Genomic DNA, 45,528 nt, shown 5'->3' with positions numbered 1-45,528 from the left:
AGCGGCCGCAACGGCAGCGATGGCGTAGGAACCGATCCACCGCCGATGCATCGAGGTCTCTGGTCGGGATCTTCCGGGCGCGTGCCCACTTCAGAAAATGCCGGGCGGCACCCACGGCGCCCTTCGAGAGCCGGGGATTGTCTGCGAGATAGGCGCTGACCAGAGCGACGTCGTCAGCGCCGGCACGGCCACCGAGCGGAGAGTTGGAGGGGGAGTTCATGGAGGATGTCCTTCTGCGGATGAGAGCAGAGGCATCATGATTATCCAAAGCGGAAACCCGAAAATGAATCAGCAGAACAACAGGTTGAAATCCCGAACTCCGCATAACGGTGACGCGGCATATTGTGTCTTATCCGGAGTTCCGGATAAAACATAGTCGCGCGGCGTTAGCGCGCCCTCAACGAGTTCATCCTCCGGGTCCATTGTCTCAAGCCGGCGTTTCAGCAGGCTCTCACCCGTCGAGACCACCTGGATGACGCAAGCCTTGCCCGCCGCAAGATCGTCCTTGATCGCGCGGATGATACTCGGGGCTTTCATGCCCATCAGGAGATGGTTGAAGAAGCGCTGCTTCGTGCTCTCGAAGCGGGACTTGGCCGAGGCGCGTGCGGCCGACGCATTGGTCTCTCCCGAGGCGTCGTTGACACCGGTCGCCGTCAGCGCCGCCTCGAGATTATGGTGGATGGTGCGAAACGCTCCAGCGTAGGCGTCGTAGATCTCGATCTGGGCCGGGGTGAGCGCGTGTTCGAGTACGTCATATTCCACGCCGTCGAAGCTGAGGGCACGGGCCGTGTAGAGGCCGAGCGTCTTGAGATCACGCGCGACTACCTCCATGGCAGCCACGCCGCCGGCTTCCATCGCTGAAACGAAACCCTCGCGGCTCGGGAAGGGGTATTCGGGGCCCTGCCCCCAGAGCCCCAGCCGCGCGGCATAGGCGAGGTTGTGCACGCTCGTGGCACCCGTGGCCGAGATGTAGAAGACGCGGGCGCGGGGTGCTGCCAGTTGCAGCCGCAGCCCGGTAAGGCCCTGCTGGGAGGGTTTGACCCCCCTGCCCTGCTCGGACCCGGCCGCGTTCTGCATGGCATGGGCCTCATCAAAAGCGAGGACGCCTTCAAAGTCTTCGCCCATCCAGTCGAGGATCTGGCTCAGCCGCGTGGTGCCGCATTTGCCCGCGGACCGCAGCGTGGCGTAGGTGACGAAGAGGATACCGTCGCCCATCGGGATGGGTTGGTCCGGTTTCCATTTGGAAAGCGGCTGAATGTCGGCAGGCGAGCCGCCGAGATCGGTCCAGTCGCGGATGGCGTCCTCGATCAGCGTGGCGGATTTGGAGACCCAGATCGCCTTTCTGCGTCCGGCCAGCCAGTTGACAAGGATGAGCCCCGCGCATTCGCGCCCCTTGCCGCAACCTGTGCCGTCGCCGAGGAAGTAACCAAGGCGATAGGCCCGTGCATTAGGGTCATCATCGGCGCGCGTCAGCTTGGTCTGGTCGTCATCGATGGTAAACCGACCGGGCAGATCACGCCCATGGGCATCATGCGCCATGATGATGGTTTCCAGCTGCGCCTCGGAGAGATGTCCCTCCTCGATCAACCGGGCAGGCAGGCGCAAGTCATCACTGCCCGTGTTTGAGGGCATGGGCGGGGCAACCGAGGCCATGGCGATGCTTTCAACGAGCGGCGTGGGATGTTCCTGCGCACCCGCAATCTCGATCCGCTGCGGACGGTAGCGCGCATAGATATCCGAGACGGGCGTGTTGTCGCGCGGAACATCGAAGCTTGTGAAGCTGAGCGGGCGGACGGCATTGGCCCGGGCTGTGGGGGCGGTGAGAACACCGGCAGCGGTCTTGCGCGGGACAGATGCTGGACCGACCGGCCGAGCATGAGGGTTCGCTTCAGTCCGTTGGGCGGGGCGCATCTCGGTCCGTGTTGCGGCCACGGCGTCGACATATGCCAAGGCTTCATCCAGATCCCGGACATTGGCGCGGATCATCTCGCCGTCCTCCTGCATCTTGTCGAAGACCATCAGCTGGGTTTCGACAGATGTGCCGAGCTTGCGGTAGACCTGCCCCGGCATCGTCAACGCCAAGCGCGGCGTCAGGAGACCGCAGGCGCGCGACCAATGCGCGCCATCACGATCCGGGCTAAACCCCGGCGGCATGATAGCCACCAGCCGCCCGCCGGGTGCGAGACGCTTTGCAGCCCCGATGAGATGCTTGGCGGCGATGTACTTGTCCCGGGAGCGATCGACCGAGGAGGCGAAGGGCGGATTCATCACCACGACGTCGGGTAGAACCGGCGACTGCAGCAGATCGTCGATATGCTCGCCGTCATGGCCCGTCACCTCGCCACCGAAAACCGCGCGCAGGAGGTGCTGGCGAAAGGGGTCGATTTCATTGAGCAAAAGCGTGGCACCCGCCCGGGCAGCGAAAGCAGCCAGGGCACCGGTGCCAGCCGAGGGCTCCAGCAAAGTCTCGCCCTTGCGAACGGCTGCCGCCCGCACGACCAGTGCCGCGAAAGGCAACGGCGTGGAAAACTGCTGCAGCCGGATCTGCTGCTCTGACCGGCGGGTTTCCGTCAGCAGCCGCGAGGCAAGCAGCTTTGCAGCGGCGATGTCACCTGCCACGCCGTTCCCACGCAGCAGCACCTGGACAGCCGCGGCCTGCATCAGGTCATATGCCATGCGCCAGTCCCAGGCACCGCCGGCATCGCTGCCAAGAAACGTCTCGCGCATGACGCGCGCGAGCGCTGAGCTGCGCAGGGGTTGGTGGTGGATCTCTGTGCCGATAAGCGCTAGCGCAGAGGCGAGATCGGCTTCGGAGATTGCGAGAGCCGCGTTGGCCGTTCTGGGTTTGGACATGGGGATTTTCCTTTGGAACAGGGTCTGAGTTCCAAAGGACAAAAAGCCCGCTTTCGCTTTTCAGGGTGACGGGGGTCAGACCGCGCTGACCTCCAAGGCTTGGTCATGACTTGGGTTGGACCTCCCGTTTCGCATCAATCAATGCCTGTGCGGCCTGCATCACCTGAACTTGAGATGTTCCCGTGCATTCCTCCTCCAGCGCGGCCTGCACCTTCGCGCGAAACCACGCGTCATACGAATTGACATCAGCCGCCACGGAAATGCTCCTCGAGCCCGATATCCAGCAGCTTGCCGAGGTCATCGGGCATGTCTGCAACGTGCACAGCAATTGGGAAACGGTGCCCCGTCAGGTCAGGCGCGCATTGCTCCTCTAGCCCGAGGTGCTGCCTATCCTTTTCCGCCTCAATCATTGTGCTTTCTCCGACCGTATTATCAGCCGATGCTACATCTTCCAGCGCGGCGTCGTAAACGATAATGCCAAAGGGTCACAGCAAGCTGGCCCACTTACCGATCGGGCACCGCTTCAAGGGAAGTTTCGAACCGCTTGCCCGCCGCTGCAGCTTCTTTCAAGAGCGCGTCGAAATTGTCAGGTGGATTTCCATCTTCCAGCATCCCTTTGAACGTCGCATAGGCATCCGTCTTGCTTCCGTAGGCGCGCAGGGTCTTATCGTCGTTCACCCAGGCCACTACGATGACCTTGGCATCGCTGTTGAAGCGGTAGAACAACCGATACTGCTGGAAGAATTTCGCCCGAAACCAGTGCTTGCGTTGATCGCCAAGTGTGCTGCCTTGCCGGTAGGCGGCGGCACTCGGATCTGCCGGTATGGCCTCGGTGACCAGCTTGAAGATGGCGGCCAGCCGTTTCGTCGAGTTTTTCTTGCGCCATGTCTTTGGATCGCGTGCCTTACGCGCCTCGACTTCCTCGATCAGCCCTTCGAGCTGGTCCAGAAAGAGCGGATGCGCATAAATCGACCATCCGTTTACGACAAGGGGCGCTTGGGCGGGCACGCTATCGCCGGTCATTCATCCTCGAGCGATAGCGGCGCATCGAGATCGACGTCAACGTCTCCGACCAGTGCTGCAAGACGGTCATGCAAAGCCCCATCGAACGCCCGAATGCGGTCCGGATGCGCCTTGATATCGGCCTCGACAAAATCGAGAAATGCTCCGAGCACGGGATCTTCCTCTTCGCTGCGCACGGGCTCGATATAGACCCTGCCACTCGGCTCGGTGCAGTAGCGAATCTGGTCGCCCTTGCCCAGCTTGAGCTGCTTGCGCACACCCGCCGGAACGGTCGTCTGATACCGATCCGTGAGTTTCGAGACATCTTGTGCGAGGGCTGTCATGGCAGTCTCCTGAAAGAATGGGGGTCTTTGCTGCCTGCGATAGGTAATGCATTTGCATTGCCTTGTCAAGATAAGCCGCAGGATCTGCTGTCGCCTGGCAGGTCGATGAACCGTCCGGCGCAGGGCCTAATTTCGCCCCGCCAGAAACTCCGCCAGCACAGGACTGGCATCGCCTTTTGCGGAGCTGAGCAGCTCCGAGCCCGCAAGCGAGGCCTTCGACAAGCGCACGAGCCCACCGGTTTCCTCGATGCGGTAGCAGCGGCGTTTTTGCCGCCCCCGCTTGTAGTGCGTCGCGGTGACAATCTGGCAGGTGCCGCCATCGGTGAGCGTCACAGGAGCCGCGAGCCTGATCTTGTCGCCTTCCTCGTAGTCCGGGATCGACGCCCAGTCCCGGCAGCGCTGACGCCAGTCCTGGGCGTAGCTGTCCGGGTCTTTCAGGTCGGAGAGAAGCTCGATCAGCCCAAGCGGGGCACGAGATTCGTTCGGGCCAGCACTTTCCTCCATGTCCTTGTAGCCCCAGCAGCCGTCATCGTATCGGGTGAGGAAGACAGCACCGAACGTGATGGAGCCATCCGCATCGGTCACATAGGTCGCGTCTTCGACAGCAGTCCCGTCGAGATTAGTGACCCTTGCCGCCGCATACCAGGTTGAGCCGACTTTGCAGGCCTTGACCAGTTCGGTTTTGCGCGTGTCGCCATGAGAGGTGCAGAGCCGGGCGATTTCCGCTTTCTCATCCGCGTAGGTCTGGACGCGGCCGTCGGTGTAGAAGAGCCAACCCATCTCAGAGTCCTTTCTCTCGTTTGGGAAAATTGTTGTCGCCAATGTCCCGAAAGGGCCGCAGGCGCGGCAGGGTATTGGCGATGCTTGTTTGAGAAAGGGCGGGTTACGCCACCCTCCGGTCATCGATTTCCATCAGGGCATCGAGCGGCACGCGGTAGGGCTGCATGGCGTCGAAATCCTCGCAATTGCCGCAGTTCTGCACGATCGCGAAGGTGTCGCAGGCATCCTTGAGGATGACCCGGAAGGTGCCCCCGAGGCCCGAGGGCACTTCGTAGGTCCCGCCGATGAGATAATCCGAGGCCCGGCGCACGAAGACGCGGATGCTGTGGCCATCGGTGGCGAGCCGGATGGCCCCTCGCCCCCGGTCGATGAGCACCTGCACGTCATCCAGGATGTCGGTGTAGAACTGGCCGGTCAGATCGCGAAACGCCATGCGGCGCTGCGCCATCCAGTCGGTGTCCCGAAACGGGTTCAGGCCGTCGGCGAAGGCGAAAGAGGGATCGGCCTGTTCGGTGGTGACGATTCGGGTGGTCGTGCCATCGATGCCGTTTGAGCGCAGATGCACACCATTGCCGACGATCAGGATCAGGGCGGGCCTGTCCACGGGCCCGTTCCAGTTGGGCAGGAAGGTTTTGCAGGCGCGCGCATGGGCGATCTGTGCCGCAACAGCGGACGCAGAGAACTTGAGAATAGCCATGAGGATGTCTTTCGGTTGGGTGTGGGAGGGTCGACCCGCGCGGGGAATGCCTCGCGCGGGTCGCGTGAGGACTCAGGCCGCTTGCGCGACCTCGCTGTCAGGCTCGGGGGTTTCCGCAGCGGGCTCCGCCTCATCACAGGCGACACCGGCGGTCTGCATCATGGGCGGGCACCAGGCGGCTACGGCAGCGCGCTGCGCGTCCGTAAGCGTGGCGAAGGGCTCGGCGAAGAGCTTGTCACAAAAGGCGACGATCTCCTTCTTGCTCGACGAGGCCAGCGTCACCGCCTCCTGGGCGAGACCCAGATCCTCGCCGAGGATCTTCAGGAGCCAAGCCTTCTTGAAGCGGTTGAAGAGCGCCGCATTCGGCGTCAAGTGGGCGCGGATGTCGGGCATGATCTCGATCTCGAACGCATGCATCAGGCTGTCGCGCTGGCGGTCCCGCGCGAAGCAGGACTGCGTGGTGCTGGCCGTAGCATAGGCCACGAGCTTGGTCTTCTCGCCGGCCTCCAGCGCGCGAAACGCCGCGAACTGATCGGCGGGCGCGCGGGTGTCATCGAGCCAGGACAGATCAAGCGCATCATGCGCCGCCGCCACCTGCTCGAGCGAGGTCTCGTCGATCTCGTCCATCTTGGCATGGCTGCGGTATTCCTTGCGGGCATCGATCTTGATCGCCTGCGTGACACTCAGGCCGCTGGCCAGAACGTCACTGACCAGCTTGAAGAGCGTCAGATCGAGCGTGGCTTCCGGATGCAGCGCCATCGCGGCGCCAAGGGCCATGGCTCGCTCGGTCTTGAGGTCCTCGGCCAGTGAAGCTTGATAAGTGATTTCGCCGGCGTCCGGGGCCTCCTCCCCCGTCGGGTTACTTGAGGAGCCGCGTGCGCCCTCCTCTTTGACGGTGTCCTCGGGGCGGACGAGGCCAACATGGAGCGTGATCTGCCCACCCTGCCACGAGGCGATCACCCCAGACCGTGCGAGGTCCTCGGCGCTGTAGGCCTCCTGCAGATCGCACGCTTCCTCTTCCAGAGCGTCGACGCGCTCGTAAAGGGCATTGTAGGCACCGTCCTCGAGATCCTCATCCTCCATCTCGAGTTGCAATTTCTCAAGTTCGGCGGTGATGTCCTCAATGCGCTTCTGGGCAGCCTCATCCGGTTCGATCGGGCCGGGATAGACGCGGCCGTAGTCGGCCATGGTCGCGTAATCATAGAGCACCACCGCATCGGCCCAGGCAAAGCCCAACCTCACACGGGCCTCCTCGGCGGCGGCACCGAGCTTCTCGAGCAGGATGGTTTCGACCAGCGCCGTATCCTCAAGCACGGAATGCTCTTCCAGAAGGTCAGCCGCGACAGCGCCGCCGCGTGCCTCGTAGTCCGCACGCACGAAGGCCCCGATATCATCGCTGACCTGCACCCCGCGGGATTTGAGCGCCTGACGCACGGTATAGGCCTGCAGATAGCCGCCGTCTTTCGTGAGCGCCTCGAAGACCTCGCGCTGCGCCTCCTGGCTTGGATGCTCAGCGAAGGCCTTCATCGTGTCGAGCGTGATCACCTTGCCCCGGGCTGCGGCGCGGATGTCGGGGTGGATCAGGCCATAGCGCAACCGGCCTTTCACGGCCGCCACCGTGGTGCCGAAGGTCTTTGCGATCGTCTCGGGCGTCTGGCCGTCGACCTCCATCATTCGGGCGAAGGCCTCAAACTCGTCGATGGCATTCATCGGTGCCTGGGTGATGTTCTCTGCGAGTGACAGCGCCGTGGTGACGTCGCACTCCTCCGGCACAAGGCGGCAGTCCACCTTGGTTTTCGCCGTGAACCCCTTGCTGGCATTGTCGGCGATCAGCTCCTTCAGGGCTGCATGGCGCCGGCCGCCGGCGAGGACAGCGTACTTGCCGTCGAGCTTCTGGACAAGAAGCGGCTGGAGCAGGCCCAGCACAGCGATGCTCCCCTTCAGATGCGCGATGTTCTCGGGCTCATAAGTTTCCGGCGAGTTGCTGCGCACATTGGCGGGATGTGGGACCAGATCGCCGATGGCGACGGAGACGGGTTTGAAGCTTGTGGTCATGGGGTTTCCTTTTCGGTGGGTTTGGAGCGGCCCGCGCATTCAGATGCGCGGCCAATCCCCGTCTTCAGGGATCAACACAACAAAAGGCCCACTTTCCCTTTGAGGGGTCAGTGGGCCGTCATTGCTTGACGTGTAAGGTTTGGGGGGTGTCCCCTCGCCTACCAGTCGCGCGCCAGCAGGATGGTCAGCACGCGCATGGTCGTGGCGGGGTTGTCCGGGGTCTCGGCCCCGTAGCGGAAATCCGAATCTGCCTCATAGAGATCAATCTTCCAGAACACGGTCTCGCCGCGGACCGTGACTGCCCCGAAATCATGCCATCCTTCGGGATCATTCTCGGGCTCGAATGTGGCAAACTCACCGGTTGCCTTCACCGCCTCGGCCATGAAGCCTTCACCGGCCTCCATGAGCGAGCGAGTCACATGCATGCGGCCTTGTATGGGCGCCTCTGGCGCTATCCCGAGGCAGGCGAGCTTGCGGAAAGCATCGTTCTGATCGGCGATTACGGCGGGGTCTGGGCGGTCTGTCAGAGGCTGTGCTACGGAGGTCATGGGTCTGTCCTTTGAGAAGTTTGAAACACCCTTCCCAAAGCCTGCTTTCCCTTTGCCGAGACACATTCCCTCAAGCGGCCTGGTCGACCTCCCCTGCCCTGCCCGCCTCCGATCTGGCGATCAGGTAGTCGCAGGCGCGCTGCGCATCGGCGGCGTGCCGGAAGATCGCGCCTTTGTCAGACCGAAGGACGCGCAACCAGTTGTGCAGGTAGGCGGCATTCATCTCCAGCGTATGCGCCGTGAAGCCGAGCGTTTGCCCCAAGAACACCGAGGTCAGTTCCGCGACGATCTCCTCGCGCGCGTAAGAGGTGTTGCCAAACTTCGAGAGACCGAAATCACGGTTCAGTCGATGGGGGGCTTTCGTGGCATGGGCCAGCTCATGGGCCCAGACCCCGTAGAAATTGCGCGGGTCCTGAAACCGCGTGATGGACGGCATGTAGACCTTGTCCACGGGCGGCAGGTAGTACGCTTCCGTTCCTGTGAAGACGGTCGTGATGTCGATGGCATCGAAAAACGCCTGCATGTGCGGGATGGGCTCGGAAGGCGGATGCTCGGGCACGGGCTCCGGGTCAGGGTAGAAACTGTCGGGCAAGCCCTCGATCTGGCAGGCGTTGAACACGCGATAGGATTTCTGGAAACGGAAGACGCGGGCTTCCTCGGAGCGATCATCGCCATCGCTGCGGTCGTCCTGGCCGCCCGTGTCTTTGCGGCTTTGACCGTAATAAACGACGACAGAGGACCTCTCGCCCTTACGGACCTTTGCGTCCAAGGCATTGGCTTGCGGCAACGTCATCCAGAAGGGAGAGCTGTGGCCCGCCATCACGGTCCGCATCGTCAGCAGGAAGTTGTTCACTCCCTGGTAGGGTTCACTGCCCACGCGCAGGGGGCGAGAGCTGCCGCCTGCGGTCCAGGGCTTTCGCCACGGCAGCACGCCGCGCCCGATGATACGGATGATTTCGTTTGTGATGACCTCGGAGGCATCAAATTTGGTCGTGCGGGATCGGGCCATGGCTGGCCTCCTTTCGAGTTTTGGTGAGAGTAAGTGGTGATCAGGCTGACTGATGGGACCGCGGATCGTTGAGGATCCTCGCGCCGAACCCTTCGACCATGTCGATGTAGGTGGTCAGCGAGACGGACTTGCCAGGACCCCAAGGTTCAAGGTCGACCGACCCGTCCTGCGCCACCCGCGGCAGGTTCGCGAAGGCGATGGCATCGGTGACGGGTCGGATATCGATGCACGGGGTCCCTCGTGCGACCGCGAGGGCGGCCGAGGGAAAGCGCTCGATCGGCGCGAAGGTCGACACGGTGGTCCAACCGAGATGGAGGAATGTCCCACTCTCCCCGCAGATCACATGCGCGTTTGGCAATGACGCCGCCTGCTTCAGATAGCCGAGATCACGCAGGACGGTCTGGCGTTCGAGCCGCTGTGCCAGCGCCGTCTGGCCAGTTCGGCGCAGCTCTCTATGCCGCCACCAGGAGGCGGCGGTTGCGCGGAGCACGCGCAAGACACCTGTTTGCATGGGAATGCCCTTCATCCGGAACGGCAGACCGGAACCCGGCCCGGACCCATCTGAGGGACCCCAAAGCCCCTCATCCGTCAGTCACAAAACCCGAAGAACACTTTCACTTTCTACGGGTCCGGACCCGTTCTTGGCAAAACCATTGAGTCCTCACCACAGGACTCAATGCCGGCACGTCTACCGAAGCTCTTGATTTGGATCAGCAGAGCCAGTTGGGGATGAAAGATCGGCAAAGAGCATCGGCAGTATCTCGCATCAGATTCGATATTATTGATATAGATCAAATAGTTAGATGGCCCTCCAGATCGGCAAAGAATATCTCTACAGGCCTGCTTAAAGCTGCGAACGCGTGGTATTTCTCAATCTTGCCCGATCATGCGGCCTGCCCGTTGAGCCTGCCATAAAAGCTGCGCTCCAGATGCAGCTCCCCTGCCCCGGCCTTCTCCACCATGCCCCGAAGATATCCACCCGGAGAGGCAACCTCACCGGTACTGTGCTTCTCGAAGACGAGCGCAAATGCGGCCGTGGCCACTTGGGTCCCCATTCGGTCCTGCGCGACGTTCCAGGCATGCTCCGAGATCCCGATCATCGGCCTGAGTTGCCCGGCAACGCGGTGCAGATCGCCCCAATCCTTCAGGAATCCACCCATATTGCGCGCCCAGGACACGAATTCCGGACAGGCCTGCATGATTGTCGGCAGGTCGAGCGCTGTCCGCTTCTTGCGTACCTCAGCAACCCAGTCTTCCAACTCCCTATCAACCCGCTCTTCGGGTTCGGCATTGGGCACCACACCTGCCGCTTCCTCTTTTTCAGAGGAATTACTAGTTACAGGATTAAGTTGATTTGTAATTAGTATATGAGGTTCGGAAATGACCTCCCTGGGGTTCATTTCTTGAGTCTTCCCAGAAACTTGTTCCTTGGTTTCGGGCGTGTTTTCCACAGTTTGAATGACCTCAGTTGCCTTGAGATAGGCCGCCTCGACCCCCTCCTGGAGCTCCTTGAACCACGTCAGGAGCCGAGCAAGCTGCTCGGACGCTTCATGGCGACGCGGAAGCCGGTCCAGAAGCTCCTCAAAAAGCCCCGTGAATTGGCTCCAGGGCCCGCGCAGCGCGCTGCTGATAGCCGCTTCAATCCGGGCTCGGATCATCCGGCGCGCAACCGTGATCTGGCGCTTCAGGCGCTGGCAGAGCTCGCGTTCAGCCTGCAGCTCGGCATGAAGCTGTTCGAACTCCTCGACACGGGCTGAAAGCGGCGACAGATCAAAGCCGTAAGCCTCAATGATGCGCCCATCGGCGTCCCTGCGGCCCCACCGCTTGCCATTGGGGCTATCCTGGAAGGAAATCACGCCGATCTCAGCAAGACGCCGCGCGTGGCGCTTGAGGGCCGACAGGGAAAAGCCCGTCTGCTCCATCAGATAGGCGTTCGACGCCCAGACGATCGGGCGCTGCCCCTCCGCCCAGTCCTGAGCCTGAGTGAAGGCCCCCAGGGTATCGAGGAGCATCATGTCGCCAGCCTTCAGGCCGATATGGGCCCCAACGCGTTTGAGCGCGACAAATGCTCGTGTTTTAGGTACTGCTACCTTTTCACCGGCTTGGGCAAGCTGCTCAGCAACCCCAAGACCCGGTGTCGGCTTGCGCCAACCTGTATGTTTCATGCCTGTATCTCACCTCCGGTTATGTGGAGGCAAAAGAAAGCCGTTCGCTCAGAAGCGTTCGTCGTTGACAGTGAATCCTGTGAGACCTATCTTGAAGGCGACCAAACCATTAAGATCAGCTCTCAGGCCACACCGCTTGGGGGCTTTTCTTTTGCCGTTAATTCACTTGTCGTTCCTTTTTGCTCCTTGCCTCATCGTTCCGAAGAACATCTCACCAACGCTGTCTTCAGTCGGTATCTTTCTCCGTGTCTTCGACGTTCAAATAGTTTGCGACTAAGTCTCCAAGCTTTTCGAGACGCTCTTGGTCAATCGGCACTCCTGCAACCTTGATTGATAGGTTTCCATCGACGGAAGTGACCGAAAGATTTCGGTTGCCCACCTTGCGCTTTACGGTGAGTTTTTGGGGCTTTGTCTTTGGTTTTGGCTTGGCTTTGTTCGTTCTCTCCAAGCTCGCTAAGGCACCCTGTAAATCGCGAAAGCTCATGTCGTAGACGTTCTTGAACGTGTTCAAGATTTGATCCTGCGCAGCGAAAACGGACCGTGCTCGCGAGACTAGGCTCTCATGCACACCAATTTTCTTGGCGAAGGCCACAGCTGTCAGTTTCTCTTCGCCAGAAGCCAGCGTCTCATACATTTCTCCAATCGAAACCAATCGCTCAAAAGGGCTGAGATTCTCGCGCTCCTCATTCTCGCGAAACCGCAGAAACAACATCTCAAACTTGCTGTTCTCAGCGTTTCGCGCGTCAGGCGGGGCAAGGATTGCACGAAGGGGTACACCGAGCTCTGACGCGGCAGCCAGTCGGCGGCGTCCTGTCAGCATCACGAATGGAACCCCCGCGATATTCGACGGGTCCAACGGATCCGGCTGCCAATCCGGATCCTCCGGCCACACTAGAATGGGCGTGTCCTGCCCGTTCGAAGCGATGCTGTTTACCAAAGACCTGAAGGCTTCCTGGGACATCCAGTCTTGTCGGCGGTCGGTTCCCATCGGATCGGAGATTTGATCTGGCGACAGGCTTATCTCGTGGCGACCGTTGAGGATATCCAAACAAAGCTCGGCTCTGCTTCGCTCTACTGCAGCTTGCGACTGCGCAAGCGCTCCTGATTTCCAGGCACTGCCGGCCCCCTTAAAAGGAGTCGAAACAGCATCACTCGATTCTGTCCTGCCTTCGGAACCGCTCGCACGTTCCTTGTTTGTATCGAGATTGGTAGCCTTGCTGACCAGCGACCTTGGAATACTGCGTTTCATGCTTCACCCTCGCCGTCATCTTCATAGAATTCGTCCATCCAAGTATTGGCGTAGCCACGTTCGAGTCCTGGCCAGAGTCGCGATATTATGGCGTCGTTCACGGCATCGGCATTCGTGATGAACCGGTTGATCCCCTTGCGCTTTCCGGGCGTGTCCGGTTCGTATTCGTATACGGACTGATAGACGTCCGACGCGTTCGAGATCGCGTCGGAACGCAGATAAAACACGGGCAGAATCTCCGTGGGGCAATGTTCTAGCAGGTTTCCGATGTGGTTAAGATCCTGCGCATTGGACCGTTGAACGATCGTTGGCAACAGCATGTTCGCACCGGTTCCGATCTCGATCCTTTCATGGGCCAGGATGTGCTGAAGCATCCCAAGCAGACCAGTCACAAAGGTCGACAACGTCGCGATGTCGAACCCCTTCATGGTTTGCGGTATGACCAGCGAAGTCGACGCAATCACGTTATTCAACTGGAATAGTGTGAGCGCGGGTTGATAGTCGATGATGATGACATCCAGCGTCTCCGTTAGTGCGGTGTCGAGCCGCTCCTGGTCGACCTTGCCGTCGACTACCAATTCGTTGGGTAGCGTTTTCGGTGGGTGGCCCGCTTTCCAGCGGTCGATGGCATCGCGTAGGTAGCGGTAAAAGCTCTTTCCTGCGGGGGCTTCGCGGACAAGCCGCGCAATCTGGATCTCACCCTCGGATGTTTCGCCGTGAGCTGGAAGCAGACGCAGGCCTGGCCAGGAGGTCTTGAGAAAGAAGCTGTCGAGCGTTTGCGCATCATGGTCGGTATATGGCGCGTCTTCCGACTGAAAGAGTCCAGCAAAGTCCACCATGGAGGCGGTGTTTTCGTCGGGCATTTGGGGAAGGCCCTCTCCCCCGACGAAGTAGAGCGTTATTGTACTTTGGGGGTCAGCATCCATGACACCGACACGCATGCCGTAGTGCAAGCTGAGATACTGGGCAAAATGCGCGGCGCTCAGACTTTTGGCGGTGCCGCCTTTCTGGCTTGCAAACGAGATGACGGGCAAAGGTGCGTCAGGCTTCCGCCAGGCCAGGTAGTCGTACGGCCGCTTTGCCGAGGCTGCCAGAAGGGCCCGCATGTGCATCAATTCTGAAAGCGTGAAAACACGCTCTCTTCCAACATATTCTCCTGCGGGAAAGTCATCGCTCGAATTGGCGAACTTGGTCAGATACTGAATACTCACATTGAGAAACCTAGCGCACTGGCGCATGGACCAGGTTCGCTTGATGCGCTGACGCAAGGTGAGTTCCTTGTTCACTGCCACCATCGTGCGCTCAAGCCCACGTGACAGATCCGTCAAAAACTGTTCTAAACTACCGCTCATTTATAAGCCCTGACTTCGGTTGGGTCCGAGTTCGACTCGATTCTGCCCCAATGGTAGCACGGTTCTGAGCAAAAGATAAAGATACCACGCGCCTATAGCTTTCAGGCGCTTATTTTGAGGCTCAGTGGCTCCAGAAACTCCAATCTTGAACGCGTTCAAGATTGGAGTTTAAGTCGGCTGACCAGAGCGAAGCCGATCAACCTTGCATGTTACACGCCGCGTCTTTCGGACCCGAGGAGATGACTGACCTAGTTCATGGCTTTGCCCAGGTTTGCGTTGAAGCCGTGATCACAGATGCTCACCGTGAAGTAGCCAGCGCCGGACTCCCCTTTCCGAATCTTCTAGATGCCGCCGCACTCGGCCAGCTTGCCTTACGGGGAGCGTCCGGCGACGCGTTGCGCGAAGGCCGTCCTGTTCGACCTCGCGACGGGTTCGATGGTAATTTCCAGGTCGGAGATCAACATGCAGATTGAGCCGAAGCCTTTGACGGGTTCGTTGTCGGCTCTTGTGAAACTGATGCAGCCCGAAGGGTAGCTGGGCGGTTGACCAAGGCCTGACTACGCTGGATGCGAAGCGCCGCATAGAAGGGTAGGGGAGGAAGATGGGCCACAGCCGTTGTAGACGGGGCGGCCGCTGCGATGTGCATTCCATGCAACAGGGCCGCATCGGGAGACGTCCGGCGGTCGAGAAAGATACCAAGGAAAATTGGAAACTCTGTTGAAACTGACCCAAACAAGAAAATACCTTGGAACTCGCGCAGGCGCGCAGCGGGAAAAGCCAGCGCTGCGCTAAAGCGCTCTCAACAGCCCAATTCCCTGTTCGAGAGGTATTGCCCGGATATCTTCTGCTAAGGGGACATCACGCTCTCCGGCGTAGATCAGCAGCTTCCGATTGGCTTTGACGTCTTCTGCGCCGGTGTGGAAACCACGAGAAACCTTCGGCGCAGTCGTGCGCTTGATCTCGACGGCCCAGATGTCGCCACCCGGCAAACGCAGAACCAGATCAAGTTCGGCTCCGGCAGAGGTGCGATAGAAGAAGGGTTCGGTGCCGGCGGGCGTCGCGGCAAGAAGGGTCTCGATGCAGAACCCCTCCCAACTGCCGCCGACGACAGGATGCCCGAGCAAGCCCTCGGTTGTACCAATACTCAACAGCGCATGAACGATCCCGCTGTCCCGCACATAGATTTTTGACGATTTCACCAGGCGTTTGCCGACATTCTCGTGCCAGGGCTGCAGCCGCCGCACCAGCATGAGATCGACGAGCAGATCGAGATAACGACCGATGGTTTGGCCCGACACACCGAGCCCCTCTGCGAGGGCAGCAGCATTCAGCAGGCCGCCTTGCACATGCGCCAACATGGTCCAGAAGCGCCGCAAGGTTGCGGCCGGAATACGCGGTCCAAGGGCAGGGATGTCACGCTCCAGATAGGTGCGCAGGAAATCTAGACGCCAGTCCATGCTGGCCTGATCGCTGGCAGCCAAGAAACTGTCAGGAAAGCCACCACGTAACCAGAGCGCATTCAACTGATCAGTCCCAACTTCGGTAAGTTGCAGAGGGGGCATTTCGATATACCGGACCCTTCCAGCGAGGGACTCTGCCGATTGTTGCAGGAGAACATTGGAGGCTGACCCTAAGAGCAGAAACTGCCCCGTACGAAACCCGGCCCGCCTGCGCTGGTCGATCTGACCACGCAGGCTCTTGAAGAGGCCGGGCATCTGCTGCACTTCGTCGAGGATGACGAGTTTTCCCGTTTGTTCATCCAGATAGAGATCTGGTTCGGTCAGGATCTGCCGGTCCGCGTCACGTTCAAGATCAAGGTATACCGATGGTTGCTCCGAAGCGATGTCGAGAGCAAGCGTGGTCTTCCCAACCTGCCGGGGACCGAGGAGCACAACAGCGGCTTGGTTCGCAAGCGCGGATTGCACAAGTTGATGAGTTTGGCGCATATACATACCTTGCAATTACTCCATCATGTGGAAGATTTGCAAGGTTAAATTATTGTGCCGCTAAAGTTCCAGCCCAATTTGTGAATTAACCTGAAGTGATGAACACACTTTGCGCCAAAACTCACTCCAACAACCCAATTCGCTCCGCCCGTTCCAGCAGCATCCTCACGGACGACGGTTGCCAGCTCATGCGTCCACGCGGCGTGCGCTCGCGCATGGATTCCAGCCGGTCACAGATCGCCCGTAGCGTGATGCCGGGATCTGCGCCTTTGATCGCGGCGACAATCGCAGGCAGGCGGTCGTCTGCTTCGCGGCGCCCGGCACGGGCCAGCACCTCTGCGGGCAGGAACCCGTCGCGAACATAGGCCTTCACGGCGCGCAAGAGACGGCCTTGGGTCCAACGACGTACCTCCGTTGATGATGCGCACCACGTCTTCCCAGGCCAAGTCGGGGCGCAACCGGCGCACATGGGGCAACCAGTCTTGTGCCGTCTCGTTCAGACGCTCCATGTATCCGTCCTGTCGCGCCAACCGCACCTTGCGAAGAGCGGCAGGGTCTTTGGCCCGCAGTCCGGGGTTTCCGCCCACGCGGCCCTTTGTGCGTGCGCTGGCCAAGCCAGCCTTCGTCCGTTCCCGGATCAGGGCGCGCTCGAACTCGGCCGCAGCGCCCAAGACCTGCAGCGTGAACTTGCCTTGCGGGGATCCGGTGTCGATCGGGTCCTGAATGGAACGAAAGAACGCACCCTTGGCCTCCAGCCGCTCGATCACCTCCAGCAGATGCGACAGGGATCGCGCGAGGCGGTCAATCCGCACGACGACCAGCGTGTCGCCCTTGCCGATGCGCTCCAACACCCGCCCAAGCACCGGCCGCGCACGATTGCCGCCAGAGGCCTGTTCTTCATGGATCTCGGCGCAGCCTGCGGATTTCAGGGCCTGCGACTGGGGCAGGGGGGTTTGATCCTCGGTTGAAACGCGCGCGTAGCCTATCAATGGCATCAAAACAGTCTTTTTGCAGTTTTATGTACCGCCACTAAACGACCGAATGACCGCGCGATCAGAGCCCGGCTGCCTTCGTCAGGTTCACCCGGAACCTGTCGCGACGCCGCTGGTAGCGGCGGGTCATTTCGACCGTGGTATGGCCGAGCTGATTCTGAACATAGCGCTCGTTGACCTCGGCAGAACTGGCGAGACCGGCGCGAAGGGAGTGGCCGAAGAAGAGGGCGAGGCGGTCTTTCTCGGACAGCTCGGATCGAATGCCAGCTTCCAAGACTGTGCGCTTGATCAGGCGCGCGACATGCTTGTCGTTTAATCTCTTTTCGGATGCCCTTTTGCCATCGCGCGAGACGCCCACGAAGACCGGGCCGAAGTCGATCTTCGCGAAGTGCAGCCACTGTTCGAGCGCATGGACAGGGCAGGTCTTTTCCTTGGAGCCGCGGCCAATCTCGACCTCGCGCCAGCCGGTCTTGGCATTGAGGGTGAGCAGGGCGCCCCTGTCGAAGATTTCGATCCAACCGCCCGAGTCCGGCGTGTCGTCCTTGTGAACGTCGAGGCTGACAATTTCCGAGCGCCGGAGACCCCCGGCATAGCCGAGGAGCAGGATGGCCCGGTCTCGCAGACCGTGCAGGTCGTAGGGCAAGGTGGCGAACATCGCGAGGATGTCCTCGGCCATGATCGCTTCCTTCTGCGCCGGCGGACGGGCGTGTTTGCGTTTGATCCCGGCCAGTACGGTGGCGATGTGGCGGTTCTTGCGATCGAGGGTGAATCCCTTCTGCGCGTAGTTCCAGGCGAGGCCCGACAGGCGGCGGTCGATGGTGCTAACCGTTAGGGGAGGGGCCAAAGCCCGCGGCCAGATCAGCCAGATAAAGCCCGATCATTTCGGGTGACGGCGGCAGTGGCTCGGCGTCCTTAATCCGGCACCAGCGCGCAAAATGCGCCCAGTCCTTCGCGTATGCTTTCAGCGTGTTCTCCGAGGCCGCGGCACGGGCATAGTCGCGGGCGGTGTCGACCAGCCGGTCGAGGCTGCCAGACCCGGCGACATGCGAGGGCAGGGCGATGCCGTCGCTTTCCTCTTGATCGCTCTCGTCGACGCGAGCATCATCAAGCCCATCAGAGCGCGCTGATGTCGATTTCTCGATCTCGGAGGGCATTTTTCACTGAATCCGCCGATGAAATTGAACTGTCTCGCAGCATACTTCTATACGTCCGATAATGCAAACTTATTGGACATAGCGGAGAGCCGCTGGGTGGGGCGGTTTTGCTGCAATTTGCTGGCCATAAGCGCCGTCTTGGCGTGGGCTCCCGGCATGATACGTGCCCAACCTGCGCCAGCAATTGATGTGAACAACGTACCCCGGATGCCGTCCTGGGTCACCGTGGCTTGCGCTGAAACCCTTAAAGATGTGGCGTTTTTATCAGGCGCGGCGCTGAACCACCTGCATGTTGTGTTTACAGATGAAGCCGTCCCCCACGCCTTGTTGCGGGAGCGGCTGGCGCTGTGCCAACCAGGGCCATGCAGCATTCGGCAGCGTCACGCTGATCGAGGGGGCGAACAACGATGGCGTTCTCAGGCGTATCCTTGTGGACACCGCCCATGTCGGCCGTCGTCTGATGATCGTCGATGCGCTCGCAGAGCGCGATCTGACACCGCTCGATATTGATTACGTTCTGGGGACACATGCGCATTGGGATCATATCCAGAATGTCGACCTGTTCACCAATGCGACGCTGCTCCTTCACCGCGATGAACGTTTTTATGCGCACCAGCCGCGTGTCGACGATTGGGCCACACCGTCCTGGACCGGGTTCATCATTGAACAACTGACGATCGAGGAAGTGGGCGAAGGACACGTCGTGATCCCCGGCGTCACGATCATGGAAATGACCGGTCACTCCATTGGCAGTATCGGCGCCCTGGTCGACACCGACGATGGCCGTGTGGCAGTGACCTCGGACGCGTTGCATTTCGCCTGGGTCGCACAGGCAGGTGAAAACCCGTTGGTCTTCTGGGACGAAGCCAAGGCGGCGCAAACTGTGGCTCGGGTCATGGATGCGGCCGACCTAGTATATCCTGGCCATGACATGCCGTTCCGTATGACCAAATCGGGCGAGATCGAATACCTCGCCCGGTTGAAAATAAGCATATCGGGTATTGAGCCGGAACTGACACCGCTGGACAAGAGCCTGACGATGATGCCCGGCCGCAAGACAGTGTGCGATTGCGATACCGGCACGATCCGCTGTGCGGATCACAAGCGGATCCACGAGGTGATCAAGCGGCGGTACGAGGCGGGCGAAACGCCATTGCCGTCGCGTGATTGGGAAAAAATCGGTTGAGGGATGTGGGCAAGCGTCTGTACGAGCGATCTTGAATGAAAGTCGAATTATGAACAAGCAACTGGATATTGTCTGCCTGGGGCGGATCGCCGTGGACCTTTACGGCGAACAGGCGAACACGCCGCTGGAAGACACACGCACGTTCCGACGTTATCCGGGCGGATCAAGTGGGAACACCGCAATCGCGGCAGCCCGTGCCGGGGCGCGCGTCGGTTTGATTTCGGCGGTCGGGGCCGACCCGATGGGACGCTACCTGCGAAAGTACCTTGATGCCGAGAATGTGGATTGCCGTGCGCTCACCGTGCGCAAGGAACACAGAACCGCACTTGCGTTTCTGGGCATGTTGGGCAGCGAGATCGACGGGTTGGACTATTATCGGGACAATGCCGCCGATGAATGGATCGAACCCTCGGCTGTGCCCGGCGACTACTTCAACGGAGTGCGGTACCTTGCGCTGACCGGAACAAATGTTGCCGATCCTTCCACCTGGGCGCGGGTATCCCCGATCGTGGACGCCGCAACAAGGGCGGGCGTCGAGGTCGTTCTGGATCTCGACTATCGCGCTGCGCTCTGGTCGGCTTGCAGCGGCGGGCTCGAAGGCGCCATTGCACGGGTGCGCACCGTTCTTCCCGGCTGCAAGATCGTGGTTGGGAACCTCGAAGAGGTCGCACTGGTGGTTGATGGCGGGGCCTGCGAGGGCGATTTTGAACTGGTTCGCAAGCTTGGCCGCGACGGCGCAAGCTGGAAAGCCGGCAAAGCGCCTCCGCACCAAGTTGCGGGCCATGCGATCGAAGTCGTAAATCCGGTTGGCGCGGGGGATGCCTTTCTGGGAAACCTGCTAGCTTCGCGGGTGAGCGGTGCGTCGCGGGATGAGGCGCTTCGCTGCGCGAACGCGGCCGGCGCCATCGTGGCAACCCGGCATGGCTGTGCTTCGGATATGCCGTTCGCAGAAGAGATTTCGAACTTTCTGGGCGATCCGGATCAGCACAGTCCGGCGCTGGCGCATCTGCACCGGTCCCGTGCCCGGCCGCGCGATCGAGCCCGGATCCTGGCACTGGCCTGTGATCACCGTGAACCCTTTCACCAACTGATGTCTGAACATGGTCGAAGCTTCGAGGATGCCAGGCACTTCAAGTCGCTGGTACACCGCGCGATGTTGGCCGGGGGCGATCTGCTGACAGGGTATCGGGCGGGCATGTTGATGGACCCATTGTTTGGACAGCACGTCCTGGACGCGCTTGGACACGATGGGGTTTGGACCGGGCGGCCGGTCGAGGTCACCGGGTCCCGGCCATTGCGGTTGGAACCTGGCGCCAATCTCGCAGCGTCCATTCATTCCTGGCGCCCTGGCCAGGTGGCAAAGGTTCTTGCCTGGTATTCGCCGGACGATCCGGAAGCGCTCATGCGCGACCAGGTCGAAACTCTGCACAGGCTTCAGGCCGCCTGTCGGTCGGCCGGCGTAGAGTGGATGCTGGAACTGGTCCCGCCGGCCGGAAAACCGCGTGATGACAGAACGCTGCGTCAGGGCGTGCAGCAATGCTACGAGGCGGGGCTGATGCCCGATTGGTGGAAATTGCCGGCCTTGTCCACTGAAGACGGCTGGTTAAAGTTGTCAGAGACCATCGCGGCGCATGACGCCCAGAACCGCGGGATCATCGTCTTGGGAGCCGCCGAACCCATGGAGGTCATGGAAGACCGGCTGCGATCCGCGGGCCAGCAAACGATCTGTGCCGGTTTCGCTGTTGGGCGCACGGTTTTTGCGGAAGCGGCCAGGCAGTGGTTTGCCGGATTGATCAATGACGAGTCGGCCGTTACCGCAATGCAGCACAATTATTCCCGTCTAGTCGGGGCATTCACCATGGAGAGGACCGAAACATGCTCGGCGTGACGAAACAAAGTGAGAGTCTCGGCGACGTCGCACTGGTTGACTGGCCCGAACCCGACGCTCGGCCCGGTCATGTGGTCCTGGAGGTGTTGAGCGCGGGAATCTGTGGCACGGATCTCCACATCTATCGCAACGTATATGCTAGCAACCCGCCAGTTGTTCTGGGTCATGAGGTCTGCGGTCGAGTGGTGCGGATGGGAGAGGGTGTTGATTCTGGATTGCAGGGGCGGCGCTTTGTCGCCGAGACCTTTTTCGCAACCTGCGGCGCCTGCGCGCACTGCCGCGACGGGCGGCCCAATCTGTGCCGACAGCGCCAGTCCATCGGAAGTCATGTGAACGGGGCAATGACGGACTTGGTTGAGGTGCCGGTGCGCAATCTGCATGAGGTGCCCGAGAATATCGGCGACGCCGCGGCCAGTCTTGCGGAACCGCTTGCATGCGTGATGAACTCCCTCTTCGGGGAGACGTCCCACATTGAACCGGGACAGAAGGTACTGGTGATCGGGCCCGGCGCGATCGGTTTGATCGCCGCCCAGGTGGCGGGTGTGCAAGGGGCCGAAGTGACCCTGCGTGGCACCGAAGCGGACACGGCGAGACTGCAGCTTGCCAGACAGATCGGGTTCGAAACCTCGACCGTCGGTGACGTGTTGCCAGAAGAGTCGTTCGACGTCGTGGTCGAGTGTTCCGGCAACGGGCATGGCTATGCCGATGCGTTGAATTTTGCCTGCCGCTCGGGCCGGATCGCGCAGATGGGTCTCGGCGGCAAACCGGCGACCCTGCCGACTGATCTGATCTGCTACAAGGAACTGACGATCACATCCGGTTTTGCATCCACGCCGCGCAGTTGGAAACGCGCCATGCGCCTGATGCACGGTGACAGCCTGACGTTGAAACCTCTGGTCACCGATGTGATGCCTGTGCGCGCCTGGGAAAAGGCGTTTGACCATTCCTTCAATGCGGATGGCGTCAAGTTCGTCCTGGCGCCCGGCGACTGAATGTCCAAGTCGAAGGACAACCCTTCACCAGGAGCATTCGGCGAAAGGAAATGCTTGGCGATTGATCCGCTTTTGTGTGCACCCTATGGATAGGCCTCCGTTTGCAGAGGGCATCGGGACCGCATTCAGGGGAATTCGTTCGATGCTCGACCTGGGATCGCTGGCGCTCTTCGTCAAAGTGGCGGAACTTCGCAGCGTAACCGCGGCTGCGAACGAATTGCAGATCGCGCAACCGTCCGTCAGCCGGAAAATGAAGCGCCTTTCCGACCAATTGGGGGTTCAGCTGTTCACCCGCAACGGCCGGACAATCGAGTTGAGCGAACATGGCCTCATCTTTCTGGAACATGCCAGGAACCTTCTGGCAGAGGCACATGATCTCGAAGATCTGATGAGGTCGAAAGCGGCCATTCCCACCGGGCCGTTGTCGGTTGGACTGCCGCATTCCTTTACGGCAACGATAACGGAAGAGTTTGCAGTTGCAATCCGGGCCGAGCAACCCAGGGTACAGGTCTACGTGGTCGAAGGGACGAGCCTGGGTCTTCGTGCGGCGCTTTTGCAGAAGACCCTGGATCTTGCCATCGTCACCTCGATGGAGCCCGACAATGACATCGTGACGCGGTCGTTGGTGACCGAGCCGATGATGCTGATCGGGCCGGAGGCGGCACAACTGTCGGAGCCCGTCGCGCTCCAGGCCGTGTTGAAGTTCCCGCTGATCCTGACGCCGCAGCCCAACAGCATGAGGAAGATCACGGATCGGGCGTTTGGTGGGCTCGGCGCGGCTCCGAAACTGGTTCTGGAAACAAATACCGGGCTTTCCGGTGCGCTTGTGGCGCGTGGGGCCGGCTATACCGTCCTGCCGTATTCTGCCCTGATCTCGATGCGACGTCTTCATGACCTTTCCGCCGCCCCGATCCAGGGGTTGACGGTGGAATGGCAGATTGTCCGCCACAAGAAGCGTCCAGAGACGGCAGCCTGCCGCATTGCGAGGGAACTGATTGCAAGACTTGTCGAAAAGGCGATCGACTCACGGGAGTGGCCGTTCGCATCGCTGCCGAAAGTCCGGCCGGACTAAAGCGTTTCGACATTAACCTGCGACATATCCGGCGGCTTTGAAGTAGTTCCAGCACTCGGCTGGGTCGTATAGATCGCAGATTGCTCCGATGGTATGCTCAGACGGCATAAGTGATGATCTCGCAGGGGAAACGGTAGCCCTTCAGGCGCGGCATCACAGCTGGTATGTTCATCGCGACCGGCTAGACGGCTTCAAGGGCGGCAGCAAGTTGGCAATCCCGCTTGGTCTTCTGGCGTGATGATGCTCGCCGACAATCGTCAGCTCTCGCGAATGATGGAGCCAGGCGAGAGGAGCGACTGTTCAAATCGAAGTCGCATTCAGGTGCCCGGGAAACGGCACCTGACCTGTCATCGAAAGCGCCGGCACAAGCCATAGCGCGCCCTCGTGGTTGGCGGCAGTGCTGCGCCCGGGGCGTCCGCCGTCGGTGACGATCAGCCCGCCCCTTGCAAACAGGCAATTCGTCGGGATCTTGCCGATGGGGATGCGGCCCGCATGATTTCCCTCGCGGGTGATGATCTCGACAGTGCCGCTGCCACATCCGGTGATCAGGAAATGCCCGTCGGCTGAGATTTTCAGGCCATCCGGCGTGCAATTATTCGGCAGAGTACAAAGCGTTGTGATGGTTCCGTCGCTCAGGCGCTGGACCTTGCGGGTGTAGGATTCCACCCAGACCAGATCGCCGGTGTCTTCAACCACGATGCCGTTGGGATAACAGGGCGGGAGTTCGGCCAGCAAAACCCCCGTGCCATTGGGTTTCAACGCACAGATAAAGCCAGGATTGTCGCGGGTGACGGGGTCAAAGGCGCCGCCCGGATCGGTGAAATAAAGCCAGCCATTCGGACCAAAGGCCAGATCGTTGGGCGCCCGCAACTGATGCGACCCGACCTGATCTGCCACCAGTTCGACCCGCCCATCGGGCAGCACGACCTGAATGGAAGGCGGGCGCATCTGCTCGGCCCGCCAAGGGCCGATCACGCCGCCGTTCTGGGTCAGGTAGACCTCGCCCCGCGTCCCGGCGAGCGCGGCATTGGGGCCGCCGCCGACCTGAGCAAACGGGTGGACTCGGCCATCGGGATCGAGCACCGAAATGCGGCTGCGGTACGTTTCGACAAAGGCGATGCGCCCGTCAGCCAGAAGCGTCGGGCCTTCGGGCCAGGCCAGCCCATCGGCGAGCATGACCGGAGCGGCGTGCGAAAACGGGACCATTGTATCTTTCTCTTGTTTCACCTGAAAGCCGCCATTCGGTCGCGCGTTTGGAAATTCGAGGTCACCAGCCACTCCAGCAGAACGTGCTTTAGCCTGGCTTTTTCCACCGCATGGGCGGGATCGTCCCAAAGGTTGTGCATCTCGTCGGGGTCGGCCTCCAGGTCGAACAACTGGCCCTCGTCGCAGCCCAGCAGATGGACCAGTTTCCAGCGTTTTTCGCGCACCATCGTGATGAAATCCGCGCCGGTCATCACCATGTCCCCCGCCTGTTCGCAGAAGACCTGTTGGCGCGGCGTATGGGCCTGTTTGGTCAGCGCGGGCAGCAGGCTTTGCGCCTCCATGTCGGCGGGCGAGGCCACACCGGCCAGATCAAGAATTGTCGGCCCGAGGTCAAAGAGCTGCACCAGATCGTCAACGCTGCGCCCGCCGCGGAACCGTTGCGGCGCCCAGACGATCAACGGCACCCGCGTCACCACGTCATACATCGACCATTTCTGCGACAACCCGTGATCACCAAGACAATCGCCGTGGTCCGAGGTAAAGATCACCACGGTGTCGTCCATGTAGCCGTTGCGTTCCAGCGCCTGCATGATCTCGCCGACGGAGGTGTCGATCATTTCGACATTGGCGTAATAACAGGCCCGCATGCGGCGTTCATCCTCGGGCGTGCGGTCGGGGTTCCACAGGATGGAATCGTGATCGACCTGCGCATCATGCTGGCGCTTTTCCTCAAGGTAGGAGGGCTGTCCGGCGCGGTCTTCGTCCGAGTCGACGGGCAGGGGGATATTGTCCTTCGCCATGTATTTTTCGGCCAGCTCGGGCGTCGGATCATAGGGCGGATGCGGCCCGGGAAAGCCGATCTGCATGAACAGCGGGGCAGCGTTCGGCTTGGTGTCCAGCCAGAACTTGGCAAAGTTGCCGACGAAGGTGTCGGAATGCAACGCCGCGGGCAGCTCCCATTCGAAAGCGCCCAGCCTCTGGCCATAATCGTCGCGCTTGCGGTAATGTTCGCGCTGCTGCTTGACCAGACCATGCACCGCCAGCGCCTTGTCCCATTCATCCAGGTAATGCCGTCCTTGCAGGTAGCGGTCCTTGTTTTCCACGTTGAACCGTTCGTCGAACCCGGCCTCGGCGAGGAAGGGATTGGTGTGCATCTTGCCGACATTGACGCAGGTATAGCCCGAGTTGCGCAGGTCGCTGACCCAGGTTTTCGACCAATACTGTTCGTTCTCCATCACTCCGGTGACATGCGGATAATACCCGGTGAACAGGCTGGCGCGGCTTGGCACGCAGCTGGGCGCGGTGATGTGACACTGCGAAAAGGACACCCCCTCCTGCGCCAACCGGTCGAGGTTGGGCGTGTCCATATGCGCATGGCCGTGGGCGCGGATCGTGTCAAAGCGCTGCTGGTCGGTGATGATCAGAAGGATGTTGGGGCGTTTGGGGGCCGTCGATTCGGTCGCGCTGGTCATGAGGGGGCCTGACTTGGGGAGGAGGATTTCAGTCCCAGGTTAATTGGATGGACCAGAATGTCAAGAGATGTGAATTGGGTGGGGCAGAAACTCGGAATTAGCGGCAAGCTGGACCAACCAGGGAAGTGATGAAAATACGCATTTATTACAGTCAATTGACCCACCAACCAGGGGCATAGTGCAATGAGATCTGGGATGCCTTGATAATTTGGGTGGACCAAAATGAAGAATCCAGTTAAGTCTGGCTCAACCAATTCAGACAGGAACCTTCCTCATGACCCAAACCGGTGCCCGGATCCTTGCCGACGTGATCGAGAAACAGGAGGCGCTGGACAGTGTCTTCTTCGTGGACGCCGTGCTGCGTCATACCCTGCTGGAGCTTGAGGATCGCGGCATCGCCCGCATCCTTGCCCACAGCGAGAAGGCCGCGGCCTACATGGCCGACGGTTATGCCCGCGCCACCGGCAAGCTGGGGGTCTGCATGGCCCAGGCGGTGGGCGCGGCGAACCTGGCCGCGGGCCTTCAGGACGGCTACCTCGACCGGGTGCGGATGCTGGCCATGACCGGGCGCAAACCCGACAGCCACCAACACCGCAACGCCTATCAAGAGGTGCCGCATGCACCCCTGTACGGGCCCGTCACCAAGTTCACCGGCGAAGTGCGCGACGTGAACGAGCTGCCGCGGATGCTGGGCCATGCGCTGCGCGCCGGGCGGACCGGCACGCCGCGGCCGGTGCACCTGGATCTCGACGGGCTGAAGGGCGACATGGTGGAAGAGGTGGCATTCACCGGCGATCCGGCGCTTTTGGGCTTTCCGGCCTCGGGGCAATCCGCGCCGGCACTGCCCGACCGCGCCATGCTGGACCAGGCGGCTGCGCTGCTGGCCGGGGCCGCCCGCCCCATGCTGGTCTGCGGGGTCAGCAGCCTGTACGACAAGGCCGGTCCCGGCGTCATGGCGCTGGCCGAGAGGCTGGGCCTTCCGGTAGCCACATCCGTGGGCGGCCGCTCGGTGATCCCCACGTCGCATCCCAATCATTTCGGCGTTGTCGGCACCTATTCGGCGCCCTATGCCAACGCCCTGTTGGCCCAGTCCGACCTGGTGATCTATGTCGGCTGTCACATGGGCGACCAGATCAGCACCAACTGGACCATCCCGACCCCCGGCACGAAGATCATCCAGATCGACACCGATCCGGCAGAGCTGGGGCGCGGCTATCCCGACGTGCTGGGGCTGGCGGGGGATCTGAACCGGACGCTGCTTGCGCTGGCCGAGACCTGCGCCGAGACGTCCGGCAATGGCTGGCTGGCGCGCTGCACCTCGGCGGCGCGTGAATGGCTGGCCAGCTCGCTGGGCCAGTTCGACGGGCAGGAAGACCTGATCCCGGCGCCGCTGCTGGCGCATGAGCTGGGCAAGGCCCTGCCGGAGAACGGGATCGTCGTGGCGGACACCGGGTTCTCGGCCACCTGGACGGCGCAATACACCGCCTTTGACAAGCCGGGCCAGACCTACCTGCGGGCGGCCGGATCGCTGGGCTGGGCCTTTCCGGCAGCACTTGGCGCGCAACAGGGGGCCAAAAACCGCCCTGTCGTCTGCTTCACTGGCGATGGTGCGTTCTATTACCACATCGGCGAGCTCGAGACGATGCGCCGCTGGAACATCCCGGCGGTGATCGTGGTCAACAACAATTCGGCGCTGGGGCAGGGGCTGCGCTCGGTCAAGAAGCTCTATGAACGTCGCGACGGCAACCTGGGCGACCTGGTTGAATTCCGGAAGACCAACTTTGCCGACCTGGCCCAAGTCTTCGGCATCCGCAGCTTCCGGGTCGAACGCGCCGCCGACATCCGCCCGACTCTGGAAAAGGCGATTGCCCTGCGCGAACCGGTGGTTGTTGATGTGGTCACCGACCCCGACAGCAACCCCGAACCGGCCTGGAGCCTGTGATCATGGCGGGGTATGAACAGGTCACCGTGATCGGCGCCGGGCTGATGGGCCATGCGATTGCGCTGGTCCATGCGATGGCGGGCTGTGAGGTGACGCTCTGCGATCTGTCGCAGGAGCGGCTGGACTGGGCCCGGACGCGGCTGGAGGATCTGGCGCAGTCCGGCAATACCGGCGTGGCCGAGGCGCCGGAGGCGCTGGCACGGATCGGCTATGCCGTGGACCTGGCGGGCGCCGTGACCGAGGCCGACCTGGTGGTCGAGGCGATTGTCGAGGATGCCGAGGCCAAGCGCGCGCTGTTCGACCAGCTTGCGGGGCTGGTGCGCGCCGATGCTGTCATCGCCAGCAATACTTCCTTTCTGGATATCTTCCCGCTGGTGCCCCAGGCCCTGTCGACCCGCACGCTGATCGTGCATTGGTACACGCCGCCCTACCTGATCGATCTGGTCGACGTGGTGCCCGCGCCTGATGCCGATCCGCGGCTTGCCGCGCGCATGGTGGAATTCCTGCGCGCGATGGGCAAAAAGCCGGTGCTGCTGCGCAAGTTCGTGCCCGGCTATATCGCCAACAACGTGCAGATGGCCATTGAGGCGGAGGTCTTTCGCTTGCTGGATGCGGGCGTGGCCGAGGTCGGGGATATCGACGATGCCATCCGCTTCGGGCTGGCGCAGCGGCTCTGCCTGATGGGGCAGTTCCGCAAGATCGACTATACCGGGCTTCAGGTGGTGCGCGACATCCATGCGGCCGGGCTCTACACGCCGCCGGTTCAGCCGACCGGCACCAAACGGCTCGACAGCCTGCTGGTCGAGGGGGCCAACGGCCTGCTGGCTGGGCGCGGCTTTTACGATTATGACGGCGCGCCCGCCGACTACCTCGACCGGCGTGACCGCAACCTGCTGCGGCTGCGGGCCGCGCTGGAGGGGCTGGATGACGGGCTCTGACGCCACGCCCTGGCCGCTGGCGGTGTTTGACTGGGGCACCTCGAACCTGCGCGCCTACGCGGTCGACGCGCGCGGCGCCATCCTCGGACGGATCTCGGGGCGGGGCGTGAAGCAGACCGAGCGCGAAGCCTTTCCTCGGGTCTATGAGCGCGCCATGGACCGATTGCAGGCCAAGTTCGGCTGTCGGCAGGCGCTTCTGGTGGGCATGGTCGGCAGCAATCTGGGCTGGCAGGAGGTGGCGATGAACCCCGCGCCCCAGACCCGCGCCACGGTGCAGGCCAGGTTGGTGGCACTGCCCGGCACGGCGGCGCATATCGTGCCGGGGGTCAGCGCGCCCTCGCTTGGCGGCTTCCCTGAGATGATACGCGGCGAAGAGGTGCAGGTGTTCGGCGGGCTAGCCTTGGCCGGTCAGGAAGAGGCGCTGGTCTGCCTGCCCGGCACCCACAGCAAGTGGGTGAGTTGTCGCGGCGGCGCGATCCAGCGGATTTCGACCGCGATGACAGGTGAGCTTTTTGACCTGCTCTGCCATGCCAGCGTGCTGAAGGGTCATGTGACCAGCGAATTGGGCGGCACCGGGCTGGCCGGTTTCGACGAAGGCGTGACGGTGGCGCAATCGGGCCTGGGCGCGGTGCTGCTGGCGTTTTCCACCCGGCCGCGCGCGCTCTTGTCGGGCCGGGTCGATCCGGTCGACGGGCGCGGCTATCTCTCGGGCGTGCTGATCGGATCCGAGATCCAGGCGATGCAACAGGCCACCGGCACGCGGGCGCTGCTGATCGTCGGAGAGCCGGAACTGGCGGGCTTTTACGCGCGGGCGGCGGGGGCGCTTGGCGTGACCGCACAGGTGATCGACGGCGCCGCCGCCATTGCCGCGGGCGCGGCCGAGATCCACCATGCCCGGCTGGCAGCGGACCCGCCGGTCAATAGCTGAGAAAGCGCGAAATCATCCAATCGATATGGCGCTGCATCGCTGTGCGCGCCGCCTGAGGTCGGCGTGCGACGATGGCGTCGGTCACTTCCTGGTTGTTGGCCAGCACGGCAATCCGGTTCTGCCGTGACCGCGTGCTGCCGTACCAGTTCTCCCACAACGGCCCGCTCTTTTGCTCCCACAGGTATTCCAGCAGCTCGACGAACAGGCTGTTTTCCGAGCCCTGGGCAATGCTCAGGTGGAACTGTTTCGTGGCATCGTGGAATTCTGGCGTGTCGTCTGGCGGCACTTCGGCATTGGCCATATTGGCATCGACAATTGCATCGATCGCCCGCCGCGATCCGTTCAGCGCCACAAGAAAACAGGCCTCGCCCTCGATCAACCGCCGCATCTGGAGCACTTCGTGCGGGCCCGGTGTCGCCTCGATGGAGTGCAGGATACCCGCGGATTTTCGGGTCACCGGAAGGACATAAGCCCCGGAGCGGTCCTTGATCCGGATGATTTCGCCCGCCTCCAGCACCATCAGCGCCTCGCGGATCGTGGTTCGGCTGACCTCGAACTGGGCGGCAAGGTCACGTTCCGCCGGAAGCCGGCTCATTGGTTTCAATTCGCCGGACCGGATCATCTGTTCCAGCTCGCCGGCGATGCGTTGATAGACTTTCTGACTCATCCATGCGCTCCGCAGAGGTTTGGGCGAGCATAGGCACTGGCTGGGCCAAATGCCAGAAGTGAGCGAAAATTGTGGACTGAACCCAACCAATTTTGGATTTTGGACTAGCCAGATGGGGTGCAATTTCGCATATTGGCTGGACCAAATGATGGGAATCCCGATCCTGAATGGACCCACCCGTCCGATCGCGGACCCAAGTTTTCAAGGGAGGAATGCTAAATGAAATTCAACGCTTTCAAGTCCGCCACGATAGGCGCCATGACCGTCTTGGCGGGGGCCTGCGCGGGACAAGAGGCCATGATCGAAGTGAACTACGGATATCTGCCGGTTCCGACGATGCCGCTGTTTGCCGCCGAGGCGCACGGGCTGTTCGAAGACTTTGGCGTCGATGTGACGCTCATCAAATTCACCTCCGGCCCCGCGCAATTCCAATCCTTGCAGGCGGGCAGCATCGATCTGGCACAAGGGGCGCTAGCCGCCTTTTACATGGCATCCACCCGCGGGCTGGAGGCGAAGTGGGTCTATAACATCGGTGACGCCAGCGCGATTTCCGGTCTCGTCCTTTCCAAAGGTAGCTCACTTGAGTCCTACGCCGACCTTGCGGATCAATCGATTACCGCGCCTCCGGGGTCCATCCTTCACCTGTTCCATGTCTCTCAGGCGATGGATGCCGAGCTGGATTTCGATCGGGTCGACTTTGTGCCGCTGCCGCCGCCGCAGGCCGTATCCGCCATTCAGAACGGGAATGTGGATGCGGCATGGCTGTGGGAGCCGCTTCTTTCCATTGCCGAGGCAAACGGCGCCGTCCAGGTGAGCAACGCGTCGGAGATCGGTCTGCATGATGTCTTCGGGCTTGCTGCAGGCGGAGAGTGGGTGGAGAGCGAGGAAGGCCGCGATGCCGTGGCGCGGGTATCCCGGGCCCTGACAGCCGGGATCGAAGCCTATGAGCAAGACCCGGGCCCGACACTTGCCAAGATCGAAGAGATGACGGGAATCAAGCCGGAACTGGCACAAAGCGTCATCGCCAGAACCAATTGGGCGACGGTGACCGACCAGGTTGCGGAATCCAATGTCTTTTCTTTGACTGGCCCAGAAGGAAGCGGCGCGATCATCGACTGGGTCGAGGACAGGGCCCTGGCCGCAGGGTTGATCAATGCAACTGGGGCTGGCGTCGACTTTCTGAACCCCGGTCCGGCGCAAATGGCCGCACAATGACGGAGGTGCTTGTATCCAGGGGGCTGGAGAAGTGCTTCTCCAGTCCGGGGCGCGCTTCGGGAGAGCGCATCAAGGCGGTGATCGATTTCAACCTCGTGATCGAGGCGGAAGAGATCATCTGTATTGTCGGGCCCAGTGGATGCGGTAAATCCACGTTCCTGGACATGGTGGCGGGGTTCACTGAGCCGACATCGGGCCTGTTGGAAATCATGGGCGAAGAGATAAACAGACCTTCGCCCGACCGGGGCGTGGTGTTCCAGCAGCCCGTCCTGTTTCCCTGGCTGAGCGTGTATGACAACGTGGTGCTTGGCCCGAAGTCGCGCGGCGTCAAGCCCGGGGATTATGGGCCCGAGGCGGACAGGGTGCTGAAAAGCGTAGGCCTGGAAAAGTTTCGCGACCATTATCCCTATCAGCTTTCAGGTGGCATGAAGCAACGTGCCCAGATTGCCCGCGTTCTGGTGGCCGGGCCGAAACTTATCTTGATGGATGAGCCTTTCGGGGCCCTGGACGCCCAGATGCGGATCAACATGCATGAGCTGCTGATTTCGGTCTGGCAGGAATACAAGCCCACGATCCTGTTCATCACCCACGACGTGGAAGAGGCGCTTTTCCTCGCGGATCGGGTGATTGTCATGTCGCAGCACCCGGGCACGATTGCCCGGATTTACGACATCCCCTTTGAGCGTCCCAGAACCTATGCCATCACCGCAGATCCCAGGTTCGCCGAGGCGCGCGCTGAAATTGTCGAGCTTCTGCGCGCGAAACCGGAGGAAAGACAATGACGACTTCCTACCGCTGGTATTCGATGGCATCTGGCGCTGCGTTGCTGGCTCTTTGGTCGGTCCTGACGCTGAGCGGGCTGGTGGACGAACGCAGCTTGCCAAGCCCTGTGACATTGGCGCAAACTTTCGCGGATCTTCTTGCACGTGGCTATTCCGGTAGTCCCTTGTGGAGTCACGTCGGCGTTTCCATTTTCCGGGCGCTTGCAGGGTTTTCTCTGGCTATCCTGATCGGCGTCCCTCTCGGTCTCTTGATTGGTAGACACAAGGTGCTCGAAGCGGTCTTCGCGCCGATCATCGGCTTTTTTCGACCAATCCCTCCGATCGCCTTCATCACTTTGTTCGTGTTCTATTTCGGCATCGGAGAGGGGCCAAAGATCGGGCTGATCTTTATGGCCTGCCTTTGGTACGTCGTGCTGAACAGTGCCGAAGGCGTGCGCAACATCCCCGACCTGATCATCCGGGCGGGCGAAAACATCGGGCTGACGCGGACGCAATTGTTCTTCAAGGTGGTTCTGCCTGCGGCCCTGCCCGCAATCATGACCGCCATCCGTGCGGCGTCATCCATCAGTTGGACCTTGGTGGTCGCTTCCGAATTGATCGGTGCGCAGGCGGGTTTGGGCTTCATGATCCTGGATTCGGCGCAATACTTCAATTTGCCGGTCACCTATGTCGGGATCATCATAATCGGACTGATCGGACTCGTCTGGGAGTTGGCAATTTCCGCAGTCCAAAGGCGCGTGTTGCATTGGCAGGGCAAATAGACCCGGTGAACGATTCTGATACGGGTTGGCTGGACCAGGCTTCAGCCAACCCGCGCGTTAGGGAGTGCGCCAAACTCCACTGACAAAACAGGACGTAGTGTGAGCTGAGGGCCATCTTCTCTGGTTGGTCCAGAACAGCTTTGGACTAGACAGATCGCAAATTTCACTATATTGGTCGGTCCAGTTGTCAGACGGAGAGCTGACATCCATGACCAAAAACGGGAGGACTTCATGACATTCATCCAGACCATGGTGCGCGGGATCGCGGCGGCTTCGGTGGCCGCGACCCTTGGCACGGCCGCGCTTGTCGCCAGCGCGACACCGGCAGCGGCAGAGTTTCCGTCAAAGCCGATCCAGGTTTACGTCGGTTATCGTCCGGGCGGGCGCACCGATACCGTGGCGCGCAAGATCTCGACCTATATCAATGAGAACAACCTTCTGCCGCAGCCGCTGGTCATCGTGAATGTGCCCGGCGCGGCCTCGGCCAATGCGGCGCGCGAAGTGCTGGGGGCAGAGCCCGATGGCCACACCATCATGATGTGGTCGCACAGCGTTCTGGTCTCCAACGCCCTCGGCGTGAACGAGATCCACCCCGAGGACTTCACCTCGCTGGGCTTCACCGGCGGCGGCAGCCCGGTCTGGACGGTGCGCGACGATGCTCCCTATCAGACGCTGGAAGAGCTGATCGACGCCCTGCGCGCCGAGCCGCAAAGCCTGACCGAGGCGGTGGGCATCGGCACTGTACCGCATATCGTGGGTCTCATGCTGGCCAGGAAGGCCGGGTTCGAGACCCGCCTGATCGGCGCACCGGGTGGCGCCGACCGCCTGGCGCGGCTGTTGGGCGGCAATGCCGATATCGCGTTGTTTTCCGGGTCGGAATACCTCAGCTACAAGCCCAACGGCATCCGCGCGCTGACCTATTTCGGCGCGAACCGGTTGCCCGCCATCGGCGATGTGCCGACCGCCGCGGAACTGGGTTACGACGTGGTTTGGGCCAACCCGCTGTATTGGCTGGCGCCCGACAACCTCGATGCGGAAGCGGAAGAGATAATCACCACCGCGCTGCAGGCCGCCGTGGAAAGCGACGAGATGCAGGCCTGGTTCACCGAGAACACGCTTGAGCCCTACTGGACCGATGGCGCGGCCGCGCTGGCCAGCTCGCTCGACGTCCTGACGCGGCTGAAGGTCGTGGCGGAAGAGGCCGGGCTCGCCGACTGAGCCCGCGCCATTCCATCCCTCGCCCGCGTGCCCACCGCGCGGGCGAGGCCAATTCCAAGGGGGGAGACCATGGAAAAATCTGCTGCAAACCCGAAGATCGAACTGGCGCTGGCCTTGGCGCTGATCGGCTTTTCCGGGGTGATCTTCGTCGGCGCCGCCGGGCTGCCCGAACCGCGGTTCGAACCGCTGGGATCGGCCGCCGTGCCGCGCATGCTGGCCGGGCTGATGGCCTTTCTCTCGGCCATCTGGGTGATCCGCCTGCTGCCCGGCCTGCGGCAGGCCCAGCCCGCGACTGCGGCGCCTCGTGACCCCGAAGCACCCCGGCAACACCCCAAGCTGGCTGTTGCGGTGCTGATCGCCGTCTTTGCCTTTGTCGCTGTGATGGACTTCGGGCTGGCTAGCTTCAAGGTCGCGGGGATCGGCTTTGTCATCCTCTGCGGCTTCCTGCTGACCCACCGGGACATGCGCAAGCTGCCCTGGATCGCCGGTTACGCGGTCGTTCTGGTCATGGCCTGCGACTTTGCCTTCACGCGCTTTTTCTACATCAACCTGCCCTGAGCAGGAGGGACCGACATGCCATTCTTTGATGCGCTCTTCTACCTGATGACGCCGCTGCCCTTTGCGCTGGTCTTCCTTGGCGTGGCCCTTGGAATTGTCGTGGGCTCGATCCCCGGGCTGACCACCACGATGCTGATCACCCTGACCCTGCCGCTGACCTTCTTCATGGACAGCGTGAACGCGATCATGCTGCTGGTCGGCATGTATGTCGGCGGGGTGTCGGGCAGCCAGATCTCGGCCACGCTGTTGCGGATGCCGGGCACGCCTTCGTCGATCATGACCACCTTCGACGGCTATCCCATGACGCAACAGGGCAGGGCGGCCCGCGCGCTGGGTCTGGGCATCACCGCCTCCTTTGTGGGCGGCATGATCTCCTTCCTCGTGCTGGCGCTGCTGGCGCCGCCGTTTTCGCGGCTGGCCATCACCTTCGGCCCCTGGGAATATTTCACCATGGTGCTGATGGCGCTGGTCATGCTGTCCAGCCTGAGCCAGGGATCGCTGCTCAAGGGGCTGATCGCCGCCTGCCTGGGCATGCTGATCCATATGCCGGGGATCGATCCGTCCTCGGGCACGCCGCGGCTGACCTTTGGCGTCGACGCCTTCGAGGGCGGGCTGAGCCTCCTGCCGGTGCTGATCGGCGCCTTTGCCATCAGCCAGATCATCAAGGACATCATCAACATTGACGTCCGCCCGCCCAAGGCCGACCTGGCCGAGGGCAAGCTGCTGCTGTCGCCGGGCGACTGGCGCCGGCACAGCGGAAATTTCCTTCGCTCCAGCCTGATCGGCACCTGGATCGGCATCCTGCCGGGGATCGGGTCGAACATCGCCTCGATGCTCAGCTATTCCGCCGCCCGCAGTGCGTCGAAAGAGCCGCAGAAGTTTGGCACCGGCCATGAGCCGGGGGTTGTCGCCGCCGAAACCGCCAACAACGCGGCGGTGGGTGGGGCGCTTATCCCGTTGATCACGCTGGGGATCCCCGGCTCTGTGGTCGACGCTATCCTGATCGGCGCGCTGATCATTCACAACCTCGAACCCGGCCCGCTTTTGTTCATCAACGCGCCCGAGGTGGCCTATGGCGTGATCGCCGCTTATCTAGTGGGCAACCTGATCATGTTCGCCATCATGATGCTGGCGGTGCGCCATATCGCCAAGGTGCTCTATGTGCCGCGCGCCTTCCTGCTGACCTCGATCCTGGTGTTCTGCGTCATCGGTATCTTTGCCGTCGGCAACAGCTTCTTTGACGTCTGGGTGATGCTGGCGCTGGGGCTGCTGGGCTTCGTGATGGAGCGGGCAAAGATGCCGCTCGGCCCCTTCGTGATCGGTTTTGTCCTGGCTCCGATTGCCGAGGAACACCTGCGCTCCGGCCTCATGTCCACCGGCGGCAGCCTTGAGCCGCTCTTCACCCGGCCCTTCGCCGCGAGTTTCCTGGCCATCTCCATCGCTTCGCTCTGCTGGCCCGCCATCAGCACCTGGCTGCGAAAACGACATGCCGGGGGCGAGGTGGCCCAAGGATGACACCGGATACACGCCCCAACATCCTGTGGTTCTGCGCCGACCAGATGCGGCATGACACGATCTCGGCGCTTGGCAATGCCGAGATCAGGACGCCCAATATCGACCGGCTGGTGGCGCGCGGCACGAGTTTCGACAATTGCTATGTCCAGAACCAGATCTGCACCCCCAGCCGCGCCAGCTTTCTCACCGGGCGCTATCCGGCGGCCCATAGGGTCTATCGCAACGGCAATGCCTATTTCCCCGAGACCGAACGGCTGGTGACAAAGACACTGGCCGATGCGGGCTATGATTGCGGGCTGATCGGCAAGCTGCACCTGTCCACCGCCGCCCGGCTTGAGACGCGGCCCGACGATGGTTATCGACTGTTTGACTGGTGCCAGAACCCGGGCTGGGAAAAGGTGCCGGGCAGCAACGGCTATTGGACCTGGCTGCGCGACAAGGGGCTGCGCCCGGAGGAGATGTTTCCCGGCAAGCCGCCGTATCTTTCGATCGGTGTCCCGGCAGAGCTGCACCAGGCGGCCTGGATCGCCGACCGCGCCATCGAGTTTGTCGATGAGGCGCGCGACGGCCCCTGGATGCTCAGCCTCAATCCCTTTGACCCGCACCCGCCCTTCAACCCGCCGCCCGAGGCGATGGCGCGGTTTGGCGACGGCAGCGGGCTGACGCCGCCCCTGTTCCGCGACAGCGACATTGCCCACCAGGTGCGGTTTGCCAATGTCCGCAGCCAGAAACGCAGCGCGGTGAACCCGGTGCTGAGTGCCGAGGCCCGCGCCGCGCATGTCATCCCCGAGGGCGACGAACGCGGTGCCAAACCGCCCGAAGAGTTCGACGGCATGGCGGTCAAAGCCGCCTATTTCGCGATGATCGAGAACCTTGATCATCAATTCGGACGCATCCTCGACCACCTGGAATCCAGCGGCCAGATCGACAACACGGTGATCATCTTCACCAGCGATCATGGCGAGATGCTGGGCGATCACGGGTTGCTCTACAAGGGCTGCCGCTTTTTCGAAGGGCTGGTGCATGTGCCGCTGATCATCGCCGGGCCGGGTGTGCCCCGGGGGCAGCGGTCGCAGGCGATGGTGGAAAGCATCGACATCGCGCCCACGCTGCTGGACCTCGCCGGGATCGACATTTCCGACGCCATCCAGGGCCAAAGCCTAACCGGCACGGTCTTTGCCGGCGCGGCGGCGCACAAGGACACGGTGGTGACGGATTTCAACGACTCGCTGGGATCCAGCGAAGTGACGCAGGACACCCGCGCCTCGATGACCTGTGACGGGCGTTACAAGCTGGTTGTCTATCATTCGCATCCCGGGCTGGGCGAGTTGTTCGACCTGCACGAAGACCCTGGCGAATTCCACTGCATGTGGCACGATCCGGGGAAGGCCGGTCTTAAGTCCGAGCTGATCGCCCGGCATCTGGACCGGATGATGGGCACGCTCGACGCCGGGCCGCCCCGGGTGGCCCCGGCCTGAGATGGCGCGGCTCGACTTCTACATCACCATGCGGTCGCCTTACTCCTATCTCGCGGCGGACCGGGTGGTTGCGTTGGCGGAGCGTGCCGGCGTGGAGCTGCACCTGCGGCCCGTCTATCCGATCGCCCTGCGCGACCCGGGGTTTTTCGAGAAGGGCGACCCGGCCAAGCTGGCCTACCTGCGGCGCGATGCGGAACGGGTGGCGGCGATGGAGCGTATCCCCTTCGGCTGGCCCGACCCGGACCCGGTGCTGCAGGACCTGGACACCGGAAGGGTGGCCGACGATCAGCCCCATATCCGCCACCTCAGCCACCTGGTTGCGGCGGCCTGCCTGACGGGCAGGGGCGTTGTGGTGTACTTGGCGCTGGCCCGTTTGTTGTTTGCGGGTGGGCCAAGCTGGGCCGAGCCCGACCGGCTTGATACTGCGCTGGCCAGCTGCGGGTCTGATCCCGCGCAATTTCGAAGCCAGACCGCCGCGCTTGCGCCCGATCGCGAGGCGCTGTTGCAGACCAATGCGGACGCACTGCGGGCGGCGGGCCACTGGGGCACGCCCAGCCTTGGCTACCGCGGCGAGGTGTTCTTTGGTCAGGACCGGATCGACATGTGCGCCTGGTTCATGGGGCTGCGTTCGGTCAGGCCGAGTCCCGACGGATAATTTCGAACCCCAGATCCGTGACCTGATCGGTGTTGATGCCGGATTGCAGCAGTTCCGCCAACGCATCCGCGGTCATGTCGCCAATGCGTCGTTCGGGCACCACAACGCGGCTTAGCCGTGGTGACACGTAATCCGCGAAATAGGGGTTGCCGAAGCCGAGGACGCTGACATCTTCAGGAACCCGCTTGCCCTGGGACACCAACTCGGAGACGCAGATCAAGGCAAGAACATCGCCGTTCGCGTAAATGCCGTCGATCTCGGGGCTGTGCTCCAACAGGCCCCGAACGGCTTGACCCATCTCTTCGGGAGAGACATGCAATGCCACATAACGCGTGTCGCAATCGTGCAGGCCGGCATCGGTTATCGCCTTGCGGAACCCGGCAATCCGACGCGCCGAGCGGGGCCGTCGTGGCGCGTACAACAGTGCAAGGTTGCGCCGACCGGACCCGATCAGGCACTCTGCCGCGCCATATCCCAGCCGGAAATTGGAGAACCCGATCATCGTCTGAATGGGTGCTCCGTCGACTTCCCATATCTGGATCACCGCCGCGCCGGAGGCTGCAATCAGGGCGCGCGTGTCGTCCGATTGGTCATTGCCGCTCAGGATCAGGACCGACGCTCGACGTCCGAGCATCTGGCGGATCAGTTCGCTTTCCTTGTCTGTGTCATAGCCGGTGACGCCAAGGATGATTTCGCGCCCGTTGTTCAGCGCGACTTCGCTGACTTTCTCGATCACGTGGCCAAAGCCCGAATCGACGGCAGGCACGATCATGGCGATCAGCCCGCTTTGATTTGTGCGCAGCGTCCGGGCGGAAATATCGGGCACATAGCCAATGGTCCGCGCCGCCATCTTGACCCGTTCAACCGTCTTTGCCGACACTTGGTCAGGCCTGTTGAGCGCGCGCCAAGCCGTCGCCCGCGAGACTTGGGCGGCCTTGGCCACGTCTTCGATTTTCAGGGTGTCTTTTTTCAAAACGATTTCATTTCAATTGCTTGCCTCGCATTTGCAAGGCCTCTCCCGAAGGAAAGACATGCCATTTCCATCCTGCAAAAGTGTCCTGTTCAGCGGGCGGAAGGTCAAGGGCTGGATTTTTCTTACAATTGGTTGGTCCAAAACTGTTGACCAATAGCAGATGATCATCGATGATCATCGCAACCTCAGATCAATCGGGGATCAGCTTCAGTGTTTTCGGAATTCATTTCAGGCGCGCTTCTGGTCTTTGAATGGCCAGCCTTCGGATACTTGCTTTTGGGGATCCTCGTCGGCCTGTGGCTGGGGGCGGTGCCGGGACTTGGCGGAGGTCTGGGCATCGTGCTGGCCCTGCCGTTCACCTACGGGATGGAGCCGGCACAGGCCATTGCACTGCTGCTGGGCATCTACGCCGTCACCGCCACCTCGGATACCATCCCCTCGGTCATGTTGGGCATCCCCGGCACCGCGTCGTCGCAGGCAACCGTGCTTGACGGCCATCCGCTGGCCCAGTCGGGCAAGGCCGCGCGGGCCTTTGGTGCGGCCTTCACGGTTTCGGCTTTCGGCGGCATTTTTGGCGCGTTGATGCTGGCGGTTTCGCTGCCGTTGGCCCTGCCAATCATCCTTAAATTCAACAATCCCGAACTGTTCATGCTGGCGGTTGCGGGGTTGGTGATGGTTTCATCGCTCAGTGGGGCGTCCTTGGTGAAAGGGTTGATCGGCGCCTGTCTCGGCCTGTTGCTGTCGACGGTTGGCTATGCCGATGACGCCTCGATCCCGCGGTATTGGCTGGGAACGCCCTATCTGTTGGACAGCCTGCCGCTGATCCCGGCGGTCCTCGGCCTCTTCGCGGTACCAGAGCTCATGGATCTGGCGCTGCGCGACAGTTCGATCTCCAGGGTCGACAACCGCGACGGGGGATCGGGCGAGATGATGGCCGGGGTGCGGTCGGCCTTTCGCGAATGGTGGCTGGTGCTGCGGTGTTCGGCCATCGGGGTCTATATCGGCATGATCCCGGGGCTGGGTGGCGCGGTGGTGGACTGGATCGCCTATGGCCACGCCTTTCAGTCCAGCAAGGACAACAGCCGCTTCGGCAAGGGCGACATTCGCGGCGTGATTGCGCCCGAGGCGGCAAACAACGCGGTGCGCGGCGGGGCGCTTATCCCGACCGTGGCCTTCGGCATCCCCGGATCGGCGATGAACGCCCTGTTGCTGTCAGCGCTGCTGATCCAGGGCTTGCAGCCCGGGCGCGCCATGCTGACCACCAATCTCGACATCACCTTTTCGATGGTCTGGACGATTGCCATCGCCAATGTGCTGGCGGCTGGGCTGTTGATGGTCTGGAGCGGCTATATCGCCAGGCTCGCCTTTCTTCCGTCGCACTGGATCGTGCCGGGGGTGATGCTGTTTGTCCTGATGGGGGCCTGGTCGGCCAATTTCCACACTGGTGACTGGGTGTCGCTGCTGGCGTTCTCGGCCATCGGTTTCGTGATGAAGCGCGGCGGCTGGGCCCGACCTCCGGTGATCCTGGCCTTCATCCTCGGCGGGTTGATGGAAAACTCGTTTCTTCTGAGTTGGAAAATCCACCAGGGGGTTGGCTGGCTGTCGCGTCCGATCGTTGTGGTCCTTGGGATCGTGGTGGTCCTGACCATCGCCTTCGCCATCCGCACCGCGCGCAAAAAGGCGACCACGTCAACGGTCAACGCCAGCCTGAGTGATGCCGACGACGACGAAGACATGACCCTGTCACTGCTGACGGCGGTGTTGCTGGCGGTAGTCTTCGCCGGGGCCTGCCTGGCGGCCTTGGTCTGGCCGACGTTTGTGCGGGCCTTTCCGCTGATCGCCGCGGTGCCGGGATTGGCGCTCGTGCTGGTCCTGTTGACCGGCGAAAGTCGTCGACTGGCCCGCGCGCCCGGGGCGCTCAAAAAGGCCCTGCAAGCCACGATTGCCGACCCCACCAACCGCAAGGCGGCGATTTTCATCGGCTACCTTTTGGCGCTTTTCGCGGGGGCGCTGCTCATCGGGCAGAAGCTGGCGATCCCGGCCTTTGTGGCGATCTACCTGCTGCGGTGGGGGCGCTTTCGCGGTGCGGCAGTTGCCGGATATGCCTGCGTCTGCTGGGCGATCCTCGTGCTCTTTTACGACCGCATTGTCCATATCCTCTGGATCCGGCCGCTTCTGGCCCAGCCAATTGACGGGCTTGTGCCCGATTGGCTGCCGCTGTGGCTGATCCATTGAAACCAAACCGAAACACCAAGGAGGAGACCGATATGTCCATCACACAAAAGGCCCAGCTTCTGGCCATCGCCGTGGCCCTTGCAGGGGCGGCAACCGTCGCGCAGGCTCAGGATTTCGCGGGCAAGACCATCACCATCATCAACTCCAACCCGCCGGGCAGCGGTGGCGACCTGCACGGGCGGATTTTCGCGAAGTACTTTGGCAGCCACTTGCCCGGCACGCCCGAGGTGATCGTGATCAACAAGACCGGCGGCAGCGGGGCTGCGGCGATGAATTTCGTCTATGAGACCGGCACGAAGGACGGCACCACCCTGTGCTATTGCGGGTTTGATGCCGCGGCTGTCATCGCCGACGCGCCGGGCATTCGCTATGTGCCAGAGAACATGGACATCATCGGCAGCGCGGTGACAAACCTCGTCTTTGCCGCACGCAAGGACCGGGTGCCCGACGCCGCCAGCCTGACAGACGACAGCGCCTTGCTGATCGGCGGGCGTGGCGCGGGCAGTGCGATGGGCACGATGGGGAACCTCGGGTTGCGGGTTCTGGATGCCAACTATCGCTACATTCCGGGTTATGGCGGATTTTCCAAGATTTCCGCCTCCATGCTGGCGGATGAGGTGCATGCCGGCCATGCGGGCCTGTCCGGTTTTCTGCGGTTCTTTGGCTGGGATCACGAAGACATCGGTGCGATGTACTACCACCCGGTCTTTGACGCCCAGGGAGCAGAATTGCCCCGAGATAGCGCCAGCCTGCCGGAAACCCTGCCCAGTATTTCCGAGTTGCACGAAACCCTGCATGGGGCCGCGCCTTCGGGTCAGTGGTGGGATGCCTATGTCTGGTATCGGTCCAGGATCATGTCGGCCACAATTGCGCTGACCACCCCTCCGGGTCTGGAACCGGGGCTTGTGGACGTGCTGCAAGACGCCTTTCAACAGACGACATCGGACCCCGAATACCTGGCGGAATACCGCAAAACGATTTCGGAACCGCCGACCTTCAACTCGACCGAAATGTCCGAAAGCCTGTTCTCCGGGTTCCGTGACATGCCCGCGGGCGTGGCCGAAGCCTTGCAGGAAATCGTGAGCGAGTAGAACCGGACCGCATCTTCCGGGCCGCGCCGGTTGCGGCCCGATCAGACCTTTTCAAACAGGAAACCAAACATGTCTCTTTCCGACACCCGATGGCGTGGCGTCTATGTCATTGTCACCACGCCCTTTGATGATGATCTGAATCTCGATCTGGATGGATTGCGCAACGTGGTCCGGTTCAACCTGAAATGCGGCGTGCATGGGCTGGTTGCCCCCGCGAACGCCAGCGAAGTCGCTTACCTGTCCGACGCAGAGCGCAAACAGGTGGTCCAGACCATTACCGATGAGGCCGGGGGCCGGGTTCCCGTCATTGCGGGCGTGTCCAGCAGTTGCGCCAAGCTGGCAGTGGCCCATGCCAGGGTCGCCCAAGACGAGGGTGCGGATGGTATCCTTGCCATGCCGCCGACCTTTCAAAGGGCGACCCAGCCCGAGATCGTCGACTATTTCCGCCAGATCGCAGCGGCGACCCGCTTGCCGATCATGCTTCAGAATTATGCCGGGGCCGGTGGCACGTCCCTGTCACCCGCAGCGATCCTGTCATTGGTCGAAGCGATCCCGCAAATTGAATACGTGAAGGAAGAGACGCCTTTCTCCAACACCTACATCTCGGAAATCCTGGCCCTTGCCGGGGACCGGATCAAGGGGGTGATGGGCGGGATTGCCGGGATCAATCTGTTCGAGGAACATGCCCGGGGTGCCTGTGGCACGATGCCGGCCTGTGAATCGCCGGACATTCACGTGGGGCTCTGGGCGGCGCTGGAACGGCAGGACCCGGAAGCCGCGCGCGAGATTTTCGAAGCCCTGCTGCCGCTTCTGTCTTTCGAGGCGCTCTACGGCATTGCCACTTACAAATCCGTTCTGACCCGGCGCGGGGTCATTGCCGCGTCCGGGTTTCGCCAGACCGGCGCGCAGCCCTTGGATGCGGTCGCCTCGGCCCGACTTGACACCATCCTGAACAGGTTGGCGCCGCTGATGCACAAGGATTACCGCCCGGCCCGCGAAGCGGCCCTGACATGAGGACACCGCGATGACCGCCACGGAACACAGCCGCATTCGGGATCATGTGACCCATGTCTGTCAGGTCTCGGCCAAGACGGTCTGGCTTTTCCTGGAAATCCGAATGGACAACGGGATGACCGGGACAGGAGAGCTGTCGCATTTCGGGATCGAAAGCGGCGTCCTGCAATACCTTTCCGGGGCGATGCCGTCCTTTGTCGGCCTGACCCTGTCCGAGGCGGTGACGCATCTGGCGCAGCGGCGCAAGCGGATGCGCGATGCCATGTCGAGCCACGTTCACAGCGGCATGGAACAGGCCCTGGTGGATGCCCGGGCCAAAGGGCTGGGTCTGCCCGCGACGGAACTGCTGGGCGGGCGGCAGCGTGATCAGGTCATGATGTACGCCAATATCAACCGCGGCACGTCGGATCGCACCCCCAAGGGCTGGGCCGCGCGCGCCAAGGCTGCCGTGGCCGCACAATACGCCGGGATCAAGATCGCGCCGTTTGACGGGGTGGACGCCGCCGATCCCCTGTCCGGCAGCAGCCGCGCGAAGATTGATCATGGGCTGGCCTGCATCGCGGCGGTGCGGGAGGCGATCGGGCCGAATGTCTATCTGAACGTCGATCTGCATGGGCGTTTCAACCGATGGACCGCTGTTGACCTGATCCGCGAAATGGCGGCCTGGGACGTTCATTGGATCGAAGCCCCGATCCACGAAAGGCTGGGCGCGCTGGACGATTGCCGCGCGATCCGGCAGGCGGCAAATGCCGCAGGCATCCGCGTGGCGGGCGCCGAAGATATTCCGAGCCTGGCCCATGTGGCCGCCTTCATCCGGGCCGGGGCGTTGGACGTGTTCATGCCGGATCTGCGATCCTGCGGCGGTGTGTTCGAAGCCTGCGACATCGCCAACCTTGTGACGCAGTCAGACCTGGAGTTTTCCGTCCACAACCCCGCCGGGCCGGTGCTGGATGCAATCTCGCTCAGCGTGGCCGCCAGCGCGACCTCCACCACCATGATCGAACGGCAATTCGATGAAAGCCCGGCCTATGGCACCGCTTTGATCACGCCACCGGAAACGCCCACCAATGGCGCGGTTTCGATTGGTGCCGCGGCGGGGTGGGGGATCGCGCTGAACAATGGCGTTCTGGACCCGTCAGGCGGGGTCCGCTTCGCCGGGGTCGATCATTTCGATTTGTCCGGTTCCGGGCCGTTCAGTTGACGGGTTAACGCGACAACATCCCCAATCGCCCTGTTGATCGGATTGACGCAAGCGGTCAATCTTGTGCCAGCGAGGTTTGGCCGACCGGGGGGGCGGTTTCTTGTTGACTGCACCCGCGCCCGGTCTTTCGACGCGGATCCGCTGCTGCTAAACTCCGGGCCAAGAACAAGCGTGCGGCAAGGATCGCGCGACAATCGAGCAGGAGCATTCCCACCGTGTCATCACGATACGCGCAGGATCGGCGTGCCCAAGCGCCGGTCACCGTAAAGCGGTTTCAGATCAGGGGCCATTTCCTCACCTGATGATGTCCCAGGACGTGGTGTAGCTCACCGTGGGCCTCGCGCTTTCAAGCGGGCCGAGCTGGTCAGTCGCTCTGTGCTGCAGGCAGGCTGACA

Annotated in this window: 39 protein-coding genes and 5 pseudogenes; 20 read left to right on the top strand and 24 right to left on the bottom strand. The window is 61.9% G+C overall.

Going from position 1 to position 45,528, the window contains the following annotated elements:
• The 18 genes and pseudogenes from BMW90_RS26920 to BMW90_RS24475 form a co-directional block, all read right to left on the bottom strand.
• A pseudogene (locus BMW90_RS26920) lies at positions 1–220 on the bottom strand (tyrosine-type recombinase/integrase); the annotation flags it as partial.
• Between the two features lie 68 nt (positions 221–288).
• Complete coding sequence (locus BMW90_RS24555) at positions 289–2,853, bottom strand: strawberry notch family protein (RefSeq protein WP_074840246.1); 2,565 nt, start codon at positions 2,851–2,853, stop codon at positions 289–291.
• 103 nt (positions 2,854–2,956) lie between these two features.
• Entirely contained in the window at positions 2,957–3,109 is a 153-nt protein-coding gene (locus tag BMW90_RS24550; RefSeq protein WP_074840243.1) for an antitoxin PaaA2 family protein, read from the bottom strand.
• Complete coding sequence (locus BMW90_RS26845) at positions 3,099–3,263, bottom strand: hypothetical protein (protein WP_170850626.1); 165 nt, start codon at positions 3,261–3,263, stop codon at positions 3,099–3,101. Before BMW90_RS26845 ends, BMW90_RS24550 begins: the two co-directional genes overlap by 11 nt.
• A gap of 94 nt (positions 3,264–3,357) precedes the next feature.
• Positions 3,358–3,876: a type II toxin-antitoxin system YhaV family toxin gene (locus tag BMW90_RS24545; protein WP_074840241.1), complete on the bottom strand. Its 519-nt coding sequence runs from the start codon at positions 3,874–3,876 to the stop codon at positions 3,358–3,360.
• Positions 3,873–4,199, bottom strand: coding sequence for a type II toxin-antitoxin system PrlF family antitoxin (locus BMW90_RS24540; RefSeq protein ID WP_074637394.1), 327 nt, complete (start codon positions 4,197–4,199; stop codon positions 3,873–3,875). The genes BMW90_RS24545 and BMW90_RS24540 overlap by 4 nt, the downstream gene beginning before the upstream one ends.
• Positions 4,200–4,325: 126 nt before the next feature.
• A complete protein-coding gene (locus tag BMW90_RS24535) occupies positions 4,326–4,979 on the bottom strand; it encodes a DUF6927 domain-containing protein (protein WP_074840239.1) in 654 nt (217 codons plus the stop codon).
• 103 nt (positions 4,980–5,082) lie between these two features.
• Positions 5,083–5,676, bottom strand: coding sequence for a regulator (locus tag BMW90_RS24530; RefSeq protein WP_074840237.1), 594 nt, complete (start codon positions 5,674–5,676; stop codon positions 5,083–5,085).
• A 72-nt stretch (positions 5,677–5,748) separates the two neighbouring features.
• On the bottom strand, positions 5,749–7,731 hold the full coding sequence (locus tag BMW90_RS24525) for a ParB/RepB/Spo0J family partition protein (RefSeq protein ID WP_074840235.1): 1,983 nt from the start codon (positions 7,729–7,731) through the stop codon (positions 5,749–5,751).
• A gap of 158 nt (positions 7,732–7,889) precedes the next feature.
• Complete coding sequence (locus BMW90_RS24520) at positions 7,890–8,279, bottom strand: DUF3768 domain-containing protein (protein WP_074840233.1); 390 nt, start codon at positions 8,277–8,279, stop codon at positions 7,890–7,892.
• Between the two features lie 70 nt (positions 8,280–8,349).
• Positions 8,350–9,288 carry an ArdC family protein gene (locus BMW90_RS24515; RefSeq protein WP_074840231.1) on the bottom strand — a complete coding sequence of 313 codons (939 nt, stop codon included), beginning with the start codon at positions 9,286–9,288 and terminating at the stop codon, positions 8,350–8,352.
• Between the two features lie 40 nt (positions 9,289–9,328).
• On the bottom strand, positions 9,329–9,799 hold the full coding sequence (locus BMW90_RS24510; protein ID WP_244526617.1) for a hypothetical protein: 471 nt from the start codon (positions 9,797–9,799) through the stop codon (positions 9,329–9,331).
• A 373-nt stretch (positions 9,800–10,172) separates the two neighbouring features.
• Positions 10,173–11,453, bottom strand: coding sequence for a plasmid replication protein RepC (gene repC, locus BMW90_RS24505; protein WP_074840228.1), 1,281 nt, complete (start codon positions 11,451–11,453; stop codon positions 10,173–10,175).
• A 226-nt stretch (positions 11,454–11,679) separates the two neighbouring features.
• Positions 11,680–12,702: a ParB N-terminal domain-containing protein gene (locus BMW90_RS24500; protein ID WP_074840226.1), complete on the bottom strand. Its 1,023-nt coding sequence runs from the start codon at positions 12,700–12,702 to the stop codon at positions 11,680–11,682.
• Positions 12,699–14,054 (bottom strand): ParA family protein, encoded by a 1,356-nt coding sequence (locus BMW90_RS24495; RefSeq protein ID WP_170850625.1) that lies wholly within the window; start codon positions 14,052–14,054, stop codon positions 12,699–12,701. Before BMW90_RS24495 ends, BMW90_RS24500 begins: the two co-directional genes overlap by 4 nt.
• A gap of 788 nt (positions 14,055–14,842) precedes the next feature.
• Positions 14,843–16,006, bottom strand: a complete 1,164-nt coding sequence (locus BMW90_RS24485) for an ATP-binding protein (RefSeq protein WP_074840224.1) — start codon at positions 16,004–16,006, stop codon at positions 14,843–14,845.
• Between the two features lie 115 nt (positions 16,007–16,121).
• A pseudogene (locus BMW90_RS24480) lies at positions 16,122–16,995 on the bottom strand (recombinase family protein).
• A 58-nt stretch (positions 16,996–17,053) separates the two neighbouring features.
• Positions 17,054–18,146, bottom strand: a pseudogene (locus BMW90_RS24475) (tyrosine-type recombinase/integrase).
• Between the two features lie 18 nt (positions 18,147–18,164).
• Between BMW90_RS24475 and BMW90_RS27310 the strand changes: the two are divergent.
• The 5 genes and pseudogenes from BMW90_RS27310 to BMW90_RS24455 form a co-directional block, all read left to right on the top strand.
• Positions 18,165–18,437: pseudogene (locus tag BMW90_RS27310) on the top strand (hypothetical protein); the annotation flags it as partial.
• A 13-nt stretch (positions 18,438–18,450) separates the two neighbouring features.
• Positions 18,451–19,332: an MBL fold metallo-hydrolase gene (locus tag BMW90_RS24470; RefSeq protein ID WP_074840222.1), complete on the top strand. Its 882-nt coding sequence runs from the start codon at positions 18,451–18,453 to the stop codon at positions 19,330–19,332.
• Positions 19,333–19,381: 49 nt separating this feature from the next.
• On the top strand, positions 19,382–21,220 hold the full coding sequence (locus tag BMW90_RS24465; RefSeq protein ID WP_074840220.1) for a PfkB family carbohydrate kinase: 1,839 nt from the start codon (positions 19,382–19,384) through the stop codon (positions 21,218–21,220).
• Entirely contained in the window at positions 21,208–22,212 is a 1,005-nt protein-coding gene (locus BMW90_RS24460) for a zinc-dependent alcohol dehydrogenase (RefSeq protein ID WP_074840218.1), read from the top strand. The genes BMW90_RS24465 and BMW90_RS24460 overlap by 13 nt, the downstream gene beginning before the upstream one ends.
• 142 nt (positions 22,213–22,354) lie before the next feature.
• The gene (locus BMW90_RS24455) at positions 22,355–23,284 is read left to right on the top strand and encodes a LysR family transcriptional regulator (RefSeq protein ID WP_170850624.1); all 930 of its coding nucleotides are present in this window, start codon (positions 22,355–22,357) and stop codon (positions 23,282–23,284) included.
• Positions 23,285–23,384: 100 nt separating this feature from the next.
• On the opposite strand, the pseudogene BMW90_RS26525 reads toward BMW90_RS24455, so the two are convergent.
• The 3 genes and pseudogenes from BMW90_RS26525 to BMW90_RS24445 all read right to left on the bottom strand — a co-directional run.
• Positions 23,385–23,456, bottom strand: a pseudogene (locus BMW90_RS26525) (IS6 family transposase); the annotation flags it as partial.
• 128 nt (positions 23,457–23,584) lie between these two features.
• Positions 23,585–24,490 (bottom strand): SMP-30/gluconolactonase/LRE family protein, encoded by a 906-nt coding sequence (locus tag BMW90_RS24450; protein ID WP_074840214.1) that lies wholly within the window; start codon positions 24,488–24,490, stop codon positions 23,585–23,587.
• Between the two features lie 17 nt (positions 24,491–24,507).
• Positions 24,508–25,962 (bottom strand): sulfatase family protein, encoded by a 1,455-nt coding sequence (locus BMW90_RS24445; protein WP_074840212.1) that lies wholly within the window; start codon positions 25,960–25,962, stop codon positions 24,508–24,510.
• Positions 25,963–26,236: 274 nt separating this feature from the next.
• On the opposite strand from BMW90_RS24445, the gene BMW90_RS24440 reads away from it, so the two are divergent.
• Genes BMW90_RS24440 through BMW90_RS24430 form a run of 3 tightly spaced genes read left to right on the top strand, consistent with a single transcriptional unit; the run spans position 26,237 to position 29,770 of the window.
• Positions 26,237–27,904, top strand: coding sequence for a thiamine pyrophosphate-binding protein (locus tag BMW90_RS24440; protein ID WP_074840210.1), 1,668 nt, complete (start codon positions 26,237–26,239; stop codon positions 27,902–27,904).
• 2 nt (positions 27,905–27,906) lie between these two features.
• On the top strand, positions 27,907–28,842 hold the full coding sequence (locus BMW90_RS24435) for a 3-hydroxyacyl-CoA dehydrogenase family protein (RefSeq protein ID WP_074840253.1): 936 nt from the start codon (positions 27,907–27,909) through the stop codon (positions 28,840–28,842).
• Positions 28,829–29,770 (top strand): 2-dehydro-3-deoxygalactonokinase, encoded by a 942-nt coding sequence (locus BMW90_RS24430; RefSeq protein WP_074840208.1) that lies wholly within the window; start codon positions 28,829–28,831, stop codon positions 29,768–29,770. Before BMW90_RS24435 ends, BMW90_RS24430 begins: the two co-directional genes overlap by 14 nt.
• Here the strand turns inward: BMW90_RS24430 and BMW90_RS24425 are convergent.
• The gene (locus BMW90_RS24425) at positions 29,760–30,437 is read right to left on the bottom strand and encodes a FadR/GntR family transcriptional regulator (RefSeq protein ID WP_074840207.1); all 678 of its coding nucleotides are present in this window, start codon (positions 30,435–30,437) and stop codon (positions 29,760–29,762) included. The two genes, BMW90_RS24430 and BMW90_RS24425, sit on opposite strands and share 11 nt — an antisense overlap.
• A gap of 219 nt (positions 30,438–30,656) precedes the next feature.
• Here BMW90_RS24425 and BMW90_RS24420 point away from each other — a divergent pair, with 219 nt between their 5' ends.
• From BMW90_RS24420 to BMW90_RS24385, 8 genes are all read left to right on the top strand, one after another.
• Positions 30,657–31,652, top strand: coding sequence for an ABC transporter substrate-binding protein (locus BMW90_RS24420; protein ID WP_074840205.1), 996 nt, complete (start codon positions 30,657–30,659; stop codon positions 31,650–31,652).
• The gene (locus BMW90_RS24415) at positions 31,649–32,434 is read left to right on the top strand and encodes an ABC transporter ATP-binding protein (protein WP_083416202.1); all 786 of its coding nucleotides are present in this window, start codon (positions 31,649–31,651) and stop codon (positions 32,432–32,434) included. The genes BMW90_RS24420 and BMW90_RS24415 overlap by 4 nt, the downstream gene beginning before the upstream one ends.
• On the top strand, positions 32,431–33,195 hold the full coding sequence (locus BMW90_RS24410) for an ABC transporter permease (protein ID WP_074840203.1): 765 nt from the start codon (positions 32,431–32,433) through the stop codon (positions 33,193–33,195). The genes BMW90_RS24415 and BMW90_RS24410 overlap by 4 nt, the downstream gene beginning before the upstream one ends.
• 231 nt (positions 33,196–33,426) lie before the next feature.
• On the top strand, positions 33,427–34,413 hold the full coding sequence (locus tag BMW90_RS24405; protein ID WP_074840201.1) for a Bug family tripartite tricarboxylate transporter substrate binding protein: 987 nt from the start codon (positions 33,427–33,429) through the stop codon (positions 34,411–34,413).
• A gap of 69 nt (positions 34,414–34,482) precedes the next feature.
• The gene (locus tag BMW90_RS24400) at positions 34,483–34,971 is read left to right on the top strand and encodes a tripartite tricarboxylate transporter TctB family protein (protein ID WP_074840199.1); all 489 of its coding nucleotides are present in this window, start codon (positions 34,483–34,485) and stop codon (positions 34,969–34,971) included.
• A gap of 15 nt (positions 34,972–34,986) precedes the next feature.
• Positions 34,987–36,486 (top strand): tripartite tricarboxylate transporter permease, encoded by a 1,500-nt coding sequence (locus BMW90_RS24395; protein ID WP_074840197.1) that lies wholly within the window; start codon positions 34,987–34,989, stop codon positions 36,484–36,486.
• A complete protein-coding gene (locus tag BMW90_RS24390; RefSeq protein WP_074840195.1) occupies positions 36,483–37,964 on the top strand; it encodes a sulfatase family protein in 1,482 nt (493 codons plus the stop codon). Before BMW90_RS24395 ends, BMW90_RS24390 begins: the two co-directional genes overlap by 4 nt.
• Before the next feature lies 1 nt (position 37,965).
• Positions 37,966–38,619, top strand: coding sequence for a 2-hydroxychromene-2-carboxylate isomerase (locus BMW90_RS24385; protein ID WP_074840193.1), 654 nt, complete (start codon positions 37,966–37,968; stop codon positions 38,617–38,619).
• Here the strand turns inward: BMW90_RS24385 and BMW90_RS24380 are convergent.
• Both BMW90_RS24380 and BMW90_RS26840 read right to left on the bottom strand, forming a co-directional pair.
• Positions 38,597–39,592, bottom strand: coding sequence for a LacI family DNA-binding transcriptional regulator (locus BMW90_RS24380; RefSeq protein WP_074840191.1), 996 nt, complete (start codon positions 39,590–39,592; stop codon positions 38,597–38,599). The genes BMW90_RS24385 and BMW90_RS24380 overlap by 23 nt on opposite strands.
• A 7-nt stretch (positions 39,593–39,599) precedes the next feature.
• Positions 39,600–39,770, bottom strand: a complete 171-nt coding sequence (locus tag BMW90_RS26840; protein ID WP_170850623.1) for a hypothetical protein — start codon at positions 39,768–39,770, stop codon at positions 39,600–39,602.
• Positions 39,771–39,802: 32 nt separating this feature from the next.
• Between BMW90_RS26840 and BMW90_RS24375 the strand changes: the two genes are divergently transcribed.
• The 4 genes from BMW90_RS24375 to BMW90_RS24360 all read left to right on the top strand — a co-directional run bounded on the left by BMW90_RS24375 (position 39,803) and on the right by BMW90_RS24360 (position 45,133).
• Positions 39,803–41,827, top strand: coding sequence for a tripartite tricarboxylate transporter permease (locus BMW90_RS24375; protein WP_170850622.1), 2,025 nt, complete (start codon positions 39,803–39,805; stop codon positions 41,825–41,827).
• 32 nt (positions 41,828–41,859) lie between these two features.
• A complete protein-coding gene (locus tag BMW90_RS24370; RefSeq protein WP_074840189.1) occupies positions 41,860–42,918 on the top strand; it encodes a type 2 periplasmic-binding domain-containing protein in 1,059 nt (352 codons plus the stop codon).
• Positions 42,919–42,987: 69 nt separating this feature from the next.
• Positions 42,988–43,932: a dihydrodipicolinate synthase family protein gene (locus BMW90_RS24365; protein ID WP_074840187.1), complete on the top strand. Its 945-nt coding sequence runs from the start codon at positions 42,988–42,990 to the stop codon at positions 43,930–43,932.
• Between the two features lie 10 nt (positions 43,933–43,942).
• Positions 43,943–45,133 (top strand): enolase C-terminal domain-like protein, encoded by a 1,191-nt coding sequence (locus BMW90_RS24360; protein WP_074840184.1) that lies wholly within the window; start codon positions 43,943–43,945, stop codon positions 45,131–45,133.
• The last annotated feature ends 395 nt before the right edge of the window (positions 45,134–45,528 follow it).

Origin of the sequence: Marinovum algicola, assembly GCF_900109145.1 — a bacterium.
GTDB classification, from domain to species: Bacteria; Pseudomonadota; Alphaproteobacteria; order Rhodobacterales; family Rhodobacteraceae; genus Marinovum; species Marinovum algicola.
This window is presented reverse-complemented; position numbering and strand designations above follow the sequence as displayed.

Bases quoted from the DNA above. Each gene is read 5' to 3' on its own strand.
- BMW90_RS24385 (WP_074840193.1), top strand. From the start codon at position 37,966: ATGGCGCGGCTCGACTTCTACATCACCATGCGGTCGCCTTACTCCTAT.
- BMW90_RS24510 (WP_244526617.1), bottom strand. From the start codon at position 9,799: ATGCAAACAGGTGTCTTGCGCGTGCTCCGCGCAACCGCCGCCTCCTGG.
- BMW90_RS24465 (WP_074840220.1), top strand. From the start codon at position 19,382: ATGAACAAGCAACTGGATATTGTCTGCCTGGGGCGGATCGCCGTGGAC.
- BMW90_RS24400 (WP_074840199.1), top strand. From the start codon at position 34,483: ATGGAAAAATCTGCTGCAAACCCGAAGATCGAACTGGCGCTGGCCTTG.
- BMW90_RS24515 (WP_074840231.1), bottom strand. From the start codon at position 9,288: ATGGCCCGATCCCGCACGACCAAATTTGATGCCTCCGAGGTCATCACA.
- BMW90_RS24370 (WP_074840189.1), top strand. From the start codon at position 41,860: ATGTCCATCACACAAAAGGCCCAGCTTCTGGCCATCGCCGTGGCCCTT.
- BMW90_RS24460 (WP_074840218.1), top strand. From the start codon at position 21,208: ATGCTCGGCGTGACGAAACAAAGTGAGAGTCTCGGCGACGTCGCACTG.
- BMW90_RS24365 (WP_074840187.1), top strand. From the start codon at position 42,988: ATGTCTCTTTCCGACACCCGATGGCGTGGCGTCTATGTCATTGTCACC.
- BMW90_RS24450 (WP_074840214.1), bottom strand. From the start codon at position 24,490: ATGGTCCCGTTTTCGCACGCCGCTCCGGTCATGCTCGCCGATGGGCTG.
- BMW90_RS24520 (WP_074840233.1), bottom strand. From the start codon at position 8,279: ATGACCTCCGTAGCACAGCCTCTGACAGACCGCCCAGACCCCGCCGTA.
- BMW90_RS24455 (WP_170850624.1), top strand. From the start codon at position 22,355: ATGCTCGACCTGGGATCGCTGGCGCTCTTCGTCAAAGTGGCGGAACTT.
- BMW90_RS24530 (WP_074840237.1), bottom strand. From the start codon at position 5,676: ATGGCTATTCTCAAGTTCTCTGCGTCCGCTGTTGCGGCACAGATCGCC.
- BMW90_RS26840 (WP_170850623.1), bottom strand. From the start codon at position 39,770: ATGATCATCGATGATCATCTGCTATTGGTCAACAGTTTTGGACCAACC.
- BMW90_RS24435 (WP_074840253.1), top strand. From the start codon at position 27,907: ATGGCGGGGTATGAACAGGTCACCGTGATCGGCGCCGGGCTGATGGGC.
- BMW90_RS24500 (WP_074840226.1), bottom strand. From the start codon at position 12,702: ATGAAACGCAGTATTCCAAGGTCGCTGGTCAGCAAGGCTACCAATCTC.
- BMW90_RS24425 (WP_074840207.1), bottom strand. From the start codon at position 30,437: ATGAGTCAGAAAGTCTATCAACGCATCGCCGGCGAGCTGGAACAGATG.
- BMW90_RS24405 (WP_074840201.1), top strand. From the start codon at position 33,427: ATGACATTCATCCAGACCATGGTGCGCGGGATCGCGGCGGCTTCGGTG.
- BMW90_RS24360 (WP_074840184.1), top strand. From the start codon at position 43,943: ATGACCGCCACGGAACACAGCCGCATTCGGGATCATGTGACCCATGTC.
- BMW90_RS24555 (WP_074840246.1), bottom strand. From the start codon at position 2,853: ATGTCCAAACCCAGAACGGCCAACGCGGCTCTCGCAATCTCCGAAGCC.
- BMW90_RS24415 (WP_083416202.1), top strand. From the start codon at position 31,649: ATGACGGAGGTGCTTGTATCCAGGGGGCTGGAGAAGTGCTTCTCCAGT.
- BMW90_RS24390 (WP_074840195.1), top strand. From the start codon at position 36,483: ATGACACCGGATACACGCCCCAACATCCTGTGGTTCTGCGCCGACCAG.
- BMW90_RS24445 (WP_074840212.1), bottom strand. From the start codon at position 25,962: ATGACCAGCGCGACCGAATCGACGGCCCCCAAACGCCCCAACATCCTT.
- BMW90_RS24535 (WP_074840239.1), bottom strand. From the start codon at position 4,979: ATGGGTTGGCTCTTCTACACCGACGGCCGCGTCCAGACCTACGCGGAT.
- BMW90_RS26845 (WP_170850626.1), bottom strand. From the start codon at position 3,263: ATGATTGAGGCGGAAAAGGATAGGCAGCACCTCGGGCTAGAGGAGCAA.
- BMW90_RS24395 (WP_074840197.1), top strand. From the start codon at position 34,987: ATGCCATTCTTTGATGCGCTCTTCTACCTGATGACGCCGCTGCCCTTT.
- BMW90_RS24545 (WP_074840241.1), bottom strand. From the start codon at position 3,876: ATGACCGGCGATAGCGTGCCCGCCCAAGCGCCCCTTGTCGTAAACGGA.
- BMW90_RS24485 (WP_074840224.1), bottom strand. From the start codon at position 16,006: ATGTATATGCGCCAAACTCATCAACTTGTGCAATCCGCGCTTGCGAAC.
- BMW90_RS24495 (WP_170850625.1), bottom strand. From the start codon at position 14,054: ATGAGCGGTAGTTTAGAACAGTTTTTGACGGATCTGTCACGTGGGCTT.
- BMW90_RS24430 (WP_074840208.1), top strand. From the start codon at position 28,829: ATGACGGGCTCTGACGCCACGCCCTGGCCGCTGGCGGTGTTTGACTGG.
- BMW90_RS24540 (WP_074637394.1), bottom strand. From the start codon at position 4,199: ATGACAGCCCTCGCACAAGATGTCTCGAAACTCACGGATCGGTATCAG.
- BMW90_RS24440 (WP_074840210.1), top strand. From the start codon at position 26,237: ATGACCCAAACCGGTGCCCGGATCCTTGCCGACGTGATCGAGAAACAG.
- BMW90_RS24420 (WP_074840205.1), top strand. From the start codon at position 30,657: ATGAAATTCAACGCTTTCAAGTCCGCCACGATAGGCGCCATGACCGTC.
- repC (WP_074840228.1), bottom strand. From the start codon at position 11,453: ATGAAACATACAGGTTGGCGCAAGCCGACACCGGGTCTTGGGGTTGCT.
- BMW90_RS24525 (WP_074840235.1), bottom strand. From the start codon at position 7,731: ATGACCACAAGCTTCAAACCCGTCTCCGTCGCCATCGGCGATCTGGTC.
- BMW90_RS24470 (WP_074840222.1), top strand. From the start codon at position 18,451: ATGAAGCCGTCCCCCACGCCTTGTTGCGGGAGCGGCTGGCGCTGTGCC.
- BMW90_RS24410 (WP_074840203.1), top strand. From the start codon at position 32,431: ATGACGACTTCCTACCGCTGGTATTCGATGGCATCTGGCGCTGCGTTG.